General features: G+C 72.7%; 59 protein-coding genes (1 of these 59 only partly in view). 32 read left to right on the forward strand and 27 right to left on the reverse strand.

Annotated features, from left to right (window positions below):
* Positions 1–207: 207 nt before the first annotated feature.
* A complete protein-coding gene (locus CK485_RS17550) occupies positions 208–1,854 on the reverse strand; it encodes a glycosyl hydrolase family 18 protein (protein ID WP_109451655.1) in 1,647 nt (548 codons plus the stop codon).
* Positions 1,855–2,150: 296 nt separating this feature from the next.
* On the opposite strand from CK485_RS17550, the gene CK485_RS17555 reads away from it, so the two are divergent.
* The 13 genes from CK485_RS17555 to CK485_RS17610 all read left to right on the forward strand — a co-directional run bounded on the left by CK485_RS17555 (position 2,151) and on the right by CK485_RS17610 (position 12,524).
* Positions 2,151–2,993: a hypothetical protein gene (locus CK485_RS17555; protein ID WP_109451657.1), complete on the forward strand. Its 843-nt coding sequence runs from the start codon at positions 2,151–2,153 to the stop codon at positions 2,991–2,993.
* 78 nt (positions 2,994–3,071) lie between these two features.
* Complete coding sequence (gene cpaB, locus CK485_RS17560; RefSeq protein ID WP_109451659.1) at positions 3,072–3,779, forward strand: Flp pilus assembly protein CpaB; 708 nt, start codon at positions 3,072–3,074, stop codon at positions 3,777–3,779.
* 7 nt (positions 3,780–3,786) lie between these two features.
* A complete protein-coding gene (locus tag CK485_RS17565) occupies positions 3,787–5,049 on the forward strand; it encodes an AAA family ATPase (RefSeq protein ID WP_109451661.1) in 1,263 nt (420 codons plus the stop codon).
* Between the two features lie 59 nt (positions 5,050–5,108).
* Positions 5,109–5,471 (forward strand): TadE/TadG family type IV pilus assembly protein, encoded by a 363-nt coding sequence (locus tag CK485_RS17570; protein ID WP_109451663.1) that lies wholly within the window; start codon positions 5,109–5,111, stop codon positions 5,469–5,471.
* Positions 5,468–5,893, forward strand: coding sequence for a TadE/TadG family type IV pilus assembly protein (locus CK485_RS17575; RefSeq protein ID WP_109451665.1), 426 nt, complete (start codon positions 5,468–5,470; stop codon positions 5,891–5,893). The genes CK485_RS17570 and CK485_RS17575 overlap by 4 nt, the downstream gene beginning before the upstream one ends.
* A 5-nt stretch (positions 5,894–5,898) precedes the next feature.
* Positions 5,899–7,239, forward strand: a complete 1,341-nt coding sequence (locus CK485_RS17580; protein ID WP_109453174.1) for a CpaF family protein — start codon at positions 5,899–5,901, stop codon at positions 7,237–7,239.
* A 2-nt stretch (positions 7,240–7,241) separates the two neighbouring features.
* The gene (locus CK485_RS17585; RefSeq protein ID WP_109451667.1) at positions 7,242–8,180 is read left to right on the forward strand and encodes a type II secretion system F family protein; all 939 of its coding nucleotides are present in this window, start codon (positions 7,242–7,244) and stop codon (positions 8,178–8,180) included.
* A gap of 54 nt (positions 8,181–8,234) precedes the next feature.
* Positions 8,235–9,125 carry a DUF5936 domain-containing protein gene (locus CK485_RS29710; protein WP_241968384.1) on the forward strand — a complete coding sequence of 297 codons (891 nt, stop codon included), beginning with the start codon at positions 8,235–8,237 and terminating at the stop codon, positions 9,123–9,125.
* Positions 9,122–9,919: a response regulator transcription factor gene (locus tag CK485_RS17590; RefSeq protein WP_241968385.1), complete on the forward strand. Its 798-nt coding sequence runs from the start codon at positions 9,122–9,124 to the stop codon at positions 9,917–9,919. The genes CK485_RS29710 and CK485_RS17590 overlap by 4 nt, the downstream gene beginning before the upstream one ends.
* A gap of 319 nt (positions 9,920–10,238) precedes the next feature.
* Entirely contained in the window at positions 10,239–10,475 is a 237-nt protein-coding gene (locus CK485_RS17595; RefSeq protein WP_109453178.1) for a hypothetical protein, read from the forward strand.
* 116 nt (positions 10,476–10,591) lie between these two features.
* On the forward strand, positions 10,592–11,230 hold the full coding sequence (locus CK485_RS17600) for a pilus assembly protein TadG-related protein (RefSeq protein WP_241968386.1): 639 nt from the start codon (positions 10,592–10,594) through the stop codon (positions 11,228–11,230).
* A gap of 17 nt (positions 11,231–11,247) precedes the next feature.
* On the forward strand, positions 11,248–11,865 hold the full coding sequence (locus CK485_RS17605) for a hypothetical protein (RefSeq protein WP_109451670.1): 618 nt from the start codon (positions 11,248–11,250) through the stop codon (positions 11,863–11,865).
* Positions 11,862–12,524 carry an OmpA family protein gene (locus CK485_RS17610; protein WP_109451672.1) on the forward strand — a complete coding sequence of 221 codons (663 nt, stop codon included), beginning with the start codon at positions 11,862–11,864 and terminating at the stop codon, positions 12,522–12,524. Before CK485_RS17605 ends, CK485_RS17610 begins: the two co-directional genes overlap by 4 nt.
* On the opposite strand, the gene CK485_RS17615 is transcribed toward CK485_RS17610, so the two are convergent.
* A complete protein-coding gene (locus CK485_RS17615) occupies positions 12,496–12,903 on the reverse strand; it encodes a DUF192 domain-containing protein (protein ID WP_109451674.1) in 408 nt (135 codons plus the stop codon). The two genes, CK485_RS17610 and CK485_RS17615, sit on opposite strands and share 29 nt — an antisense overlap.
* A 404-nt stretch (positions 12,904–13,307) precedes the next feature.
* Between CK485_RS17615 and CK485_RS17620 the strand changes: the two genes are divergently transcribed.
* Entirely contained in the window at positions 13,308–13,880 is a 573-nt protein-coding gene (locus CK485_RS17620; protein ID WP_199239377.1) for a hypothetical protein, read from the forward strand.
* Between the two features lie 35 nt (positions 13,881–13,915).
* Positions 13,916–14,578, forward strand: coding sequence for an A24 family peptidase (locus tag CK485_RS17625; RefSeq protein ID WP_109451676.1), 663 nt, complete (start codon positions 13,916–13,918; stop codon positions 14,576–14,578).
* Positions 14,579–14,629: 51 nt separating this feature from the next.
* On the opposite strand, the gene mgrA is transcribed toward CK485_RS17625, so the two are convergent.
* Positions 14,630–15,670, reverse strand: a complete 1,041-nt coding sequence (mgrA, locus tag CK485_RS17630) for an L-glyceraldehyde 3-phosphate reductase (RefSeq protein ID WP_109451678.1) — start codon at positions 15,668–15,670, stop codon at positions 14,630–14,632.
* Positions 15,671–15,830: 160 nt separating this feature from the next.
* Here mgrA and CK485_RS17635 point away from each other — a divergent pair, with 160 nt between their 5' ends.
* From CK485_RS17635 to CK485_RS17650, 4 genes are all read left to right on the forward strand, one after another.
* Positions 15,831–16,592, forward strand: coding sequence for an isoprenyl transferase (locus CK485_RS17635; protein ID WP_109453180.1), 762 nt, complete (start codon positions 15,831–15,833; stop codon positions 16,590–16,592).
* A 338-nt stretch (positions 16,593–16,930) separates the two neighbouring features.
* Positions 16,931–18,250: a PhoH family protein gene (locus tag CK485_RS17640; RefSeq protein WP_109451680.1), complete on the forward strand. Its 1,320-nt coding sequence runs from the start codon at positions 16,931–16,933 to the stop codon at positions 18,248–18,250.
* A 442-nt stretch (positions 18,251–18,692) separates the two neighbouring features.
* Positions 18,693–19,373: a transglycosylase SLT domain-containing protein gene (locus CK485_RS17645; RefSeq protein ID WP_109451682.1), complete on the forward strand. Its 681-nt coding sequence runs from the start codon at positions 18,693–18,695 to the stop codon at positions 19,371–19,373.
* Positions 19,374–19,585: 212 nt separating this feature from the next.
* Positions 19,586–20,965, forward strand: coding sequence for an AI-2E family transporter (locus CK485_RS17650; protein ID WP_199239379.1), 1,380 nt, complete (start codon positions 19,586–19,588; stop codon positions 20,963–20,965).
* A 75-nt stretch (positions 20,966–21,040) separates the two neighbouring features.
* Here CK485_RS17650 and CK485_RS17655 read toward each other — a convergent pair whose 3' ends face one another.
* The gene (locus CK485_RS17655; RefSeq protein WP_109451684.1) at positions 21,041–21,577 is read right to left on the reverse strand and encodes an alkyl hydroperoxide reductase; all 537 of its coding nucleotides are present in this window, start codon (positions 21,575–21,577) and stop codon (positions 21,041–21,043) included.
* 9 nt (positions 21,578–21,586) lie between these two features.
* The gene (locus tag CK485_RS17660) at positions 21,587–22,144 is read right to left on the reverse strand and encodes a peroxiredoxin (protein WP_109451686.1); all 558 of its coding nucleotides are present in this window, start codon (positions 22,142–22,144) and stop codon (positions 21,587–21,589) included.
* A 120-nt stretch (positions 22,145–22,264) separates the two neighbouring features.
* Between CK485_RS17660 and CK485_RS17665 the strand changes: the two genes are divergently transcribed.
* Positions 22,265–23,254, forward strand: coding sequence for a hydrogen peroxide-inducible genes activator (locus CK485_RS17665; protein WP_109453184.1), 990 nt, complete (start codon positions 22,265–22,267; stop codon positions 23,252–23,254).
* Between the two features lie 9 nt (positions 23,255–23,263).
* Here the strand turns inward: CK485_RS17665 and CK485_RS17670 are convergent, their stop codons facing one another.
* From CK485_RS17670 to CK485_RS17680, 3 genes are read right to left on the reverse strand one after another with little or no spacing between them, the layout of a single operon-like run.
* A complete protein-coding gene (locus tag CK485_RS17670; RefSeq protein ID WP_342673484.1) occupies positions 23,264–25,699 on the reverse strand; it encodes an FtsX-like permease family protein in 2,436 nt (811 codons plus the stop codon).
* Positions 25,696–26,370: an ABC transporter ATP-binding protein gene (locus CK485_RS17675; RefSeq protein ID WP_109453188.1), complete on the reverse strand. Its 675-nt coding sequence runs from the start codon at positions 26,368–26,370 to the stop codon at positions 25,696–25,698. The genes CK485_RS17670 and CK485_RS17675 overlap by 4 nt, the downstream gene beginning before the upstream one ends.
* Before the next feature lie 56 nt (positions 26,371–26,426).
* Positions 26,427–26,951, reverse strand: a complete 525-nt coding sequence (locus tag CK485_RS17680) for a PadR family transcriptional regulator (protein ID WP_109451688.1) — start codon at positions 26,949–26,951, stop codon at positions 26,427–26,429.
* Positions 26,952–27,311: 360 nt separating this feature from the next.
* Between CK485_RS17680 and CK485_RS17685 the strand changes: the two genes are divergently transcribed.
* Positions 27,312–29,471, forward strand: a complete 2,160-nt coding sequence (locus CK485_RS17685; protein ID WP_241968477.1) for a transglycosylase domain-containing protein — start codon at positions 27,312–27,314, stop codon at positions 29,469–29,471.
* A 260-nt stretch (positions 29,472–29,731) separates the two neighbouring features.
* On the opposite strand, the gene CK485_RS17690 is transcribed toward CK485_RS17685, so the two are convergent.
* The 7 genes from CK485_RS17690 to CK485_RS17720 form a co-directional block, all read right to left on the reverse strand.
* Positions 29,732–31,750 (reverse strand): ATP-binding SpoIIE family protein phosphatase, encoded by a 2,019-nt coding sequence (locus CK485_RS17690; protein WP_109451690.1) that lies wholly within the window; start codon positions 31,748–31,750, stop codon positions 29,732–29,734.
* Between the two features lie 52 nt (positions 31,751–31,802).
* Positions 31,803–32,495: a class I SAM-dependent methyltransferase gene (locus tag CK485_RS17695; protein ID WP_109451691.1), complete on the reverse strand. Its 693-nt coding sequence runs from the start codon at positions 32,493–32,495 to the stop codon at positions 31,803–31,805.
* Between the two features lie 110 nt (positions 32,496–32,605).
* Positions 32,606–33,298 carry a DUF402 domain-containing protein gene (locus CK485_RS17700; RefSeq protein ID WP_109451693.1) on the reverse strand — a complete coding sequence of 231 codons (693 nt, stop codon included), beginning with the start codon at positions 33,296–33,298 and terminating at the stop codon, positions 32,606–32,608.
* 59 nt (positions 33,299–33,357) lie between these two features.
* On the reverse strand, positions 33,358–34,764 hold the full coding sequence (locus CK485_RS17705; protein WP_109451695.1) for a class II fumarate hydratase: 1,407 nt from the start codon (positions 34,762–34,764) through the stop codon (positions 33,358–33,360).
* A gap of 60 nt (positions 34,765–34,824) precedes the next feature.
* Positions 34,825–35,154 (reverse strand): helix-turn-helix domain-containing protein, encoded by a 330-nt coding sequence (locus CK485_RS17710; RefSeq protein WP_109451697.1) that lies wholly within the window; start codon positions 35,152–35,154, stop codon positions 34,825–34,827.
* A gap of 22 nt (positions 35,155–35,176) precedes the next feature.
* The gene (locus CK485_RS17715; protein WP_109451699.1) at positions 35,177–35,539 is read right to left on the reverse strand and encodes a type II toxin-antitoxin system RelE/ParE family toxin; all 363 of its coding nucleotides are present in this window, start codon (positions 35,537–35,539) and stop codon (positions 35,177–35,179) included.
* 109 nt (positions 35,540–35,648) lie between these two features.
* Complete coding sequence (locus CK485_RS17720) at positions 35,649–37,313, reverse strand: fumarate hydratase (RefSeq protein ID WP_109451701.1); 1,665 nt, start codon at positions 37,311–37,313, stop codon at positions 35,649–35,651.
* 154 nt (positions 37,314–37,467) lie between these two features.
* On the opposite strand from CK485_RS17720, the gene CK485_RS17725 reads away from it, so the two are divergent.
* Positions 37,468–38,181 (forward strand): DUF1707 domain-containing protein, encoded by a 714-nt coding sequence (locus CK485_RS17725; protein WP_241968387.1) that lies wholly within the window; start codon positions 37,468–37,470, stop codon positions 38,179–38,181.
* A 354-nt stretch (positions 38,182–38,535) separates the two neighbouring features.
* A complete protein-coding gene (locus tag CK485_RS17730; protein WP_109451706.1) occupies positions 38,536–38,889 on the forward strand; it encodes a WhiB family transcriptional regulator in 354 nt (117 codons plus the stop codon).
* 113 nt (positions 38,890–39,002) lie between these two features.
* Here CK485_RS17730 and glpX read toward each other — a convergent pair whose 3' ends face one another.
* Positions 39,003–40,037, reverse strand: coding sequence for a class II fructose-bisphosphatase (glpX, locus tag CK485_RS17735; protein ID WP_109451707.1), 1,035 nt, complete (start codon positions 40,035–40,037; stop codon positions 39,003–39,005).
* 224 nt (positions 40,038–40,261) lie between these two features.
* Here glpX and CK485_RS17740 point away from each other — a divergent pair, with 224 nt between their 5' ends.
* Entirely contained in the window at positions 40,262–40,768 is a 507-nt protein-coding gene (locus tag CK485_RS17740; RefSeq protein WP_109451708.1) for a DUF4245 domain-containing protein, read from the forward strand.
* A 41-nt stretch (positions 40,769–40,809) separates the two neighbouring features.
* On the opposite strand, the gene CK485_RS17745 is transcribed toward CK485_RS17740, so the two are convergent.
* The 3 genes from CK485_RS17745 to xseA all read right to left on the reverse strand — a co-directional run bounded on the left by CK485_RS17745 (position 40,810) and on the right by xseA (position 43,137).
* Positions 40,810–41,403: a malonic semialdehyde reductase gene (locus tag CK485_RS17745; protein WP_109451709.1), complete on the reverse strand. Its 594-nt coding sequence runs from the start codon at positions 41,401–41,403 to the stop codon at positions 40,810–40,812.
* A gap of 222 nt (positions 41,404–41,625) precedes the next feature.
* Positions 41,626–41,901, reverse strand: a complete 276-nt coding sequence (locus CK485_RS17750) for an exodeoxyribonuclease VII small subunit (protein WP_109451710.1) — start codon at positions 41,899–41,901, stop codon at positions 41,626–41,628.
* A 9-nt stretch (positions 41,902–41,910) separates the two neighbouring features.
* The gene (gene xseA / locus CK485_RS17755) at positions 41,911–43,137 is read right to left on the reverse strand and encodes an exodeoxyribonuclease VII large subunit (RefSeq protein ID WP_109451711.1); all 1,227 of its coding nucleotides are present in this window, start codon (positions 43,135–43,137) and stop codon (positions 41,911–41,913) included.
* Between the two features lie 235 nt (positions 43,138–43,372).
* On the opposite strand from xseA, the gene CK485_RS17760 reads away from it, so the two are divergent.
* Complete coding sequence (locus CK485_RS17760; RefSeq protein ID WP_241968388.1) at positions 43,373–44,005, forward strand: DUF6542 domain-containing protein; 633 nt, start codon at positions 43,373–43,375, stop codon at positions 44,003–44,005.
* Positions 44,006–44,039: 34 nt separating this feature from the next.
* Here the strand turns inward: CK485_RS17760 and CK485_RS17765 are convergent, their stop codons facing one another.
* Positions 44,040–44,891 carry an ROK family protein gene (locus CK485_RS17765; RefSeq protein ID WP_109451715.1) on the reverse strand — a complete coding sequence of 284 codons (852 nt, stop codon included), beginning with the start codon at positions 44,889–44,891 and terminating at the stop codon, positions 44,040–44,042.
* 100 nt (positions 44,892–44,991) lie between these two features.
* Complete coding sequence (locus CK485_RS17770) at positions 44,992–46,020, reverse strand: 4-hydroxy-3-methylbut-2-enyl diphosphate reductase (RefSeq protein WP_109451717.1); 1,029 nt, start codon at positions 46,018–46,020, stop codon at positions 44,992–44,994.
* Positions 46,021–46,289: 269 nt separating this feature from the next.
* Between CK485_RS17770 and ychF the strand changes: the two genes are divergently transcribed.
* Positions 46,290–47,378 (forward strand): redox-regulated ATPase YchF, encoded by a 1,089-nt coding sequence (gene ychF, locus CK485_RS17775; protein ID WP_109451719.1) that lies wholly within the window; start codon positions 46,290–46,292, stop codon positions 47,376–47,378.
* A 133-nt stretch (positions 47,379–47,511) separates the two neighbouring features.
* Here ychF and CK485_RS17780 read toward each other — a convergent pair whose 3' ends face one another.
* From CK485_RS17780 to CK485_RS17795, 4 genes are all read right to left on the reverse strand, one after another.
* Complete coding sequence (locus CK485_RS17780) at positions 47,512–47,775, reverse strand: type II toxin-antitoxin system RelE/ParE family toxin (protein ID WP_109451721.1); 264 nt, start codon at positions 47,773–47,775, stop codon at positions 47,512–47,514.
* The gene (locus CK485_RS17785; protein WP_109451723.1) at positions 47,768–48,037 is read right to left on the reverse strand and encodes a type II toxin-antitoxin system Phd/YefM family antitoxin; all 270 of its coding nucleotides are present in this window, start codon (positions 48,035–48,037) and stop codon (positions 47,768–47,770) included. The genes CK485_RS17780 and CK485_RS17785 overlap by 8 nt, the downstream gene beginning before the upstream one ends.
* Positions 48,038–48,315: 278 nt before the next feature.
* Entirely contained in the window at positions 48,316–48,822 is a 507-nt protein-coding gene (locus CK485_RS17790) for a hypothetical protein (RefSeq protein WP_146214555.1), read from the reverse strand.
* Positions 48,823–49,031: 209 nt separating this feature from the next.
* Positions 49,032–49,292 (reverse strand): hypothetical protein, encoded by a 261-nt coding sequence (locus tag CK485_RS17795; protein WP_109451727.1) that lies wholly within the window; start codon positions 49,290–49,292, stop codon positions 49,032–49,034.
* 167 nt (positions 49,293–49,459) lie between these two features.
* On the opposite strand from CK485_RS17795, the gene CK485_RS17800 reads away from it, so the two are divergent.
* Positions 49,460–50,812, forward strand: coding sequence for a lipase family protein (locus CK485_RS17800; protein WP_109451729.1), 1,353 nt, complete (start codon positions 49,460–49,462; stop codon positions 50,810–50,812).
* Positions 50,813–50,918: 106 nt separating this feature from the next.
* Entirely contained in the window at positions 50,919–51,623 is a 705-nt protein-coding gene (locus tag CK485_RS17805) for a hypothetical protein (protein WP_158288222.1), read from the forward strand.
* 9 nt (positions 51,624–51,632) lie between these two features.
* Here the strand turns inward: CK485_RS17805 and CK485_RS17810 are convergent, their stop codons facing one another.
* Positions 51,633–51,824 carry a hypothetical protein gene (locus tag CK485_RS17810; protein WP_109451733.1) on the reverse strand — a complete coding sequence of 64 codons (192 nt, stop codon included), beginning with the start codon at positions 51,822–51,824 and terminating at the stop codon, positions 51,633–51,635.
* Between the two features lie 44 nt (positions 51,825–51,868).
* Here CK485_RS17810 and CK485_RS29715 point away from each other — a divergent pair, with 44 nt between their 5' ends.
* Both CK485_RS29715 and CK485_RS17820 read left to right on the forward strand, forming a co-directional pair.
* Entirely contained in the window at positions 51,869–52,057 is a 189-nt protein-coding gene (locus tag CK485_RS29715; protein ID WP_342673485.1) for a hypothetical protein, read from the forward strand.
* A gap of 50 nt (positions 52,058–52,107) precedes the next feature.
* Entirely contained in the window at positions 52,108–52,896 is a 789-nt protein-coding gene (locus CK485_RS17820) for a class I SAM-dependent methyltransferase (protein ID WP_109451735.1), read from the forward strand.
* Here CK485_RS17820 and CK485_RS17825 read toward each other — a convergent pair.
* Positions 52,883–53,761: a (2Fe-2S)-binding protein gene (locus CK485_RS17825; RefSeq protein WP_241968389.1), complete on the reverse strand. Its 879-nt coding sequence runs from the start codon at positions 53,759–53,761 to the stop codon at positions 52,883–52,885. The two genes, CK485_RS17820 and CK485_RS17825, sit on opposite strands and share 14 nt — an antisense overlap.
* 166 nt (positions 53,762–53,927) lie before the next feature.
* Between CK485_RS17825 and CK485_RS17830 the strand changes: the two genes are divergently transcribed.
* Together CK485_RS17830 and CK485_RS17835 are read left to right on the forward strand one after the other, a co-directional pair.
* Positions 53,928–55,166, forward strand: coding sequence for an ATP-grasp domain-containing protein (locus CK485_RS17830; protein ID WP_109451737.1), 1,239 nt, complete (start codon positions 53,928–53,930; stop codon positions 55,164–55,166).
* Positions 55,163–55,617, forward strand: partial view of an IucA/IucC family protein gene (locus tag CK485_RS17835; protein WP_241968390.1) — the start only. 1,297 nt of this gene lie beyond the right edge of the window; only the first 455 of its 1,752 coding nucleotides appear in the window; it begins with the start codon at positions 55,163–55,165; its stop codon lies beyond the right edge, outside the window. Before CK485_RS17830 ends, CK485_RS17835 begins: the two co-directional genes overlap by 4 nt.

A 55,617-nucleotide genomic window follows, 5' to 3' on the forward strand; every position in this document is an offset into this window, starting at 1 on the left:
ACGGCCTCACCGCCCTACGGCAGGCCCAACAACCCGCACAACACGAACTACTCAAGACCGGCACCCCGTTGACCCTCGTCGTACGCGACACCGACTGCCGCTGGACCCTCTCCGTGCGGCCGCCGCCGCGCTCGTGGTGCCGGGACGGACGCGCCGGTGGGCGGGACGCCGAACGCGTCCCGCCCACCGGCCCTCCCGTTCGACCGCTTACGGCAGCGCGTGCACGTGCGCGCCGACCTGGGTGGCGAACTGGTTGCCGTTGGCGGCATCCCAGTTGGTGGACCAGGTCATCGCGCCGCGCAGCGTCGGCCACTTGGCCGGCGGCTTGAAGGAGCCGCAGCCGGTGCCCTGGGTCAGGCAGTCCAGCGCGTTGTTCACCACGGACGGCGAGACGTAGCCGCTGCCCGCCGCGCTGGAGGAGGCCGGGACGCCGATGCCGACCTGCGAGGGGTCGAGACCGGCCTGGATCGCGGTGCAGGCCAGCGAGGTGATGAAGTCCACCGAGCCCTCGGAGTAGACGTTGCCGTCGCAGCCGTTCATCGAACCCGAGTTGTAGTACTGGGTGTTGACCACGGTGAGGATGTTCTTGATCTTCAGGGCGGTCGCCAGGTAGTCGCTGGACGGCGAGAGCATGTCGATGGTCTGCGGGGCCATCGTGACGATCAGGCCCGAGCCCGCCTTCGCCGACAGGTCTTCGAGCGCCTGGCTCATGTACGTCGGGTTGAGGCCGTTCTCCAGGTCGATGTCGACGCCGTCGAAGCCGTAGGTCTGCATCAGCGAGTAGACGCTGTTGGCGAAGTTGGTCGCCGAGGTGGAGTCGGTGACCGAGATCGTGCCGTTCTGGCCGCCGACCGAGATGATGACCTTCCTGCCCGCCGCCTGCGCCGCCTTGATGTCCGCCTTGAACTGGGCGTCGGTGTAGTTCAGGCAGGGGTCGAGGCTGAAGTCGACCGCGCCGGGCGTGGTGGTGGCGTTGGCGAACGCGACCGCGATGATGTCGTAGGCGCTGTTGACGTCCGTGAGCTTCTGGACGGTGGCGCCGTTGCAGAAGTCCTGCCAGTAGCCGGTGACCGCGTGCTTGGGCAGGCCGCCCCCGCTCGGACCGGTCGAGCCGCCGGTCGAACCTCCGGTGGTGGAGCCTCCGGTGGAGGTCCCGCCGGTGGTGGACCCTCCCGTCGTGGAGCCGCCGGTTGTCGAGCCTCCCGTGGTCGAACCCCCGGTCGTGGACCCGCCCGTGGTCGTGCCTCCGGTGCTCGTGCCTCCGGTGGTCGTCCCGCCGCTCGTGCCGCCGGAGCCCGCCGGGCCGGTCAGGGAGACGTCGTCGGCGTAGTACGCCGGCTGCCCGTACCAGCCGTGCAGGTAGACCGTGACCGACGTGGTGCTGGCGCCGGTGGTGAACTTGGTCGACAACTGCTGGTAGGAGGAGGCGGACGGCGTCCAGGTGGACGGGTCGGTCCCGCCGGTGCCGGTCGCCCCCAGGTAGACGTAGCTGCCCTGCACGTACGCGCTCAGGGTGTACGAGGAGTTGGGCTGGACGCTGACGACCTGCGAGCACTGCGCGTCGTCGGACGACGACGGGGTCGCCTTCAGGGCCGAGGAGCCGCTGTGCACCGGGCTGGAGACGGTCGTGCCGCTGTTCGCGGTGCAGGTCCAGCCGGAAAGGCCGGACTCGAAGCCGGGGTTGGCGGCCAGGTTGGCGTCGGCCGCGCCGGCCGGGTTCGCCGTGGACAGGGTGAACAGGCCGATCCCGGCCGCCGAGAGCGCCACGGCGGCGGCGGTGAGCAGGGGGAGCGGGCGCCGGGAGTGCCGTGGGCCGCGACAGCCCGGCGCGTCGTGATGGCGTGGACCTGACATTGAAGCCTCCTGGGGGCAACGCTCGCGCGTCGGGAGGGTGGTGGGCTGTTGGCCTGGACCAAAGTGGTCCAGACCAGTGCTGGTGTCAAGGGTTCGGGCACGGCTTCCCGCGGGGCTGGGCCACGGGCTCAGGCACGGTTCGGGGCACGGGCTTCCCGCATGGTTGCGGTGCGTCGCGGTTGGGTAGCAGAAGGCACTGCTCATCCCGTAAATCCCGGATAGGCTGCGGGCCACCGTGAGGCGCGAGGGGTTCAACGGGCGGGTGTCCGGGCAGCGGTGAGACGCAGGGGGTTCGCATGTCGACCGTCATCGGCGTGACCAGCAAGGACCTCCTGCTGCCCGCCCCCGACCAGCACACCCCGGCCGGCCTCGTGCTGCCCGCGCCGGACCAGCAGTCGCTGGACCAGGCGCTGTCGACGGCGTGGGCCGCGCTGGAGGCGGTCGGCCACCTCGTCGTCCTGGTCCCGGCGGGCCTGCCGGACGAGCACCGCAGACGGCTGCACGCGATCCGCTCGCTGCTGGAGACCGAGCGGATGGCGCTGGTCGAGGTGGACCTGCCGCCACTCGCCCTGGCCCTGCTCGCCCAGCAGTTACGCCAGATCTCCCGCTACGACCTCGGGCCCGGGGTGCTCGCCTGCGCGGCCCGGCTGCTCGCCCACTACCTGCACGCGGGCGCGGTCCTGTCCAGCGTGACCGGGCTCGACCGGCTGGAGGTCGGCCTCGCCCCGCACCTGCGCTCCTGGCTGCCGGGCGCCCGCTTCGCCGTCCTCGCCGCCCCCGCCGCCACCCTCACCCCCCTCGGCCCGCACACCCGGCTGCCCGGGCCCGACTACCCCACCCATCTCGCGCTGGCCGCCCACGGCCTGGCCGACGAGTGGGTGCGCGCCCGGCTCGGGCCCGAGTGGAACTGCGGTCACGTGCGCGAGCTGCCGCTGCCACGGGACTCCGCCCGCTGGTGGGGCACGCCCCGGCTGGTGGAGTTCGCCGCGTACATCGCGGACGTCGGGGTGCTCTACCAGCTCGTCACCTCCGCGCACCGGGCGCGATGCCGCTGGTGCGGGCTCGAACTCGTCGGCGACCGCTGCGGGTTCTGCGCCTGCCCGGCCACCGACCCGGCGGAGCACGGCGCCGTGCCGTAGCCGCCGCGCGCCACCCCCGCCTGAACGACAAGCACAGCCAGTCCGTTCGTCCCCCGTCCGAAGCGATTGGTCCTGCCGATGAACTCACGTCAGCGGCGCGGTGTGGTCCTGCTCACGCTGTCCGTCCTGTGCGCGATCGCCGCCTTCTTCGGAGTCGTCGCCGTCGTGGGCGACGTCGACTCCAAGGTGGGGTCCGAGACGACGGCGTACGAGCTGGACCAGGACATACCCGCCTACCAGCCGCTGAGCCCCGGCCAGTTCCACCGGGTGAGCGTGCCGAAGCGCTGGCTGCCCGCCACCGCCGTCACCGACCTCGGCGACGTCAACGGCAAGATCGCCGCCGCCGCGCTCAGCAAGGGCTCGCTGCTCCAGACCGACATGGTCTCCGACCGGCCCCAACTTCGGCCCGGCGAACAGGAGATCGCGATCATGGTCGACGCCGAGACCGGGGTGGCGGGCACCATCGTCCCCGGCGACCAGGTCAACATCTTCGCCACCTTCGCCAACGGCGGCCCGGGCGGCAAGCCCGAGTCGCGGATCATCGTCAGCGACGCCCGGGTCCTGGAGATCGGCAAGATCACCCAGGCCGGGCAGACCAGCGACCAGAACGACAGCCGGGACCCGGGCAAACAGGTCCCCATCACCTTCGCGCTCCAGACCGAGGACGCCCAACGGGTCGCCTACGCCGAGTCGTTCGCGACCAAGGTCAGGCTCGCCCTGGTCGCCCCCGGCAGCCCCTCGGTCCCGCAGGACCAGCGCACCTACACCCTCGACGGCGACAAGTGAGACGCGCATGACCATCCGCCTGCTGGCCGCCGTCGCCGACCCCGACGCCGCGCGGACCACCACCACTCTCCTCGGCCAGGTGCCCGGCACCGAACCGGCCACCACCGTCGCCGACTCCGCCGCCCTCCTCGACACCCTCGCCGCGCTCGCCGCCTCGGGCGTGGACGACCTGCCCGAAGTGGTCCTCGTCCACGAGGGCGTCGGCCCGATGCCGCCCCTGGACCTGGTACGGGAGGTCGCGCTGCGCTTCCCGGCCGTCGGCGTGATCCTGCTCAGCGCCGACCAGGGCCCCGCGCTGTACTCGGCCGCGATGGACGCAGGCGCGCGCGGGCTGATCGGCCTGCCGCCGTCGTACGAGGAACTGGCGCCCCGGGTGCGCTCGGCCGCCGCGTGGGCCTGCGGCGTACGGCGCCACCTCGGCGGGAGCGGCGCGGACGCGCCGGGCGGGCGGACCGGCACGGTGGTGACCGTCTCCGGTGCCAAGGGCGGCGTCGGGGCCACCGTCACCGCCGTCCAACTCGCCCTCGCCGCGCAGGCGTCCGGCCGCTCGGTCGCGCTGGTCGACATGGACCTCCAGACCGGCGACCTCGCCTCCTACCTCGACGTGCGCTTCCGGCGGTCCATCGCCGACCTCGCGGAGATCACCGACATCTCCTCCCGGGTGCTGGCCGACGCCATGTTCAGCCACCCCGGCGGCCTGTCGCTGCTGCTCGCCCCCGCCGAAGGCGAACAGGGCGAGGCGGTCACCGACCGCGCCGCCCGCCAGATCGTCACCGCGCTGCGCGCCCGGTACGACGTCGTGGTGATCGACTGCGGCAGCCGGCTGGAGGGCGCCAGCGCGGTCGCCGTCGAACTCGCCGATGTCGCCCTGCTGTTGCTGACCCCGGACGTGGTGGCCGTGCGGGCCGCCAAGCGCACCGTGCGCCTGTGGGACCGCCTGCGGGTGCGCAAGCCGCAGGACGTGCGCACGGTCGTCAACCGCCACACCCGGCACACCGAGATCCAGCCCGCCCTGGTCGAACGCGTCACCGGCACCCGCGCCGCCCGCACCGTCGTGCCCGCCGCGTTCAAGGAACTCCAGGCGGTCGTGGACAGCGGCCGGATGGACGAACTCGACCAGCGCGGCGCCATCCGCAAGGCGCTGTGGTCGCTGGCGGCCGAGATCGGGGTGGCGGGGGCCCCGGCCACCCCGGCCCGCGCCGACCGCACCGCGCACCGCCTGCCGCGCCGCTCGGAGCGCAGGGCCATCGGCGCGGGCGGGGGGAGCTGACGATGCGCTTGTCGAACGCGACGGCGGGCCGACGGAACGCGACGACGCGCCCGCGAGACGTGAGCAGGCGCCTGCGGTCCGATCGCGGGCAGATCAGCGTCGAGCTGCTGGGGATGACCCCGCTGATCCTGCTGACGCTGCTGCTCATCTGGCAGTTCGTGCTGGCCGGTTACACCTTCACGCTCGCGGGGGACGCCGCCGACCGGGCCGCGCGGGCCGCGGCGGTGGGCCAGGACGCACAGGCCGCCGCCACCGCCGACCTGCCGTCCGCGTGGGCCGCGAACGCCTCGGTGGCCGTCGGCGGCTCCGGGGACGTGGTGACCGCGAGGGTCGCCCTGAAGGTCCCGGTGCTCGTCCCCGGCTTCCTGGCCTTCCCGTTCACCGTGGACGGGACGGCGGGCGCGGGGAAGGAGACGCCGTGAGCCGGAACACGGGAGGGACGGACGCGGTGGGCCGGAGCGGGGAAGGGGCGGACGCGGTGAGCCTGGACGCGGGGAGGCCGGGCGGGCGCCGGACGCGTCGGCCCGGAGGCGATCGCGGGTCGGTCGCCATCGAGTACCTCGGCTTCCTGCCCGTCCTGCTGCTCGTGGCCCTCGCCGGGGTCCAGTTGGGCCTGGTCGCCTACGCGGGCGTGCAGGCCGGGACCGCCGCGCGGGCCGCGGCCCGCACCGACAGCGCCGCCGCCGGGGCCGCCTCCGCGAGCGGCTGGCTCAAGCCCCGGATCGGCATGGACGAGGGCGCGGACCGGGTGACCGCGACCGTCACCGTCACCGTGCCGTCCGTCCTGCCCGGAATCTCCTTCCTCGACCCGGTGACGCGCAGCGCCACCATGCCCCGGGACTGATGCGCATGACGAGCCTGCGATCCCGTGTCGCCGCCCCCGAACCGGACTCCGGGCGGCAGCAGGAGAGCCACCTGACCGCCACCTACCGCGCCAAGCTGCTGGAGGAGATCGACCTCGCCGAGATGTCCTCGCTCGCGATGGCCGAGCGCAGAAGGCGCCTCGAACGCGTCCTCGGCCACATCATCAGCCGCGAGGGCCCGGTCCTGTCCACGCAGGAGCGGACCTCGCTGATCCGCCGGGTCGTCGACGAGGCGCTGGGCCTCGGCGTGCTGGAGCCGCTGCTGGAGGACGCGAGCGTCACCGAGATCATGGTCAACGGGCCCGACCACGTCTACGTCGAGCGGGCCGGGCGGGTCGAGCGGGTGGACGCCAGGTTCGCCTCCACCGAGCAGCTGATGCAGACCATCGAACGCATCGTGTCCACCGTCAACCGCCGCGTGGACGAGTCGAATCCGATGGTCGACGCCCGGCTGCCGTCCGGCGAGCGCGTCAACGTCATCATCCCGCCGCTGTCGCTGACCGGCCCGACGCTGACCATCCGCCGCTTCCCGCGCTCCTACACCCTCGCCCAACTGCTGGAACTGGGCTCGCTGGACGAGCACATGCTGACGCTGCTGGCCGCCCTGGTGCGCGCCAAGTTCAACCTGATCGTCTCCGGCGCCACCGGCTCGGGCAAGACCACCCTGCTCAACGCGCTGTCCGGACTGATCCCGGACGGCGAGCGCATCGTCACCGTCGAGGACGCGGCCGAACTCCAGCTCCAGCAGAGCCACGTGATCCGGCTGGAGAGCCGGCCGCCCAACGTCGAGGGCAAGGGCCGCATCACCATCCGCGACCTGGTCCGCAACTCGCTGCGCATGCGCCCCGACCGCATCATCGTCGGCGAGGTGCGCGGTGGCGAGACCCTCGACATGCTCCAGGCGATGTCCACAGGACACGACGGCTCGCTGGCCACCGTGCACGCCAACTCGGCCGAGGACGCGCTGATGCGGCTCCAGACGCTGGCGTCGATGAGCGAGGTCAAGGTGCCGTTCGAGGCGCTGCGCGACCAGATCAACAGCGCGGTGGACGTCATCGTGCAGCTCACCCGCAGCGCCGACGGCTCGCGCCGGGTCACCGAGATCGCGTTGCTGTCCTCGCGCGGCCGGGAGGGCTTCCGGCTGGTGACCGCGGGGGAGTTCCGGGCCGGGCCGCTGGGCGCCGACCGTGTCACCCGCGGCTTCTGGGAGCACCACCCGCTGCCGCGCAGGACCGCCGACCGCCTCTACCTGGCGGGCGAGGCGGTGCCGCCCGCGTTCGGCGTGGCCACCGGCGAGGACCAACTCACCCTGCGGAAGGCGGAGTAGCGATGCGACCGATGGGCTGGTTCGCGCTGGGCGCCGCGTTCGCCGCCTGCGTGCTCGCCGTGTGGGGGCTGCGGGTGTGGACGCGGGGGCGGGCGGAGCGGCGGGAGCTGGTCGACCGGCTGACCGGCGCGGGCCCCGCGCGGCGCGCCGGGCGCCGGGAACGGTTCGCCGGGCTGGACAGCGCCGTGCGCCGCACCCGCTACGGCCGCGGCCTGGAACGCAGGCTCGCCGCCACCGGACTCGACGTGAGCCCGGGGGAGTTCACCGCGTGGCTGGTGGTCGCGGTGGCCGGGGTGTGGGTGCTGGCGGCGGCGGTGCTTGCGCCGTTCTTCGGGCCGCTCGCGGGCGCGGTGGCCGCCTGGTCCGCGTACGCGTTCCTCAACTGGCGGCACAGGAAGCGCATCGAACGCTTCGTCGGTCAACTGCCGGAACTCTCCCGGCTGCTGGCCAACAGCGCCTCCGCCGGGCTCGCGTTGCGCACCTCCATCGGCATGGCCGCCGACGAACTGGAGGCACCGGCGGGCGAGGAGCTGACCAGGGTCGCCGACGCGCTGGCGGTCGGCCACTCGCTGGAGGACGCGCTCGGCGACCTGCGCGAGCGGCTGCCCTCGCGTGAACTCGCCGTCCTGGTCACCACGCTGGTGCTCTCCAGCCGGGCGGGCGGCACGCTGGTGGAGTCGCTGCGCAACCTCACCGACACGCTTCAGGAGCGCAAGGAGACCCGGCGCGAGGTGCGCACCACCCTCTCGCAGGTCACCGTCACCGCCTACGCGGTCCCCGCGATCGGGATCGGCGCGCTGCTGATGCTCAACCGGATGGCGCCCGGATCGTTGGACACCATGACCGGGACGTTCCTGGGGCAGGCGGCCGTCGTGGTGGCGTTCGCGCTGTACGGGATCGGCTTCGTGGCCATCCGGCGGCTGGCGCGGATCGATGTGTGAGCGCGACACGGCGTCCGGTCCTCACGAGGACGCGCACGAGGGGAGGCAGGGGTGATGGCGGGAGCGCTGCTGGGGCTGCTGGCCGCGCTGTCGGTCGCGGGGATCGCGTACGGCATCGCGCTGTACCGCCGGGAGGTGGTGCTGCCCGACGACCTCGCGCTCGCCCTGGAGGTCGGCGCGACGCGGACCACGGCGGTCGGCTCGCTGGTCGACCGGCTCGGCATGCGGTGGGCGCCCGCCGTGCTGCGGGCGATGGGCCCGGCGCGCGTCAACCGGCTGCGGCGCAGGCTGGACCTGGCCGGCAACCCCGGCGGCCTGACCGTCGACCGGTACGCGGCGCGGCGCGCGGTCTACGGCTTCCTCGGCTTCTTCGGCGCGGTGGTCTTCCTGGTCAGGGGGGAGTGGCTGGTCGCGCCGCCGCTGCTGGCGTTCGGCGTGTGGTGGACGGACGTCGGGATCCGGCTGGCGATCCGGCAGCGCAAGGCGGAGATCGAACGCACCCTCGCCGACTTCCTCGACGTCCTCGCGGTCGTCGTCAGCGCGGGACTCGGCTTCCGCCAGGCGCTGGAGCGGGTCGCCGACAACTACCAGGGGCCGTGGGCCGACGAGATCCGCATCACCCTGCGCCAGATGGACCTGGGCGTCAGCCGACGCCAGGCCTTCGACGACCTGCGCCGCCGCAACGACTCCGAGGCGGTCGCCCAGTTCACCACCGCGTTGCAGCAGGGCGAGGAACTGGGCGCCCCGATCGCCGACACCCTGATCCAGATCGCCAGGGACATGCGGCGCACCGACGCGCAGAACGCCCGCCGCCAGGCGGCCCGCGCGGTCCCGAAGTCCACGCTGGTCATCACCACGTTCATGGTCCCGGCCACGATGATCCTGCTGATCGCGGGCTTCTTCCTGGGCAGCGACGTGGGCGTGGGCCAGGTGCTGGGCAGGTGAACGGGGCACGGCGGGCCCGGGCGGCGCCCGCGCTTCGGGTGGTCGTGGCCGACGCCGCCGCCGTGGTGCGGGCGGGACTCGCCGCTCTGCTGGGGCAGGCGGAGGGCGTCGAGGTGGTCGCCGAGGCGGCGGACGGCGCCGCCGCGCGCGAGGCGGTCACCTCCCACCGGCCCGACCTCGTGCTGCTCGACCCGCGGCTGCCCGGAGCCGAGGGCCCTGCCGCGCTGCCCGAACTCGCCGTGCTGGCACCGGTGCTGGCGCTGTCCTTCAGTGCCGGGCGGGCCGCCGTCGAGGAGGCGATCCAGCGGGGCGCGGGCGGATACCTGGTGCACGGCGAGTTCACTCCCGGCCAACTGCTGGACGCGGTACGGGACGTGGCGGCCGGCCGGGCGGCGTTCTCGGCGGGCGCGGCGACGGTGCTGCTGGCGCGGATGCGCGCCGACCGCACGGCGGCCGGGCCGGGCGGGTCGACTGGGGCGGCCGGGGCCACCGGTACGGCCGCCGCGCCCATTCCTTTGCAGTCGCAATCCAGCCCTTCGCAACTGCAATCGGATGTGGGACAGTCGAGACGTGCGGCGGACCGGACCCGCTTCGGCCTCAGCCCGCGCGAGGAGGAGGTGATGGAGCTGATCGCCGGGGGCATGACCAACCAGCAGATCGCGGCGGCCTGCTTCATCAGCGAGAAGACCGTCAAGAACCACATCAACCGCATCTTCGGCAAACTCCGCGCCGACAGCCGCAGCAAGGCGATCGCCCTGTGGCTGGGCACGTGGTCTCCCCGAGGGGAGGGGTGAGGGCCGATGGCGCGAGGCTCCCGACCTCCGGCGGGCACCCCGCTCCCGTTACGCGTCCGGCTCACGCTGTACGCCCGGCTCGCGCTGCGCGTCCGGATTTCGTTGCGCGGCAGGCTCCCGTTGCGCGCCCGGCCTGCGTCGCGGAGCCGGCCTGCGTCGCGTGTGCCGGCTGCCAAGTCCCCGACCGCCCTCGCGTGGGCCCGCGTTTGGGTCCCCGGGCCCTCGAAACACGTGCGGCCGTCCCCTTACTCTCCGGGCGTCCCCAGCGTCACCGAACGCGTTCTGCGCGTCACCGAAGGAGAGGTCCGTCGTGCGGAAGATGCGGGAGCACACCATCGCCTCCAGGGCGGCCACCGCCGCCCACCTGCGGATCACCGGCTGGCGCGACACGCTGGTGAGCCGGATCGCCGCGAAGGCCGACCGGGGCCAGACGTCGGTCGAGTACCTGGGGATCATCGCGGTCGTCGTCCTGATCGTGGCCGCCATCCTCGGCACGAACATCGGCACCACCATCTACGACGCGATCACCGCGCAGATCGCCAAGGTCGCCAAGTAACCGCCCGGCACGCCACGTTGAACGGCCCAGGCCCAGGCTCAGGAGGCCCCGGCTCCGAGCCGGCCCCGGGCCCCGCCCTCGTCCCCGGTCCGCGGCGCGACGACCGGGGCCAGATGATGCCCGTCTACGTGGTCGTGATCGGCGCGCTGCTCTTCCTCGCGTTCGCCTACTTCGCCGTCGGCCAGGCCGCCGCCACGCGCAACGGCGCGCAGACGGCGGCCGACTCCGCCGCGCTCGCCGCCGCCCAGGACAGCGGCGACCAGTTGCGCGACGCGCTACTCGACGCCTTCCGCTCGGGCCGGCTCGACATGATCGGCGCCCTCCTCGACGGCGACCTGCCGGGGCTGCGCGACTCCTGCGACAAGGCGGGGGAGTTCGCCGCGCTCAACAAGGCGCACACCACCGACTGCCGCCCGCAGGGCCTGGACGGTTACGCGGTCACCGTGGAGACCGACTACACCGTGGGCCGCTCCGTGCTGTCGGGCACCGAGAACCGCAGGGCGCACGCCGACGCGAGCGCGGCGGTCGAGCCCCGCTGCGCCTGGCAGCCCGTGCACCCCGCGCCCACGCCCTCCCCGACCCCCTCGCCGGGGGAGCCCGCCGGCGGTCCCTCGCCCAGCCCGTCGCCCAGCCCTTCGGCCACCGGCCCGGTGGGCACGTTGACGTGCGACGGGCACGGCTGGCCGGTCGACCCCTCGGACCTGACCGTCTTCCCGTCCGTTGCGGACCTGTTCGACGTCCACCTGACCAGCTGAGCGACGAAGGAACGGCCATGACGAGGACCCCGAGGAGCCGCAGGACCGGACGGACCGAGCGGTTCGGCACCGGCGCGGCGGCGGTGGCGGCCGGCGTCGCGCTGGCCCTCGCCCTCACCGGCTGCGGCGGCGGCGCCGAACCGGCCGCGAGCGCGGGCACTTCGGCGGGCGGAACGAGCGGTCCGCAGGGGGCGGCGAACGGTTCGGGGGGCGGTGCGCAAAGCGGCGACAGCGGCACCGTGCTGGCCACCATCAAGGGCCCGGACGGGATCGTCCTCACCCTCACCTCGGCCCGCCGCGAGTCCGGCGGCTTCGTCACGGTCTCCGGGGCCGTGCGCAACACCGGGGACCAGCCGTTCACCCAGGCCGCGAACTGGCGCGGCGACGAGGAGGCGCTGGTGAAGAACGGCGGCTCGCTCGCCGGGGCGACCCTCGTGGACCTCGCCGCCAAGAAGCGCTACTACGTGCTGCGCGACACCGACGGCCGCTGCCTGTGCACCACCGGCCTCGACATCATCCAGCCCGGCGCCGACATCCCGGTCTTCGCGCAGTTCCCCGCCCCGCCCGCGTCCACCACGCAGGTGGACTTCGAGGTGCCGACCCTGCCCGCCGCGACGATCGCGATCTCGGGATGAGGCCCGCGACCGCCCGGCGCGTCGTGACGTCGGCCGCCCGGCGCCGCGCCGGGGCAGTTGCCCTCGCCCTGCTGGCCGCCGCGGCGTTCGGCCCGGCCGCCCCCACAGCCGCCACCGCGGACGACGGTCCCGACCCGGCGCCGTCCACCGCCTCCTCGCCGCCGGTCCAGGTCGACCCGCACGCGGCGGGACTGCGCCTGAAGGCCGGTGCCACGCTCGCGGCGCCCGAGGTGCTGGACATCGAGACGGTCGAGTCGGACTCCGCCGGGGACGAACGGGTCTCCGACACCCCGGCCGCCGTCACCTTCGACCTCCAGTCCGAGGTGATGTTCACCAAGGACAGCGCCACCTTGAGCGCGGACGCCGACACCCGGCTGCGGGCCATCGCCGACGAGATCGCCCAGCAGCACGCCACCTGGGTGCACGTCTTCGGCTTCACCGACGACCTCGGCACCCACGCGCACGGCGTCGTGCTGTCCAAGCAGCGTGCCGAGGCGGTCTACACCGAACTGGCCAAGGACCTGCCGGACGACGGCTCGATCCAGTTCGACGTACGCGGCTACGCCGAGCAGTACCCGATCGCCGACAACTCCAGCGAGGCGGGCCGCCGCCAGAACCGCCGCGTCGAGATCACCTTCCCGAAGACGACGGGCGAGTGACACCGGTCGGCGCGGGAGCGGCCGGGTCCACCGCGACCACCACCCCGGGCCGCAGCCCCCACCCCGCCATCGCCCCGGCCGCCGCCTCCAGCACGTGACGGGAGCGCGGCCTGGGCAGCCCCAGCCGGTTGCGCGGCATCGTGCGCACCGCGAGCACCCGCATCCGCCGGTCCAGATAGGCCACGTCGAGGGCGAACCGCATGCGGAAGGTGTGCACCCCTGAGGCGGGGGTCAGCAGCATCGCGCCCTCGACACCGTCCCGGCCCAGCAGCCCCCGGCTGCGCGCCCGGTACGACGCGGCCACCTCCAGCGGTACGGCCACGGCACCGCCGCCGTCCGCCGGGACCCGCAGCACCGCCCGCCCGTCGCTCCACCCCATGACGTCGTCCTCCCCGCGTCAACCCGCGTACAACAGGTCATCCGGTCTCTTTTTCTGCCCCCGACCGGGCATTCGGTGTCCCGAGGGGCCTCACGCGCCCGATCGCGCGCTACAGTGAGAGTCCCCCCCTCGGGCCGATCCGCATCCCACCCCGCGGATCGGCCCGTTCTCTTTGCTCCTCACCCGGACGGCGGCACGCCGTCTCCACCGCGTCCACCGCGTCCACCGCGTCCCGCCATCCGGCCGTTCTCCGGCGATCAGGTGTTCATCTGTGCTTTCCGTCACGGAAAGGGCACCAGGGGAACCTGTGCGGCGTCTTAGCAGAGGGACACACCCCCGGGCGCCCCGGACCACCGGCCCGCGCCCGTACCGGACGGCAAGGTGAACGGCAGGGTGAGGTGAGCGTGAGCGGCTCGAAGCGCGGCAGCGGCGCCAAGCGCGGCGCCGGACGGTGGAGCGCGGCGGCGGCCGCCCTCGGTGGCGTCCTGCTGCTGGGCGCGACCACCACCGGGTGCGGAGTGGGCGCCGGGGCACCGGACAGCTGGGACTACGTCAACGCGGACGGCGTGGCCTTCGCCCACCCCAGGGACTGGACCGACCTGCCGTCGTCGGCGCTGCCGCACGGCGCGCTGGGCGGCGCGGTCTGGAGGCTGGACGGCAAGGAGGTCGCCACCGTGGAGGTGCTGCCCGCGCCGGGCAAGGGCTGGCCGGCGCGGCCCAAGGGGGCCCAGGTCAAGCGCAGCCCCGCGTTCACCCTCGGCGACAAGCCCGCGGCCCAGGTCGCCTACACCTACCGGCACGGCAAGCACGGCCCCAGCACCCGCCTGGTCTACCTGCGCGTGGTGGACGCCCGCGACCGCCCTGTGCTCGTGCGCATCCAGGGCCAGTCCCCCGACTTCACCCAGGGGATGGCGGACATGATCGCCGACAGCGTGCAGGTCGGCTCCGTGGGCAAGGGCAACATCGTCAAGACCTGAGACCTCGCGCGGCGGACGGCGGTAGCGTCCCTCGGGTGGCTCACGTCCTCATCGTCTGCGCGGCCGCGCTGTGGGGCCTCGCCACCGGCTCAGCCGTCCCGCGAGCGGCCGACCGGCTGGCGCCCCCCGCCGCGGACGGCGGACCCACCGGCGCGGGCCGGGCCGTACGGGTACGGTCCGCGCTGCTCGGCTGCCTGGTGTGCGCCGCGCTCGGCCAAGTGGTGGGCGTACGGCCGGAGCTGGCCGTCTGGCTGCTGCTGGCGCCGGTCGGGCTCACACTGGCCCGCGCCGACCTGACGCGGATGCGGTTGCCGGACGCGCTGACGCTGCCCGCCGCGGCCGGGACCGCCCTCGCGCTGGGCGCAGCCGCGCTGCTGCCCGCGCACGCCGGGTCCTGGCCCCGCGCGCTGCTGGGCGGACTGGCGCTCGGGCTCGGCTACTTCGGGCTGATGGTGGTCAACCCCTCCGGCATGGCCTTCGGTGACGTCAAGCTCGCGCCGACGCTGGGCATGGCGCTGGCCTGGTACGGCTGGCCGGTGCTGCTGACCGGCACGGTGCTGTGCTTCGGCTGCGGCGCGCTCGTGGCGCTGGCGCTGCTGGCCACCCGGCGGGCGGGACGGCGCACCGCGATCCCGTTCGGCCCGTTCATGCTGGCGGGCGCGCTGGGCGGGGTGCTGCTGGGCGCGGCGGCGCACTGACGGGCCGTCGGCGGGGGCAGCCTCTCGTGAGACGCGCCCCCGCCGTCCGCCTCACGCCTCGCTGCTGCGGGCCCAGATGTTGACGCCGGACTCCACCGCGAACGAGTCGATCTCGCGCAGTTCGTCCTCGGTCAGCGGCGGCGCGCCGACCGCCGCGACGTTGGCCTCCAGCTGGGCGACGCTGGACGCGCCGATCAGCGCCGAGGTCACCCGTTCGTCGCGCAGCACCCAGCTGAGCGCGAGCTGCGCGAGGGACTGGCCGCGCCGCCGGGCGATCTCGTTCAGCCCGCGCAGCCGTTCGACCACCTCGTCGGTGAGCAGGCCCGGGTCGAGCGACTTGCCCTGCGCGGCCCGCGAGCCCTCCGGGATACCGCCGAGGTACTTGTCCGTCAGCATCCCCTGGGCCAGCGGCGCGAAGCAGATGCAGCCCATGCCCTCCGCCTCCAGGGTGTCCAGCAGCCGGTCGTCCTCGATCCAGCGGTTGATCATGGAGTACGACGGCTGGTGGATCAGCGCCGGCACGCCCATCTCCCGCAGCAGCCGCGCCGCCTGCGCCGTGCGCTCCGCGTTGTACGACGAGACGCCCACGTAGAGCGCCTTGCCCTGCTGGACCGCGGACGCCAGCGCGCCCATGGTCTCCTCCAGCGGGGTGTCGGGGTCGAAGCGGTGCGAGTAGAAGATGTCGACGTAGTCCACGCCCATGCGCTTGAGCGACTGGTCGAGGCTGGCCAGCAGGTACTTGCGCGAACCCCATTCGCCGTACGGGCCGGGCCACATGTCGTAGCCCGCCTTGGTCGAGATGACCAGCTCGTCGCGGTACGGGCGGAAGTCCTGGGCCAGCAGGGTGCCGAAGTTGGACTCGGCGGAGCCGTAGGGCGGGCCGTAGTTGTTGGCCAGGTCGAAGTGGGTGACGCCGAGGTCGAAGGCGCGGCGCAGGATGGCCCGCTGGGAGCCGAGCGTGCGGTCGTCGCCGAAGTTGTGCCACAGGCCCAGCGAGACCGCCGGGAGCTTCAGTCCGCTGCGGCCGGTGCGGCGGTACTCCATGCCGGCGTACCGCTCGTCGGCGGCGCGATAGAGGGAACGTACATCCATACGCCCTGCCTATCACGGGACCGCGATCGGCGGATCGCCCGCGCGTCGGCTTGCGCCCGGCCCCCGCAAGGGTCCACCGACCCCGCCCCGGGGTCGTGGTCGCGGGGCCGAGCGCAGTATGGTGAGCCGCGGGGTGCCGTATTTCGAGGGGCTGGAAAGCATGAATCTGCGCGACCTGGTGTACGGGCTCTACGCACGTCGGGTCGAGTCCCGGCTGGACCTCGCGCAGGCCCCCAAGCACATCGGCGTCATCCTCGACGGCAACCGGCGCTGGGCCAAGGCCTCGGGTGGCAGCCCGGTGGAGGGCCACCGGGCCGGGGCGGACAAGATCGCCGAGATGCTCGGCTGGTGCGAGGAGACCGGTGTCGAGGTGGTCACCCTGTGGCTGCTGTCCACCGACAACCTCAGCCGCCCCCCTCAGGAGCTCAACCCCCTGCTCGGCATCATCGAGAACGCGGTCTCGGGCCTGGCCGCCAGGGGCCGCTGGCGGGTCCACCACGTCGGCACCCTGGACCTGCTGCCCGGCCACACCCAGGCGGTGCTGAAGGAGGCCGAGGAGACCACCCGGGAGGCGGACGGCCTGCTGGTGAACGTGGCGGTGGGCTACGGCGGCCGCCAGGAGATCGCGGACGCGGTCCGCTCCCTGCTGCTCGACCACGCCTCGCGCGGCACCTCGGTGGAGGACATCGCCGAGGTGCTGGACATCGACCACATCGCGGAACACCTCTACACCCGCGGCCAGCCCGACCCGGACCTGATCATCCGCACCTCCGGCGAGCAGCGGCTGTCCGGATTCATGCTGTGGCAGTCGGCCCATTCGGAGTACTACTTCTGCGAGGTCTTCTGGCCCGCGTTCCGCAAGGTCGACTTCCTGCGCGCCCTGCGCGACTACGCGGCCCGCCACCGCCGCTACGGCAACTAGGGGCGTCGTCCCCCAGCTCTCCGTACCACGCGCGGAGCGCTCCCGTCCCACGCGCGGACCTCGTCGCATACGCAACCACTTTCGCGGGAATACCCCCCTCAGACCGGCACCCGCGCCTCGGGCGCCGGACGACTGAGCGGGCGGCTGCGCGCCGTCCGTCCGGGAGGCCCAGTGCACACGGACGTGCTGTCCATCGGCTCCGCCCCTTCGGGCCTGCCGCGTCACGGTGCGGGCCGGTCCTCGGCCCACGGGCCCGTCCCCGGTCCAGTACCGCGCGACGCGCGCGCAGTCCGAACCGCCGTCGCCTCGACACCTCTCCCGAGGGGGTTCGTCCACCCGTGGTGACCAGCAAGAATCGCCGGGAGCACGACCGGCGCACCTATGTCCTCGACACCAGCGTGCTGCTGGCCGACCCCAACGCCGTCATGCGGTTCGACGAGCACGAAGTCGTGCTGCCGGTCGTCGTGGTGACGGAGCTGGAGGCCAAGCGCCACCACCCGGAACTCGGCTACTTCGCCCGCCAGGCGCTGCGGCTGCTGGACGAGTACCGGATCCGCTACGGGCGGCTGGACGCGCCCATCCCGATCGGGGAACTCGGCGGATCGCTCAGGGTCGAGCTGAACCACTCCGACCCGGGCGTGCTTCCGGCCGGCTTCCGGCTCGGCGACAACGACTCGCGCATCCTGGCGGTCGCCCGCAACCTGCAGGCGGAGGGGTACGACGTCACGGTCGTCTCCAAGGACCTGCCGCTGCGCATCAAGGCGTCGTCCGTCGGGCTGCTGGCCGAGGAGTACCGCGCGGAACTCGCCATCACCTCCGGGTACACCGGGATGGCGGAGCTCCAGGTGACCGGCGCGGACGTCGACCGGCTCTTCGCGCAGGAGAGCGCCGTCCTGCCGGGCACCGAGGAACTGCCGGTCCACACCGGTCTGGTGCTCCAGTCGGAACGCGGCAAGGCGCTGGGCCGGGTCACCGAGGACGGCGACGTCCGGCTGGTGCGCGGCGACCGGGAGGCGTTCGGGCTGCACGGCCGCAGCGCCGAGCAGCGGATCGCGCTGGACCTGCTGCTCGACCCGGAGGTCGGCATCGTCTCGCTGGGCGGCCGGGCGGGCACCGGCAAGTCCGCGCTGGCGCTGTGCGCGGGCCTGGAGGCGGTGCTGGAGCGGCGGCAGCACCGCAAGGTGATGGTCTTCCGGCCGCTGTACGCGGTGGGCGGGCAGGAGCTGGGCTACCTGCCGGGCAACGAGTCGGAGAAGATGAGCCCCTGGGCGCAGGCGGTCTTCGACACGCTCTCGGCGGTCACCTCTGCGGACGTCATCGAGGAGGTCGTGGAACGCGGCATGCTGGAGGTGCTGCCGCTGACCCACATCCGGGGCCGCTCGCTGCACGACGCCTTCGTGATCGTGGACGAGGCGCAATCCCTGGAGCGGAACGTGCTGTTGACCGTTCTGTCCCGGATCGGCGCCGGATCGCGGGTCGTTCTCACCCATGACGTGGCACAACGGGACAACCTCCGGGTCGGACGATATGACGGAGTGGTCGCCGTGGTGGAGAAACTGAAGGGTCATCCGCTTTTCGCCCACGTGACGCTGACCCGTTCCGAGCGTTCCCCGATCGCCGCACTGGTGACCGAGATGCTGGAGGACGTCCAGCCGTAAGGGCTCCGCCGAAGCAGTGGCCAACGGTCGCTGCGCGTAAAGGATTTGACACGCTGAGGCTGCTGCGTCCGCGAAGGGCGCAGCAGCCTAGTCGTGTCCGGTGGCGACACGCCGGAGTTTCCGCAAACCGGCAGGCCCAAACGCGTTGTGACGTTCGCCACGCAACTGAGAATTGCCTTGGCGCGTCATTGTCGGGCAGTGTGTGGGGCTGTCAGGCCCCGCTTACGGCACACCCGCACCGGCGACGGTGCGAAACCCCCCAGAACTGAACAGTGTTGGCCGTAAGCCGCCCAGCACCACGCGGACCCCGCCTCGGGGATCGCACCGGGCCCGTGCCTCCCGTGACCAGTCGGACTCCGGTCCGTCACCAGGGGGAGGCCAGCGTCAGGGGCACGATTGCGTCCGCGCGGTCACCACGCGGGCGATGCTGGAAGGAAACCGTGTGAGCCGGATCTCCGTCCGGGGTATCGCCGTAGCGTCAGCGACCGCGGTCACCACCGTGGGCGCCGTCGTGGGCGTGGCCTCTGGCAGCGAGCCGACCGCCGCAGCCGCGCAGCCCGTCGCCGACGCGACCTCGCTCGACACCATCGTCGACGGTCAGCAGACCAACGCGCAGGTCGCGTCGCTGACCGAGCAGGTCCAGTCGCAGCAGGCCGCCGCCGACGCCGCCGCGAAGCAGGCGGCCGAGCAGGCCGCGCGCAAGAAGGCCGCCGCCGACGCCGCCAAGAAGAAGGCGGAGGCCGAGGCGAAGGCCGAGAAGGAGAAGCAGGAGGCCGCCAGCCGCGACGAGCAGCGCCAGTCGCTGTCCACGCTGAGTTCGGGCGACTACTCGGTCGCGGGCATCCAGGCGATGGCCCAGCAGATCATCGGCAACGAAGCGCAGTACGAGTGCTTCTCCTGGATCGTCTCGCACGAGAGCGGCTGGAACTACCAGGCGACCAACGCCTCCTCCGGCGCCTACGGCCTGGTGCAGGCCCTGCCCGGCTCCAAGATGGCCTCGGCGGGCGCCGACTGGCGGACCAATCCGGCCACGCAGATAAAGTGGGGCCTGGGCTACATGAACGACCGGTACCACAGCCCCTGTGGCGCCCAGCAGTTCTGGGAGGCCAACGGCTGGTACTGAGTACCGCCGGGCCGCACCCCGAGACCTCACGACGAGCCCCGCCGGGCGTTGACCGGCGGGGCTCGTCGCTGTGACCGGTGCGTTCGCAGCCCCGGCCGGTACCGCCTCGCCGGGGACGTCAACCCTGCCGCCGGGTAACCTCGTCCTTCCGGGCGGCTCAGGGGCGCACCGGCTCAGGGGCGCACCGCAGCACCGCAGGGGATGGAACGGACATGCCGCACAAAAGCCGGTGGCGTACCGGCCTCACCGACAGCCTCGCCAGGGCCGCCGGTCGCCTCGCCGAGCGCAGGGCGGCGGCCGAGGAGCGCGAAGAGCAGTTCGAGGAGCGTCTGGGGGAGCGCGGCGAGGCCGACGAGCGCCGGAGGGAGCGCCGGGACGACGAACGCGCCAGGGAGCGCGAGCGGGCTCGCGAGGAGGCGCCGGAGGAGGCGCACGACGACTACGTGCCCCCGCCGCCCTCCTACGCGCCCGCCGTCGCCGCCCCGCGCGCCCCGGTGGCCGCGGTGCCGTGGGGCGTGCGGGTGGCCGCCGAGGTGGCCTGGCGCTTCCTGATCCTCGCCGGTTCGCTGTACGTCCTGATGCGGGTGATCTCGGCGATCAAGCTGGTGGTGCTGGCCTTCGTGGCCGCGCTGCTGATCACCGCGCTGCTCCAGCCGATAGTCGCCCGGCTCAAGCGGGCCGGGCTGCCGAGGGGACTGGCCACCGCGCTGACGTTCATCGGCGGCTTCGTGGTGATGGGCCTGGTCGGCTGGTTCGTGGTCTGGCAGGTGATGGAGAACACCGACCAGCTGTCCAACCAACTCCAGGCCGGTATCGGCCAGTTGAAGAAGTGGCTGCTCAACTCGCCGTTCCACGTGACCGACAAGCAGATCAACCAGATCGCCAAGAACCTCCAGCACGCGGTCGGCACCAACGCCGAGACCATCACCTCGGCCGGGCTCCAGGGCGTCACCGTGGTCCTGGAGGTCTTCACCAGCCTCTTCCTGGCGATGTTCTCCACCCTGTTCCTGCTCTACGACGGCCGCAACGTGTGGAACTGGGTGCTCAAGCTCTTCCCGCGCGACGCCCGCGAGGGCGTGGCCGGCGCCGGGCCGCGCGCCTGGCGCACCCTGACGCTCTACGTGCGCGGCACCGTGATCGTCGCGTTCATCGACGCGGTGTGCATCGGCGTCGGGATCTACTTCCTCGGGGTGCCGATGGCGGTGCCGCTGGCCGTGCTGATCTTCCTGGGCGCGTTCATCCCCATGGTCGGCGCGGTGGTCTCCGGCGCGCTGGCGATGATCGTGGCCCTGGTCACGCAGGGGCCGTTCACCATGCTGATGGTGCTGGTGGTGGTCCTCGCGGTGCAGCAGATCGAGGGCCACGTGCTCCAGCCGTTCATCCTCGGCCGCGCGGTGCGGGTGCATCCGCTGGGCGTGGTGCTGGCGGTGGCGGCCGGTTCGCTGGTCGCCGGGATCGGCGGCGCGGTGGTGGCGGTGCCGCTGGTCGCGGTCACCAACACGGTCGTCGGCTACCTGCGCCAGCACGTACGGGAGAACGCGCTGCGCCAGGCGGTCACGGAGGGCGCGCCGCCCGCCGCGCAGGAGACCTGAGGACGACGAGGGCGGGGTCACGGGAGACGTCTCCCGTGACCCCGCCCTCGTCGTTGCCCGTGGAGCGGTCCGGCGTCAGGCCGAGGCCAGCGCCGCTTCCGCGTCCAGCGTGGTGGCGACGGCCTGCACGACTGCCGCGATCTTGAACGCCTCCTGGACGACCTCGCGGCTCACGCCGGCCTTGCGCAGCACCTGCTCGTGCGAGTCCAGGCACTGGCCGCAGCCGTTGACCGCGGAGACCGCGAGCGACCACAGCTCGAAGTCGGCCTTCTCCACGCCCGGGTTGCCGATGACGTTCATCCGCAGGCCCGCGCGCAGCGTGCCGTACTCGGGGTCCGACAGCAGGTGCCGGGTGCGGTAGAAGACGTTGTTCATCGCCATGACGGCGGCGGCGGCCTTCGCCGCGGTGTACGCCTCGGGGCTCAGGTTGGCCTTGGCCTCCGGCTCCAGCTCGCGCAGCACGATGGGGCTGCGCGAGGCGATGGCCACCGCGAGCACGGTGCCCCACAGCTGCTGCTGCGGCAGGTCGGAGTTGCCGATGACCGAACCCAGGTTGAGCTTGAGGTCCTTGGCGTAGTCCGGCAGCGCGGACTTCAGGGTGTCGAGTGCCATGTCAGCGGGTCACTCCCCGGCGAGCAGCTTGACCGGGTCCAGGGTCTCGTCGCCCTTGCTCCAGTTGCACGGGCACAGCTCGTCGGTCTGCAGCGCGTCGAGCACCCGCAGGACCTCCTTGGGGTTACGGCCCACGGAACCGGCGGTCACCATCGAGAACTGGATCTCGTTGTTCTGGTCGACGATGAAGACCGCGCGCTGCGCGAAGCCGTCCTCGCCCTCGACGCCGAGGGCGCGCATCAGCTCGTGCTTGGAGTCGGCCAGCATCGGGAACGGCAGCTCACGCAGGTCGGCGTGGTCACGGCGCCAGGCGTGGTGGACGAACTCCGAGTCGCCGGAGACGCCGAGCACCTGCGCGTCGCGGTCGGCGAACTCCTCGTTCAGCTTGCCGAAAGCGGCGATCTCGGTCGGGCAGACGAAGGTGAAGTCCTTCGGCCAGAAGAAGACGACCGACCAGCCCTTGCTGTAGTCCTCGGAGCTGTACTCCTTGATCTCCAGCTTGTCGTCGGACGGGCCTTCCACGCCCATGAGCTTCCAAGCGGGGAACTGGTCACCGACAGTGAGCATTGAGGGGTCTCCTGTGCTTGTGCGGGTTGGACGGAACCCACCGTGCCACAGGCAAGATTGATCACGGAAATCGCCCCGGCTCGACCTACTGATAGGTATGGCCGATCAGTACCCTGGGGGCTGTCCACCGCACCCTCCGGTGCCCCCGCCACCGCACCTCCCAGGGAGCCGGCCGTCAAAGCGCAGCGTCAGCCCAGCCTCGCCCAGCTCAGGGCGTTCGCCGCGGTCGCGGAGCACCTGCACTTCCGGGACGCCGCCGCCGTCACCGGCACCAGCCAGCCCGCGCTGTCGGCCGCCGTCGCCGCGCTGGAGGACGTCGTCGGCGTACGGCTGGTGGAACGGACCACCCGCCGCGTGCTGCTCACCCCGGCCGGGGAACGGCTCGCGGCGCGGACACGCAGCGTACTGGACGCGGTCGCCGACCTGATGGAGGAGGCGGAGGCGGTACGGGCGCCGTTCACCGGCGTGCTGCGGCTCGGCGTCATCCCGACGGTGGCGCCCTACCTGCTGCCGTCCGTGCTCGGCCTGGTCCACGACCGCTATCCGGACCTCGACCTCCAGGTCCACGAGGAGCAGACCGCCTCGCTGACCGAGGGCCTGACCGCCGGACGGCTCGACCTGCTGCTGCTCGCGGTGCCGCTGGGACTGCCCGCGGTCACCGAACTGCCGCTGTTCGACGAGGACTTCGTGCTGGTCATGCCGCGCGACCACCGGCTCGCCGGACGCGACGACATCCCGCGCTCCGAACTGCGCGACCTCGACCTGCTGCTGCTGTCCGAAGGGCACTGCCTGCGCGACCAGGCCCTCGACATCTGCCGCGAGGTGGGCCGTGCCGAGGGGGCGCCGGTGACCACCAGCGCGGCCGGCCTGTCCACCCTGGTCCAGCTGGTCGCGGGCGGCCTCGGCGTCACGCTGCTGCCGCGCACCGCGGTCCCGGTCGAGGTGGGCCGCGGCGCCCGGCTGGCCACCGGGACCTTCCAGGACCCGGCGCCGGTGCGGCGGATCGCGCTGGCGATGCGAGCGGGGGCGGCGCGGGCCGAGGAGTTCGAGTCCTTCGCCGCCGCCCTGCGCGACACCCTGCGCCCGCTGCCGGTACGCATGGCGGCCTGAGCTTTCCGCTCACTCCGTGCGCAGGCCGTCCGGCCGCATCATCCGCCACAGCGGCGGCAGGCTCAGCAGCGTGACCAGCCCGACCACGCCGGCCCCCGTGCCGGCCATGACCGCGACCGAGGTCCAGTCGAAGCCCACCGACTCGTTGACCACCCGCAGCAGCACCGCACCGAGCCCCAGGCCGCCCGCCACCGCGAGCACCAGTCCCAGCGCCATCGGCACCGCGGCCTGCCACAGCACCGACAGGCCCAGCGTGCCGCGCCGGGTGCCGAAGGCCACCAGGGCCGCCAGCAGCCGCCTGCGTTCGCGCAGTTGCTCCAGCGTCGACACCAGCAGGCTGGCCCCGATCATCACCAGCACCGCCACCGCCCCGATCATCAGTCCACGCCGCAGACTCACGTACCGCTGCGCCTCCTGGGTCGCGTGCAGCGTCCAGGTCGGGTCGGACGGGTCGATGCGCACCGCCGTGTTGCGCACCAGGTCCTCGGCGTCCGGCACGCCGGGGTCCAGCGCGATGGCGACGTGGGCCTCGGGGGCCTGCAACAGGCTCGGGTCGAGCGCCTCCGGGGTGGCCAGCACGCCGGAGCGCTCGTAGCCGGTGGCGTCCGTCTTCCCGGACGCGGTGCGTGCCGAGGCCGGGATGGTCCACGGCCTGGGCCCGCGGTCGGTCGCGCCGGGCGTGCCGGGGACGCTCAGGTCGAGCCGGTGCCCCGGCTTGAGCAGCGGGTCGGGCGGACTGCCGTACAGGCCGGTGACCAGGAAGACGCTGCCGGGGGAGCACGCCCCGACGCCGGCGACCTCCCGCAGCGTCGCGCAGTCGCCCACCGTGACCGGTGTCGTGCTCAGGTCGTCCTGCGCCTGCTCGCCGTGCCCCGAGCGCGCCGCGCTCCTGGCCCGGGCGGTGGCGGCCAGGTCGGCGGCCTCACCCTCCGCCGTTCCCGTCACCCGGCGCACGCCCTCGGTGGTGCGGAAGGCGCCGACGACCCGCTTGACCTGGGAGCCGTCGCGCACCGGGATGTCCACCGCCATCTGCGCTCTCGCCGGGTCCTGGCCGGTGTCGTGCGTGAACTGGCCCGCCACGCCGGCGAACACCGCCTGTACCGCGATCGCCCCGGCCACCGCCACGGTGATCCCGCTGACCGTCCGCGCCGCCGCGCCGGAGGACAACTGGAGCCTGCGGGAGGCCAGTTGCCACGGCACGGGACCGGCGCCGCCCAGCCGGGCGACCACCGTCTGCACCAGCCACGGCAGCAGCGTGGTCAGCCCGAGCAGCAGCAGCACCGCGCCCGCTGCGACCTGCGGCCGGTTGACGGAGCCGGTCGGGCCGACCGTGCCGACCAGCGGGTAGAGCATCGCGAGCCCGGCCGCGGGCACCAGCAGCCGCCACCACAACCGCCGCCTGCGGGGCGTCGCGCCGCGCACCACGCCCAGCGGCTCGATGACCACACCGCGCAGCGCCATCAGCGTCACCAGCACCGCGGCCAGCGGCACGGCCACCACGATCAGCGCGACCAGCTGAGGGGCCGGCGTCATGTCGGAGGGGAAGACGCTGGTCTGGTCGAAGGAGAACATCCCGATCGACTGCCGCAGTCCGAGGAAGAGCGCGGCGCCGGCGACCAGTCCCAGCAGCGCGCCGAACAGCGCCTCACCGGCCGCGATCCGCCGGGTGGCGCGGGCGTCGGCGCCGATCAGCCGCAGCGCCGCCAGCCGGCGGTCGCGCCGCTCGCCGCCGAAGCGCACGGCCGTCGCCACGAAGACCCCCACCGGCACCAGCAGCACCACGAAGACGATGACGAGCAGCACGATCAGCACCGGGCTCCACGGCTCCTCGGGGGACCCGCCGCCGAAGTGGTCGATGCGCCGGGTCATCCCCAGGTCGTCGGAGAGCCCGCCCGCGCCCGCGTAGTAGAGCAGTTCCTTCGGGCCGCTCAGCCCTGCCGCGCCCACGGTCCCGACGACGCGTTGCGGCAGCCGTTCGCGCAGCAGCCTGTCGGCCGGGTCGGCGAGCATCGAGGCGAGCGCGGGGGAGACCACGATCTCGCCCGGCCCCGGCATCCGGCCCACCCCGGGCGGCGACGGCGGCTCGGCGCCCTCCGGTTCGAGGAGATCGCCGGTGATGTCGTACCAGCGGTAGGTGGTGTTCGCCGGCTCGACCAGCAGGGTGTGCGGGCCCGGCCGGGCCGGCTCTGCGCCGTGGCCCTCGGTGGAGCGGGCGACGGTCCTGTCCGACCTGGCGTGCAGCATCGCGGGCACGGCGGCGGTGGTCAGCAGCAGCGCCACGCCGAGGCCCACGCCGACCGCGGTCAGCAGCGTGCGGACCCAGCCCTCGCGGCCTCCGGTGACGGCGAACCGCATGCCGAGGCCGAGGTCACGCGCCCAGACGCGGAACGGGTTGGACGTGCCGGAACCGGAGGGCTGCGGGTGCGCGGGGTGCGGCGCGCTCACGCGACCGGCTCCCGGGTCAGGTCGCGCGAGCGCCCGTCGCGCACCACGACCTCGCGGTCGGAGTACGCGGCGACCCGGGCCTCGTGGGTGACCAGCACGACGGCGGCGCCGGTGTCGCGGGCCGCCGTGGTCAGCAGCCGCATCACCCGCTCACCGTTGAGCGAGTCGAGGGCGCCGGTCGGCTCGTCGGCGAAGACCACCCGCGGCTCGGTGACCAGCGCGCGGGCCACCGCGACCCGCTGCCCCTGGCCGCCGGAGACCTCGCCGGGCCGCTGCCGGGTCACCTCCGCGACCTCCAGGCGCTCCAGCCACTCGTCGGCACGGCGCTCGGCCTCCTTGCGTCTGACCCCGCCGAGCCGCAGCGGCAGCGCCACGTTCTCCAGGCAGGTCAGTTCCGGGACCAGCTGCCCGAACTGGAAGACGAAGCCGAACTCGCCGCGCCGCAGCCTGCTGCGTTCGGCGTCCGCCATCGCCGACAGCTCGCGCTCCCGGTAGCGGACCTCGCCCGCGTCGGGGCGGACGATCCCGGCCAGGCAGTGCAGCAGGGTCGACTTGCCGGATCCCGAGGGGCCCATCACGGCGACGACCTCGCCGGGGCGTATGGAGAAGTCCGCGTCGTCGAGCGCGGGGGTGGTGCCGTAGGTCTTGCGCAGTCCGGTGGCGGTCAGCAGGGGCTGCCGCCTCGGTCGCGCGCCGTCGTCCGCGGTCTGGGCGTCGCGTGCCTCGCTCACGACCGGACCTCCTTCGCCAGGTCGTCGAGCCGGGCGGCGGTCAGCTCCAGCCACCGCAGGTCGGCTTCGAGGTGGAACAGGGCGTGGTCGCACACCAGTTGGTCGGCGAGGTCGCCGTCCGCCTTGCGGCGGGTCAGCTCGCGCATCAGACGCAGGTGCTCGGAGCGCTGGGTGTCCAGCAGGTCGGTGGCGCTGCGCCCGGTGAGCAGGGCGAGCACCACCTTGGTGTAGAGGGTGCTGTGCAGGTACGGCTCGGGGCGCTCGGGCTGCGCGAGCCAGTGCTCGACGTCGGTGACGCCCGCGTCGGTGACCGCGTAGCGCTTGCGCTCCGGGCCGCCGCCGGGCTCGATGCCCTCGACCACGACCAGCCCGTTCTTCAGCAGCCGGGCCAGCGTCGAGTAGACCTGGCCGTAGGCGAGCGGGCGGTCCTGCCCGAAGCGTTCGTCGAAGGCCCGCTTGAGGTCGTAACCGTGGCGCGGCCCCGACTCCAGGAGTCCGAGAAAGGTGTGGCCGATTGACATGCGGGCGACTCTACACCATGGGTATACATCATGTGTATAGACGGCTGGATGTCGCCGTGACCTGGTGGTACGCCAGGAAGGCCGCCCTTCCGGCCTGGCGGTACGCCGGGGGAGCCGCCCTTCCCGCCGGGCAGTCGGCCGCCCGGCCGTGACACCCCCCGCTTCGGTTCCCGGCGATCGGCGTGGCTCTTCTCACGTGCCGATATTGTTCGATTTTCGGCAAATAGTGCCGGCTAGTGGTGTTAGGTTCGGCGATCGCGTCTGTTGGTTGAGGAGAGACGGATCGTGCGGACCAGGAGCGGGGCCGGCGCCGGCGGAAGCCGGGGCGGCAAGGCCAAGGGCAACGGCAGGGGCTGGACCCTGGGCCGCCTACTGCGCTGGGCGCTGGGCTGCGGCCTCGGCGTGCTGGTGCTCGGCATCGGCGCGTTCGCCGCGCTGTACCTCATGGTCGACGTTCCCAACGCGAACGCGGCCGCCACCGCCCAGGCCAACGTCTACAAGACCGCCGACGGCAAGGTCATCGCCCGCACCGGTCAGATCAACCGCGAGAAGGTCCCGCTCAGCCAGATACCCCTGGCCGTCCAGCACGACTTCGTCGCGGCGGAGAACAAGACCTTCTACTCGGACAAGGGCGTCGACCTCAAGGGCATGGCGCGCGGCATCTACAACACCCTGGCCGGGCACGGCACCCAGGGCGGCTCGACGATCACCCAGCAGTACGTCAAGAACTACTACCTCGACCAGAACCAGACGATCAGCCGCAAGGCCAAGGAACTGATCATCTCGCTCAAGGTCGACCAGGAAGTCAGCAAGTCCGACATCCTCGACGGCTACCTGAACACCGCCTACTTCGGCCGCGGCGCCTACGGCGTCCAGGCCGCGGCGCAGGCCTACTACGGCGTGGACGTCAGCAAGCTCACCCCCGAGCAGGGCGCGTACCTGGCGGCGCTGGTGCAGGCGCCCAGCGAGTACGACTGGGCGGTCGCCGGGCCCCAGGGCAAGAAGCTCGTCACCGCCCGGTGGAACTACGTGCTCGACAACATGGTCGGCATGAAGTGGATGGACCCGGCGGCCCGCGCCAAGGCCGCCTTCCCGGTCCCGATCGCCCCCAAGCCGCTGCCCGGACTCAGCGGCCAGAGCGGCTACTTCGTGGAACTGGCCGACCGGCAGCTGGAGTCCAGCGGCGCGCTCACCGACGCCCAGCTCGCGGCGGGCGGCTGGACCATCACCCTGTCCATCGACCCGTCCAGGCAGCGCGACCTGCAGAACGCGGTCAAGACCGAGCTGACCAGCCGGCTCGACCCGAAGGAGCGCACGACCGACGCCGCCGTCCAGCCGGGCGCGGTCTCCGTCGACCCCAAGACGGGCTACATCGTGGCGCTCTACGGCGGCGCGGGCTACACCGAGCACTACATCTCCAACGCCACCCGCTCCGACTACCAGGCCGCCTCCACCTTCAAGCCGATCGCCTTCGCCTCGGCGCTGGAGAACCACGCGACCACCCAGGACGGGCGGCCGATCAGCGCCTCCACCGTCTACGACGGCACCAGCGGCCGCCCGGTGCAGGGCGCGTCGGTGCCGTTCGCGCCGCCCAACGAGGACGGCGTCAACTACGGCGACATCACCGTCCAGAAGGCGATGGACGACTCCGTCAACTCGGTCTTCGCCCAGCTCGCGGTGGACGCCGGTCTCGACAAGGTGGCCGACACCGCGGTCTCGCTCGGCATGCCGTCGAACACCCAGGGCCTGCGCGACGGGCCGTCGATCGCGCTCGGCTCGATGGGGGTCAGCCCGCTGACCATGGCCGGGGTCTACGCCACCTTCGACAACCACGGCCAGAAGATCACCCCCAGCATCGTCAAGTCCGCCGTGCGCAACGGCACCGCGGCCGAGCTGCCCAGCCCGATCGGCGGGCAGGCGGTCAGCCGGGCCACCGCCGACGCGGTCACCTCGGTGCTCACCGGCGTGGTCAACTCCGGTACGGGCACGGCCGCCCAGCTCAAGAGCGACGTGGCGGGCAAGACCGGCACCTCCGACAGCGACAAGTCGGCCTGGTTCACCGGCTACACCCCGGACCTGGTCACCTCGGTCGGCCTGTTCGGGCAGGACGCCAGGACCGGCGCCCAGGTGAGCCTGTCCGGCGCGGGCGGCGACGGCCGGGTCAACGGCGGCACCTTCCCCGCGCAGATATGGGGCGCCTACACCCGGGCGGCGATCAGCGGCGAGGACGCCCAGCACTTCGACCTGGACACCGACCAGGGCGCGGGCGTGGTGCCCGACTCGCCGGTCCCCTCGCACGCGCCGTCCTCCGCGCCGCCGTCCGGCACCGCCTCCACCGGCCCCTCGACGCCCCCGGTGCCCTCGCACTCGCCGTCGACGCACACCAGCGAGCCGCCGGTGCCCTCCCGTTCGCCCAAGCCGCCGGTCAGCCCGGACCCGCCGAACCCGACGACGAGCGGGCAGCCGGTCGAACCGGGCGGCGGGGGCGACGAGCAGCAGGGCGTGCCCGGCTTCGGCTGAGCAGGCCGGTCGAGGCCGATCGAGGCCGGTCCCGGGCAGGGGACGGGCCGCGGCCGCCCGGGCGAGGACCCGATGCAGCCCCGTGGCACGGAGCGGACGTCTCGTGCCACGGGGCTGCGGTCCCTCGGGCGGCGCGGCCGGTGGTGCCGACCTCGTCACCGGCAGTCAACAGGCGCGCCGCGCCCTCGGCAACAGGGCACGCCTGCCCGGCGCGTCGCCCGGCGCTCCCCGCGTGGCCCGCGCCGGCCGGGCGAGACCGCTCAGGGCAGCGGCAGCTCGAACCAGACCACCTTGCCGGCGCTCAGCCGGGTCGCCCCCCAGCGCTGGGCCAGCCGGTGGACGAGGAAGAGCCCGCGGCCGTTCTCGTCCTGGGTACCGGCATGGCGCATCCGGGGCAGCTGCGGCGCGTCGTCGCCGACCTCGCAGCGCAGCACGTCGGTACGCAGCAGCCGCAGCGTGATGGGACGTCCCGCGTACCGCACCGCGTTGGTCACGACCTCGCTGACCAGCAGTTCCACCGAGTCCGCCAGGTCGTCCAGCTCCCAGCGGCGCAGCGCCCTGCGCACCAGGCGGCGGGCCCGTCCGGCGGTCTGCGGATGCGGTTCGAGGAACCAGTAGGCGACGTCGCTGGGCGCGATGCCGTCGAAGCGGGCGGCCAGCAACGCGATGTCGTCGTCCCGGTCGCCGGGCCCGAGGATGTCCAGCACCTCGTCGCACAGCGGTTCCAGGGGCGGCGGGCAGACGATCGAGCCGACCGCGCCCAGCCGCTCGCGGAGCCGTTCGATCCCGGACCACACGTCCCGGGTGCGCGACTCCACCAGGCCATCGGTGTACAGAAGTAAGGTCGCGTCCTCGGGCGCGGGCAGCTCGACCGCCTCGAACGGCACGCCGCCCACCCCGATCGGGGCGCCCTCCGGCACCTTGAGCACCTCGGTGCGCCCGTTCGCGTGCAGCATCACGGGCGGCGGGTGCCCGGCGTTGGCCACGACCAGCCGGTGCGCTATCGGGTCGTAGACCGCGTAGACGCAGGTCGCCATGCGGTCGTGGCCTAGGCGCTGGGCCTGCTCGTCCAGGTGGTACAGGACCTCCTGCGGCGGCAGGTCGAGCCCGGCCAGCGTCTGCACCGTGGTGCGCAACTGGCCCATGATCGCGGCCGACTGCATGGAGTGGCCCATCACGTCGCCGACCACCAGCGCCACCCGGCTGCCCGGCAGCGGGATCGCGTCGTACCAGTCGCCGCCGACCCGCGCGGTCTCCGCGGCGGGCAGATAACGGCTCGCCAGCCGCACCCCGGTGGGCTGCGGCAGCGAGTCGGGCAGCATCGCGCGCTGCAACTGGTCGGCGATGTACGCCTCGCGGCCGTAGAGCACCGCCTTGTCCACGCCCAGCGCGGTGTGGGTGGCCAGTTGCGCGGCGATCAGCAGGTCGTCCGGTTCGAACGCGGGCCGGTCCGGGCGGCGCAGCAGCACCGCCGCGCCGATCACCCGGCGGCGTCCGCGCAGCGGGGCCAGCACGGCCCGCCGCCCGGTGGGCACCTCGCAGTCGACGAGTTCGGCGAGCGCCTGCTCGACCTGCCCGGTCTCCGCGAACAGCGGCCGCACCCCGCGCAGCACCTCGGCCAGCGGTCCGTCCATCCGCACCCGGGTGGTCTCCGCCGCGCCGCTGACCTCCGGCGCGGGCACCAGCGGCAGGCGCGGGCCGAGCGTGCCCTCGGTGTCGGCGTCCTCCGGGATGCGGTCGGTCCTGCGCAGCCGCAGCACCAGCGGCTCCACCGGCCGCTCGTCGCCCACCGGCAGCGGATCGCGCAGGTAGACCAGAATCGCGTCGGCGAAGGTCGGCACCACCGAGCGGCACAGGCCCAGCACGATCTCGTCCAGGTCGAGGCCGCGGGCGATCCGCCGGGTCGCGGCGCCCACGTACCGCAGCCGTCCGGTCTCCGGCTCGGCCGGTCCCGCGTGCGCGCCGCCGGACGTCCTGGCGGTGCGGGAGGCGGGCGGCGGCGCGGTCACGGAAGCGGGCTCCCGCGGCGGCTGCTCACGCGGTCGCGGCGGGCGGGCCGCCGGGCCGTCCTGGGTGGTGGCCCGCACCCGGTGCTCCCCGGGCCCCTCGCCGGGCACGCCACCGGCCGCGGCCCGCGACCCCAGCCGGTATCCGCCGCGGGGGTCCGCGGGCACGCCCGCATCGCCGCCACTGCCGCCCGGCTCGTGCGGGCGCGCGGCGGCACCGCTGGACGCGCTTATCTCCTCGGCCGCCCGCCGAGGGGCGCGGTGCTCCGTCACGCTAGGGGTTCCATCCATCCGTCCGTGCGCCGCAGGCAACCTGCGCAACCGTTCAGGTGAGCCGCCGGCAGTGCAGGAAGAGCTGCTCCTCCGGCGGCACATCGGTGCTCGCCGGGGCGTACGAGTACGAGGACTCCTCGACGATCTCGAAGCCCGCGTCACACACGACCCGTCGCAAATCGTCCCGCAAGTATCCAGATACCCGGATCGTGTGACCGAGGAACGGAATGGCGAAATCATCCACGTCCGCTTCCACCATGGAAAGCGCCAGCAACCCTGACGGCACCAGGAGTTCACGCACCGTCGCGAGGGCCAGCGGGATCTCCGCGCGCGGCAGCATCAGCAGGGAGAAGAACGCGGTGGCGCCGTCGTAGCGCCCCTTGCCGCCCGCCACCGCCTCGCCGGGGCCGCCCGGGCGCAGGTCCGCGATGTCCATCTGGTGGAAGACCGCGTCCGGCACCCGCTCGCGGGCCAGCGAGACCATCCCGGCCGACAGGTCGATGCCGACCACCTTGTGGCCCGCTTCGCTGAGTTGACGCGTCGTCGGAACACCGGTGCCGCAGCCGAGGTCGATCACGCGCGACCCGGCGGGCAGGGACCCGGCCAGCCAGGCGCCCGCCGCGAGTTGCCCCTCCTTGTGCGGGAAGGCGTCGTCGTAGCGGTCGCCTATGGCGTCGAACGCCTCGGCCTGGCCGGTGCGGTCCGGCACTCCGTACACGTAGCCGTCGCTTCCCACGGACTCCACGGGCTCCCTGGCTCCTTTGTTCGGCCTGACTGGGCGTCAAGCCTTGGCCGCTGCTTGCTTTTTCGGCGATGCCGCGAAGGACGATCCTACGTACCCGGGGGAGGGGGGTATCAAGGGCCTTGGGGAATTAGCCGGTCCCAGTCGTCCGGGAGAGTGGGTACCGTCCAGGACGGATCGGGCCGCCACGCGGGCCAGTCGTCGCGAAACGGCGGCCCCCACTCCTCGATCACCGAAACCGCCCGAGCGCCCGCTTCCCGTACGCTTTCCGCCAGTTCCGGGCCGACCACTCCGTCGGTCTGCGCCTGGGTGAACTCGTCCTCGTCGAGCCACCCCCAACTGCCGTCCGGACTGACCGCGATGTCCAGGAAGTGGTCTTCCGAATCGACACCACCCGACCAACGGCGATGCGGCGCCTCCAGGTTGACGTACCAGTTCTTGAACCGCCACTCGGGCCGCCAGAACAGCCACACCGACCACGGCTCGCCCGGCCGCGCGAGCTTCAGCACCCCGGTGCCCCACCAGCGTTCCACCGTGGTCGTCCTCGGCTTGCGGTAACGGGTGCGCAGCGGCTCGCGGTGCACGGGCGTGCCGTCGGCCAGCACCGGCTTGACGCACCGGGTCCCCGGCGCCATCCACACCGCGAGCAGCTGCGCGTCGTCGCGCACCACGGTCACCGGCCGGGCGATGTGCACCTGGTCGCGATAGCGCTCGCCGTTGCCCCGGTAGCGCCACAGGATGTGCGTGCCCGGCTCCCAGCGGGCTACGTCGCGCGGGCCGGTCGGAGCGTGGGCGTCGGCTGTCATGCACGGATCCTACGGAAGCCGGCCCGCGCGTGCGGCCCGGCTTCCGGGTGCCCGCACGGCTACGGGCGGGTCATCCGCAGCACGTCCAGCGCCTCGTCCAGCTGCTCACGCGTCAGCTTGCCCTGCTCGACGTAGCCGCGCTCCTCGACCACCTCGCGGATCGTCCGGGACTCCGCCAGCGACTGCTTGGCGACCTTGGCCGCCTCCTCGTAGCCGATGTACCGGTTGAGCGGCGTGACGATGGACGTCGAGGACTCCGCGTACTGCCGGGCCCGCTCCACGTTCGCCGTGACGCCGTCCACCGCGCGGTCGGCCAGCAGCCGGGAGACCGAGGCCAGCAGGCCGGCCGACTCCAGCACGCTGTCCGCGATGACCGGGAGCATCACGTTCAGCTCGAAGCTGCCGGACGCGCCCGCCCACGCGATCGTCGCGTCGTTGCCGACCACCCGCGCGGCGACCTGCGCCACCGCCTCCGGGATCACCGGGTTGACCTTCCCCGGCATGATCGAGGAGCCGGGCTGAAGGTCCGGCAGCGTGATCTCGGCGAGCCCGGCGCGCGGTCCCGAGCCCATCCAGCGCAGGTCGTTGACGATCTTCGTCAGGCTGACCGCGATCGTCCGCAGCTGCCCGGAGATCTCCACCACGCCGTCCCGCGCGCCCTGCGCCTCGAAGTGGTCGCGGGCCTCGGTCAGCGGCAGCCCGGTGGTACGGGTCAGCTCCTCGATGACGCGGGCGGCGAACCCGGGCGGGGTGTTGATGCCGGTGCCGACCGCGGTGCCGCCCAGCGGCAGCTCCGCCAGCCGGGGCAGCGAGGCGCGCAGCCGCTCGACGCCGTGGCGCACCTGGGCCGCGTAGCCGCCGAACTCCTGGCCCAGGGTGACGGGGGTGGCGTCCATCAGGTGCGTGCGGCCGGACTTCACCACGTCCGCGAACTCCTCGGCCTTGCGCTCCAGCGAGGCGGCCAGGTGCTCCAGCGCGGGGATCAGGTCGTGCACCACGGCGGCGGTGGCCGCGATGTGCAGGGAGGAGGGGAAGACGTCGTTGGAGGACTGGCTGGCGTTGACGTCGTCGTTGGGGTGGACGGCGCGGCCCAGCCGCTCGCTCGCCAGCGTGGCGACGACCTCGTTGGCGTTCATGTTGGACGAGGTGCCGGAGCCGGTCTGGAAGACGTCGATGGGGAAGTGCGCGTCCCACCGCCCCTCGGCGACCTCCTCGGCGGCCCGCTCGATCGCCTCCGCGGTCGCCTTGTCGACCACGCCCAGCTCGGCGTTGACCCGGGCGGCGGCGGCCTTGATCCGCCCGAGCGCCTCGATGTGCGCCCGCCGCAGCGTCCGCCCGGAGACGGGGAAGTTCTCCACGGCGCGCTGCGTCTGCGCCCGCCACTTCGCGCGCGCCGGCACCCGCACCTCCCCCATGGAGTCGTGCTCGGTCCGGAACCCGCCCTCGTTCATGGTCTCGTCGCTCATGCCTATGACAGTGCCCGCGGGCGAGCTTCTGTTCCCGGCCGACGGGGCCGTTCTTCCGGGTCAGCCGACCTGAAGCTGCCGGTCGCCGAAGTCCGCGATGAGTCGTAGGGTCCCACCGAGCGCCTCGACGTAGGCGGCGATGGTGGACAGCTCCGAGCGGCTGAGTTCGCCGCGTTCGAAGCGGGACACGTTCGATTGCGTCGTCCCCATGGCCTTGGCCACGTCCGTCTGGGTCAGCGCCTGTTCTTCCCGGATCTCCGCGAGGCGGTAGGCGCGCACCGCGCTCATCATGGTCTCGCGCAGCTCGGCCGCCTGTTCCGCACTGATCTCCGTGCCGTTCTCCCGGTAAATGGCGGCGGCTTTCGCCTTGGTGTCCCTCCAGTTGGGCATGATCACTCCTGTCTGCGGCTGGTCATGTGCTGAGGTCTTCGAGGTGCTCGTTGAACCGGTCGTCCGCGACGGGAACCTGCTGGTCGTACCAGGAGGCCCAAGCGCCGTTCTTGTCCCCGGCCACCAGGATCAAAGCTTGCCGTAGCGGATCGAAGGCGAACAGCAGCCGGATCTCCGACATGCCCGTGGAACCGGGGCGAAGCTCCTTCATGTGGTGGTGCCGGGACTGTTTGACCCGATCGACCAGGGGCCGTCCGAGGGTCGGCCCTTCAGCTGCCAGGAGGTCGATGGCGGCGCCGACCAGCTGCGCCGATTCTGGATCCTCAGCCGCCAGCCGTAAATACCAGTCGTTGACGTCCTCATGCAGGATGACTTCCCAGCTCACCCGGAGAGTATGACTCCGGTGAGCTATATCCTGCAAGTTGTATAGGCAGGTCGCTCCGGCCTTCGTGCTTGCAAGGCTGACGCCCTGCGGGCACGAAGGCCGGAGGGCGTCAGCCCTGCGACCGCACCGGAATGCTCGTGAAGGTCGGGGTCGTCGGGGACGGGTCCTGGAAGAAGTCGTTGCCCTTGTCGTCGACCACGATGAACGCCGGGAAGTCCTCGACCTCGATCCGCCAGACCGCCTCCATGCCCAGCTCCTCGTACTCGACGACCTCGACCTTCTTGATGCAGTCCTGCGCCAGCCGCGCCGCCGGGCCGCCGATCGAGCCGAGGTAGAAGCCGCCGTGGGCCGCGCAGGCCTCGGTGACCTGCTGGGAGCGGTTGCCCTTGGCGAGCATCACCTTCGAGCCGCCCGCCGCCTGGAACTGCGCCACGTAGGAGTCCATGCGCCCGGCCGTGGTCGGGCCGAAGGAACCGGAGGCGTAGCCCTCGGGCGTCTTGGCCGGGCCCGCGTAGTACACCGGGTGGTCCTTGAGGTACTGCGGCATCTCCTCGCCCGCGTCCAGCCGCTCCTTGATCTTCGCGTGGGCGATGTCGCGGGCCACGACCAGCGGTCCGGTCAGCGACAGCCGGGTCTTGACCGGGTACTTCGTCAGCTCCGCGAGGACGGCGTCCATCGGCTGGTTGAGGTCGATCCGCACCACGTCGCCGTCGCCGGCCAGGTGCTCGTCGGTGGTGTCGGGCAGGAAGCGCGCCGGGTCGGTCTCCAGCTGTTCGAGGAAGACGCCCTCGGCGGTGATCTTCGCCAGCGCCTGCCGGTCCGCGGAGCAGGACACCGCGATCGCGACCGGGCAGGACGCGCCGTGCCGCGGCAGCCGCACCACCCGCACGTCGTGGCAGAAGTACTTGCCGCCGAACTGCGCGCCGATGCCGATCTTCTGCGTCAGCTCGAAGACCTTCTCCTCCAGCTCCTTGTCCCGGAAGCCGTGCCCGGCCGGCGAGCCCTCCGACGGCAGCTCGTCCAGGTAGTGCGCGGAGGCGTACTTCGCCGTCTTGAGCGCGTACTCGGCGCTGGTGCCGCCGACCACGATCGCCAGGTGGTACGGCGGGCAGGCGGCGGTGCCCAGCGAGCGGATCTTCTCCTCAAGGAACCGCATCATCGACGCCTCGTTGAGGACCGCCTTGGTCTCCTGGAAGAGGAACGACTTGTTGGCGCTGCCGCCGCCCTTCGCCATGAACAGGAACTTGTACGCGCCGCCGTCGGTCGCGTACAGCTCGATCTGGGCGGGCAGGTTGGAGCCGGTGTTCTTCTCGTCCCACATCGTCAGCGGCGCCATCTGCGAGTAGCGCAGGTTCAGCTTGGTGTACGCGTCGAACACGCCGCGCGAGAGGGCCTCCTCGTCGCCGCCGGAGGTCAGCACGTTCTGCCCGCGCTTGCCCATCACGATCGCGGTGCCGGTGTCCTGGCACATCGGCAGCACGCCCGCCGCCGCGATGTTGGCGTTCTTCAGCAGGTCCAGCGCCACGAACTTGTCGTTGGGCGAGGCCTGCGGGTCGTCCAGGATGCGGCGCAGCTGGGCGAGGTGGGACGGGCGAAGGTAGTGCGCGATGTCGTGCATCGCCTCGGCGGCCAGCTTGCGCAGCGCCTCCGGCTCGACCTTGAGGAACGTGCGGCCGTCGGCCTCGAAGGTGCTCACGCCCTCGGAGGTCACCAGGCGGTACGAGGTGGTGTCCTCGCCCAGCGGAAGCAGATCCGTGTAGGTGAACTCAGGCATGGTCGGCGGTCCTCACTCGGCAGCGTTGACGAAGCCCGACAAGCGTAGAACGGTCCGGTGGCGACCGGGAAAGCGAGGTGGGGCTCACCAGTCGTCCCGCCCGCGCCCGCGACAGCTCTGGTCACGATCTATCGCGTTTGGCTATCGTGGGCCCGTGGACGAGTCGTCGCTCCAGAAGCGAGAGCAGCAGCCCAGCAAGCCCGTGCCCCGGCCGGTCGCCGAGGCGGACCTCCGTGCCTCCGACGCCGACCGCGACCGCGTCGCCGAGATCCTCCGCGAGGCGCTCGCCGAGGGCAGGCTGACCCACGAGGAGCACGCGGAGCGGATCGACGCCGCCTACTCCGCTCGCACCGTGGGCGCGTTGGAGCCGCTGGTCCGCGACCTGCCCGCGCACCAGCGGCAGGCCGCGCCCCGCCCGGCGCCGGCGCCCCGGCCGTCGGCCGCCGAGCCGACGAGCGACGAGGGCGTGCAGAGCCTGGTCGCGGTCTTCGGCGGCGCCACCCGCAAGGGCCGCTGGCGGGTGGGCCGCCGCACCAACGCGTTCGCCTGCTTCGGCGGCGTCGAGATCGACCTGACCGAGGCCGTCTTCGACCGCCGCGAGACGGTGATCCACACACTCGCGGTCTTCGGCGGCACGGACATCAAGGTGCCGGAGAACGTCACCCTGCGCTGCACCGGCACCGGCGTCTTCGGCGGCTTCGACGTCGAAACCCACGAGTCGCCCGACCCGGACGCCCCGGTCGTGGTGATCACCGGGGCCGCGCTGTTCGGCGGGGTGAGCGCCAAGCGCAAGAAGGGCAAGCGGCTCAAGGCGTGGGGCCGCGAGGAGACCGGCCGCGAGGAGACCGGCGGGGACGCGCGGATCTGACGGCGGCCCCTGATCGCGGCCTGTGACGGCGGCCTGTGACGGCGGCTTGTGGCGGTGGCGTCAGACGGTTGCGTTCGACGACGGCGTTCGACGAGGCCGTTCGCCAGACGGCGCCTGACGACTGCGCCACGGGTGGTTGGCGAGGCGGCCAACGCCGGTGGAACGGCGCGGAGTTGGCCCGCGCGCGGGCCCGCGCGCCATGGCTTGCGTACTCTCCGCATGAAAGAGCGCACAGCGGGTAAGGCTTCGTGCACGTCTCTCGTGCGGCTGGGCGGGGAGAAACGGACGATGACAGCCGTGCGCAGCGGCGGGCAAGGGTGAACACAACGCCGAAGCCGTCGTCAGGAGTACCCCGTGCTGCAACCGATCGAGCCCCTCAGGGACGCGACCACGCCCTCGTATCGTCACCACCGGGATCTGGCCGGCCCGTGGCACGCCGAGGCGGCGTGCAGGCGTGACGAGGCGGGGATGTTCTTCGCCCCGTCGAAGGAGCCGACCGCGGCGCGGCTGTCCCGTGAGGAGGCCGCGAAGCAGGTCTGCGCACGCTGCCCGGTGATGCTCGAATGCCGGGAACACGCCCTGCTCCAGCCCGAGCCGTACGGAGTGTGGGGCGGGCTGACCGCCGCGGAGCGCCGGGTCGTGCTGGCCCGCCGCCGCCGCAGGGACGCCGAACTCCAGCGCACCGCACAGGTCGCGGCGGTCGGCTGAGCCGCGCCGCGGGCAGACCGCGCACCAGCGCCACGGGCAGGGGCCCCGCCGTCACATGCGGCGGGGCCCCTGCCCGTGGTGTGCCGTGCGAGCGGCGCCGGCAGGAGGGTCGCTCAGCGCGCGCGGTCGAAGTCGATCGCGCTGTACGCGCGCAGCTTGGAGAGCCGGTGCGTGGAGTCGATCTGCCGGATCGTGCCCGACTTGGAGCGCATGACCAGCGACGAGGTGGTCGCCGTCTCCGCCTTGTAGCGCACGCCGCGCAGCAGTTCGCCGTCGGTGATGCCGGTGGCGACGAAGAACACGTTGTCGCCCCGGACCAGGTCGTCGGTGAGCAGGACGCGGTCCAGGTCGTGGCCCGCGTCGATCGCGCGCTGCCGCTCGGCGTCGTCCTTCGGCCACAGCTTGCCCTGGATCGTGCCGCCCAGGCACTTCATCGCACAGGCCGCGATGATGCCCTCGGGGGTGCCGCCGACGCCGAGCAGCAGGTCCACGCCGGTGCCCTCGCGGCAGGCCATGATGGCGCCGGCCACGTCGCCGTCCGAGATGAACTTGATGCGCGCGCCGGTCTCCCGGATCTCCCGGACCAGGCCGTCGTGGCGCGGCCGGTCCAGCACGACCACGGTGACGTCCTCGGGCGAGCTGTTCTTCGCCTTGGCGACCCTGCGGATGTTGACGGACGCGGGCGCGGTGATGTCCACGTAGTCCGCGGCCTCCGGGCCGGTGACCAGCTTGTCCATGTAGAAGACGGCGGACGGGTCGTACATCGCGCCGCGCTCGGCGACCGCGAGCACCGAGACCGCGTTGGGCATGCCCTTGGCGTTCAGGGTGGTGCCGTCGATCGGGTCGACCGCCACGTCGCACTCGGGGCCCGAGCCGTCGCCGACCTGCTCCCCGTTGAAGAGCATGGGCGCCTCGTCCTTCTCGCCCTCGCCGATCACCACCACGCCGTTCATCGACACGGTGTGGACCAGGGTGCGCATGGCCTTGACGGCCGCGCCGTCGGCGCCGTTCTTGTCGCCGCGGCCGACCCAGCGACCGGCGGCCATGGCGGCGGCCTCGGTCACCCGGACCAGTTCGAGGGCGAGGTTGCGGTCGGGAGCCTCGGGGCTGACTTCGAGCGGGGGCGGCAAGTGGTGGTGCTCGGTCATCGGAGCGCACCTTTCTGTACGGCGACGGCCGGAAGAGGAGGGTGATGTGACTTTATCGGTCGCGCGCCGGTCTGAGCAGAGGGCCCTACACATGAGCACCGCTACCCGCCATCGGCCGCCGCTACCCGCCCCGCCGGGCCCGGCCGCCCGCCTGACCCGCCGCCACCCGGGACCCCTGGCACGAGCCGCCGACGCCATGGGGGACGATAGGGGGCGTGGCAGGTATGCGTGGCAAGCAGACAGTGCGGGACATGATGCTCTCGATCCTGGTCATGGGCGTCGTCGTGGCGGGTCTCTACATCTTCCTGCCGCACGGCGGGACCGACCCGGTGAAGACCGTGAGCTACAACGTCGAGCTGGGCCAGGCGCGGCACGCCGCGCCCTACCCGGTGGCCGCCCCCGAGGGGCTGCCGAAGCAGTGGCGGGCGACCTCGGTGACGTACGACGGCTCCGACCCCAGGGCGAGCGTCTGGCACCTGGGCTTCATCGACCCGCAGGGGCAGTACGCCTCGGTCGACCAGACCAACGGGGCGGCCGGAGCGTTCATCTCCACGACCACCCAGCAGTCCACCCGGCACGGTACGCAGACCGTCGCCGGGCAGACCTGGGAGCGCTTCACCGGTGGCCGCTACCAGGCGCTGGCCCGCACCGAGCACGGGGTGACCACGGTGGTGGACGGCACCGCGCCGTTCAGCCAGCTCGCGGAGCTGGCCGCCGCGCTGCGGACCTGACGCGGCGGCCGTGCTCACGCCGTTGAGCAGGCCCGGCGAGGTCAGACGGTGGTGACGACCTCGTCGTACTCCAGGCGCGGGGAGCGCGGGCGGAACGCGTCGTCGCCGGGCTTGCCGATGTTGACCACGGCCAGCACCGAGTGCTCGCCGTCGGCGAAGAACTCCTTGTTGACGCCCTCGGCGTCGTAGCCGGTCATCGGGCCGGCGGCCAGACCCGCGGCGCGCACGCCGACGATGAAGTAACCGACCTGGAGCGCGGCGTTGAACGCGGCCGAGCGCTCGCGGACCGCGCGCTCGGCGAAGAAGGCGTCCTTGGCCTGCGGGAAGTGCGGGAAGAGCTTCGGCAGCTCCTCGTGGAACTCGTTGTCGGCGGCCAGGATCGCGGTCAGCGGGGCGGCGGCGGTCTTCGCCCGGTTGCCCTCGGACATGTGGCCGAGCAGGCGCTCGCGGGCCTCGGCGGACCGCACCAGCACGACCCGCAGCGGGGACTGGTTGAACGCGGTCGGCGCGTACTTGACCAGGTCGTACACGGCCTTCACCTGCTCGTCGGTCACCGGCTCGTCGGTGAAGGTGTTGGCGGTGTGGGCCTCGCGGAACAGCAGGTCCTGGGCAGCGGGGTCGAGAATCAGCGACATATCCGGACAACCTCGGGGATATCGGACGACGCGGGGACGCGCGTGGTCGACGGGCAGTGTCACCCGGACAACTTGCCTGAAAGTTCAACCATTCCTGAATCGGGTGTGACGCGCGCCACGACGGGCGAATACGCGCCAACCGCGAGGGGGCGGGCGCGGGGACGCGCCCCCGGTCGCGCGTCTACGTCGGGCGTCTTACGGCGACGGCGCCTCGGCCGTGTCCTACGGCGACGGCGCGTCGCCCTCGTTCGGCCCGCCGTCTTCGGCGCCTGTCCCCTTCTCGCCGTCCTGCCCGGCCAGCGCCGCGTCCAGCCGGGCGCGGGCGCCGTCCAGCCAGCGGCGGCACACCCGGGCCAGCTCCTCGCCGCGCTCCCACAGGGCGAGCGACTCCTCCAGGGTCGAGCCGCCCGCCTCCAGCCGCCGCACGACGTCGATCAGCTCGTCGCGCGCCTGCTCGTACCCCAGCGTGTCCTGCTCCGCCGTGTCCTGATCTGCCATGGCGCCAGCCTAGGCGGAGGGTCCGACATCGCCGGTCACGCGGACCGCGAACTCGCCCTCGGCCACCCGCGCCCGCAGCGCGTCGCCGTCCGTCACCTCGCCGGGCGCCCGCACCACCGAGCCGTCCTCCCGCTGGAGCACCGCGTACCCGCGCCGCAGCGTCGCCGCGGGGGACAGGGCGACGACCCGGGCCAGGGTGTGCGCCAGGTCGGCGTCCGCGCGGTCCAGCAGATGACCCAGGGTGCGCCGGGCGCGCTCGGTGAGGGCGGCGACCCGCTCCTCGCGCTCCTCGACCATCAGGTGCGGCCGCTCCATGCAGGGCCTGCTCAGCGCCGCGCGCAGGCCGCGCTCCTCGCGGTCCAGCAGGTGCGTCACGGTGCGCAGGGCCCGGCCGGTCAGCAGCCGGATGCGCTGCTGCTCCTCGCCGACGTCCGGCACGATCTTCTTCGCCGCGTCGGTCGGGGTGGACGCGCGCAGGTCGGCGACGAGGTCCAGCAGCGGCGAGTCGGGTTCGTGGCCGATCGCGGAGACCACCGGCGTGCGGCAGCCCGCCACCGTACGGATCAGCTCCTCGTCGGAGAACGGCAGCAGGTCCTCCACGCTGCCGCCGCCGCGCGCCACCACGATCACGTCCACCTCGGGCAGCGCGTCCAGCTCCCGCACCGCCTCGACGACCTTCGGCACCGCGTACGCGCCCTGCACGGGCACGTTGCGCACCTCGAAGCGGACGGCGGGCCAGCGCAGCCGCGCGTTCTCCAGCACGTCGTGCTCCGCGGCCGAGGCGCGACCGCAGACCAGGCCGATCAGCTGCGGCAGGAACGGCAGCGGCTTCTTGCGCTCCAGCGCGAACAGCCCCTCCGCCGCCAGCGACTTCTTCAGCCGCTCCAGCCGGGCCAGCAGCTCGCCGACGCCCACCGGACGTATCTCGACGGCGCGCAGCGACAGCTGACCGCGCGGCGCGTACCACTCGGGCTTGGCGTGCACCACGACCCGGGCGCCCTCGCTGACCACGTCGGCGACCGCCTCGAAGACGGCACGGAAGCAGGTCACGCTGATCGACACGTCGCGCGAGGGGTCGCGCAGCGTCAGGAAGACCACTCCGGCGCCGGGGCGCCGCGAGAGCTGGGTGATCTGCCCCTCCACCCAGACCGCGCCCAGCCGGTCGATCCACCCTCCGATCAGCCGCGACACCTCGCCGACCGGGATCGGCGCTTCCGCGGACGTGGTGACAGCCATACGGGGAGGTTAGCGGCCGGCAGTGACAACGGAGGTCAGGGCGGGGGCCCGCCCGAAGGGGACGAGCGGCGGCGGGGCGGGCGACTTCGGGGGCCGGCGTGTGCACCAACGCGGGCGCCTCCGGGGCGGCGCGGGCACCAAGGCGGGGGACTTCGAGGGCGGCGCGGCGGCAAGGAGGGGGACTTCCGCGTGTCCCACGCCCGGTTCCTCCTGCTTGCGCCCCTACGTTGGTGGGGTGGAGCAACCGCGCACGCGTACCCCGAACCCGTCCGGCACCTCCGGCGCGCCCCGTCCCGCGGCGGCCGACGCCCGGCCCAGGCTGCCGCGCCCGGCGGCGCCCCGGTCGGACCGGACCCGCCGTTCACCGCGCGCCGAGGCACCGCACGCGGCCCGGGCCCGGCGCGCCCCGGCCGCACGCGGCGCCGCCGGCCCCGGCGAGCGGCTGGGCAGGCTGGTCCGCCCGGACGCCAAGCTCACCGGCTTCGGCGCGGGCGTCGTCATCGGCGTGCTGACGCTGCTGGGCGGGGCGGTCAACGTGCTCTTCGCCGCCCAGCCCGGCGCGTTCTTCGGCGTGGTCTTCGTGCTGGCCTCCGTCGCGGGGGCGCTGTGGGTGCGGCGCGCCGACCTGGCCGCCGCGCCGGTCAGCGCGCCGATCGCGTTCGCCGTGGCGCTGGTGATCACCGGCGACGACGGGGGCGGCGGCCTGCTGGCGCACGCGGCGGCCACGGTCGCGGGACTCGCGGAGCGCACCGGCTGGCTCTACACCGGAACCCTGCTGTCGGCGGCGGTCGCCGCGGCCCGCCACCTCGGCGAACGGCCGACGGAGGGGGCGGCGGCGCGGCGGGCGCGGAGGCGGGAGCAGCGGTAGCCGCCCCGGGCCTCCGCGGCCGGGGCCTGCGGGATCAGGCCCCCGCGTTCGGAGGGGTCGCCGCGTTCGGCGTCGTGGCGGCGTTCGCGGCCAGGGGCGCGTGCGCGGTGCTCGTCGCGTCCGCCGTGCTCGTCGCGTTCGCCCGCAGGGAGGCGGCCATCGCGGCGCCGACGATGCCCGCGTTGTTCTGGAGCTCGGCGGGCACCAGGTCGGCCCTGACGCCCTCGATCAGCGGCAGGAACTTGTCCGCCTTGCGGCTCACCCCGCCGCCGATCACGAAGCGCTCGGGCGAGAAGAGCATCTCCACATGTGCCAGGTACTCCTGGACGCGCCGCGCCCAGTGCTTCCAGCTCAGGTCGTGGTCCTCCTTGGCGCGGGAGGACGCGCGGTGCTCGGCGTCGTGGCCGTTCAGCTCCAGGTGGCCCAGCTCGGTGTTGGGCAGCAGGCGCCCGCCGGTGAAGACCGCGCTGCCGATGCCGGTGCCGAACGTCAGCACGATCACGGTGCCGTCGATGCCGCGCCCCGCGCCGAACGCCATCTCGGCGGTCCCGGCCGCGTCGGCGTCGTTGATGAGGGTGACCGGCAGGCCCAGCTCACGGGTGAGCAGGGTGGTCGCGTCCAGCCCGACCCAGTCGCGGTGCATGTTGGCGGCCGTACGGGTCACGCCGTCCGCGATCACCCCGGGGAACGTCACGCCGACCAGCCCCGTCCAGCCGAAGTGCCCGACGACCTCCTTGACGGCCGCGACCACCGTGTCGGGCTCCGAGGGGTGCGGGGTGAGGACCTTGTGCCGCTCCTGGGCCAGTTCACCGCGGGCGAGATCGACCGGCGCGCCCTTGATGCCGGAGCCGCCGATGTCCACGCCGAAGACTTGTCCGGAACTCATGCCCTCAACCTACGGCCGTCAGGCGCGCCGGGCCCGCCGGACGGGACGGATACGGCGGTTCCGCCACGTACCCGTACGGTCCGGAGAACCCGGGCGGCCGTCAGGCGTCGTCGCGGCTGGAGGGGGACGAGGCGGCCGTGGTCCGCGTCCGCGAGGCCTCCGCTTCCGCGCGCAGGTCGCGGCGGAGTTCCTTCGGCAGCGAGAACTGGATGCTCTCCTGGGCGGACGTCACCACCTCGACGTCCTCGTAACCGCGCTCGGCCAGCCACTCCAGCACGCCCTCGACCAGGATCTCCGGGACGGAGGCGCCGGAGGTCACGCCGACCGTGCTCACGCCGTCCAGCCAGGCCTCGTCGATCTCGTCGGCGAAGTCCACCAGATGGGCGTCCCGGGCGCCCGCCTGGAGGGCGACCTCCACCAGCCGCACCGAGTTGGAGGAGTTCTTCGAGCCGACCACGATCACCAGGTCGGCGTCCCCGCCGAGCTGCTTGACGGCCACCTGGCGGTTCTGCGTCGCGTAGCAGATGTCGTCGCTGGGCGGGCTGACCAGGGCGGGAAAGCGCTCCTTGAGCTTGTCGACGGTCTCCATCGTCTCGTCCACCGACAGCGTGGTCTGCGACAGCCAGACGAGCTTGTTCTCGTCGCGCACGGACAGCCCGGCGACGTCCTCGGGGCCGTCCACCAGGTGGATGCGCTCGGGGGCCTCGCCCATGGTGCCGATGACCTCCTCGTGGCCCTCGTGGCCGATGAGGAGGATGTCGTAGTCCTCGGAGGCGAAGCGCTTGGCCTCCTTGTGGACCTTGGTCACCAGCGGGCAGGTCGCGTCGATGGACGCCAGCCGCCGCTGCGCCGCCTCGTCGTGGACGACGGGGGCGACGCCGTGCGCGGAGAAGATGACGATGGCGCCCTCGGGCACCTCCTCCGTCTCGTCGACGAAGATCGCGCCCTTCTTCTCCAGGGTCTGCACGACGTATTTGTTGTGCACGATCTGCTTGCGCACGTAGACCGGCGCACCGTACTGCTCGAGGGCCTTCTCGACGGTGATCACGGCGCGATCCACGCCCGCGCAGTAGCCGCGGGGCGCGGCGAGCAGGACACGGCGGCGAGCTGAAGCAGTCATGGCACCCATCGTACGGGCGTGATCCGGCCGGGGGAGGAGACGCGGGGTCGAGGGCGCGTTCGTCGGGAAGGCGGGGCGCGGGCCTCGGCGGCCGGGGCGTCAGCGGCGGGGTGGCGGGGCGTCGGTGGCGAGGTGGCGGGGTGTGCCGCTCCCGGACCTGCCGTGGCCCCCGCCGGAGCCCAGGCCCTTCCCCCGTCCGGAGCCCAGCTCCGCCCACCGCCCCAAGGCCCTAAACTGTGGCGTTGGTCCCCCATCCTCCTGCAACGGGAAGTCGTCACGTGTCGCTCACGATCGGAATCGTCGGCCTGCCGAATGTCGGCAAGTCGACCCTGTTCAACGCCCTGACCAAGAACGACGTGCTGGCGGCCAACTACCCGTTCGCCACCATCGAGCCGAACGTCGGCGTCGTCGGCGTCCCCGACCCGCGCCTCGACCGCCTCGCGGAGATCTTCGGCTCGCAGCGCAAACTGCCGGCGACCGTCGACTTCGTGGACATCGCGGGCATCGTGCGCGGCGCCAGCGAGGGCGAGGGCCTGGGCAACAAGTTCCTGGCGAACATCCGCGAGTCCGACGCGATCTGCCAGGTCATCCGCGCCTTCAAGGACGAGAACGTGGTCCACGTGGACGGCAAGGTCTCGCCCAAGGACGACATCGAGACGATCAACACCGAGCTGATCCTCGCGGACCTGCAGACCATCGAGAAGGTGCTGCCGCGCCTGACGAAGGAGGCGCGCCTCCAGAAGGAGAAGGCCGCGCAGGTCACCGCGGTCGAGGCGGCGAAGAAGATTCTGGACGAGGGCCGCACGCTGTTCTCCGCGGGCATCACCGCGGGCACCGAGCAGGGCGCCCTCCTGCACGAGCTGCACCTGCTGACGACGAAGCCGTTCCTGTACGTGTTCAACGTGGACGAGGACGAGCTGGTCGACGAGGAGTTCAAGAACGAGCAGCGCGCGCTGGTCGCCCCGGCGGAGGCGATCTTCCTCAACGCGAAGATCGAGTCGGAGCTGATCGAGCTGGACGACGAGGAGGCGCTGGAGCTGCTCCAGTCCATGGGCCAGGACGAGCCGGGCCTCGCCACGCTGGCCCGCGTCGGCTTCGACACGCTGGGGTTGCAGACGTACCTGACCGCGGGCCCCAAGGAGGCCCGCGCGTGGACCATCAAGAAGGGCGCCACGGCCCCCGAGGCGGCCGGCGTCATCCACACCGACTTCCAGAAGGGCTTCATCAAAGCCGAGATCGTCTCCTACGACGACCTCCTGGCCTGCGGCTCGGTGGCGGAAGCCCGAGCCAAGGGCAAGGCGAGGATGGAAGGCAAGGACTACGTCATGCAGGACGGCGACGTGGTGGAGTTCCGGTTCAACGTGTAGTCGCGCGCTTACTGCGTGTTAGACGCTGAGTCAAACATACACGTCAGAAGGGGTCGGGCTCTGTCGAGCCCGGCCCCTTCGTCGTCTCCGTGCTGAATGGGTGCTGGATGTTCTCACGTGTGGTCAGCGGCGGTCAGGTGTCGTAAACGGTGGACCGGTGCCCCACGTGAACGACCCAGACCACCAGTTCCCCGTTGTCGATCGTGTAGACGACGCGGTGGTCGCCGACCCGTAGGCGCCGGCGATCTGGTTGGGACACGAGTGCGGTGGTGTTGAAGCCGAGCGGATCGCTTTCCAGCTCGGTCAGCTTGGCCAGGATGCGCAGCGCCATCTCGCGCGGAATCTTCCGAAGCTCGGCCTGCGCCTCGGGGCGGAAGACGGTTCGGTACTCACTCACCGCGCGCCAGTGTCTCCCTCATGATGTGTTCGATCGGGATGCCGGGTGCCGGGTTGGCCATGCGCTCGTCGATGATCCGATTGATCTCGCGCTCTTCCCACTCCTGGTACTTGCGCAGTACCTCGATGGAGACGACGGCGGCGACTTCCTTGCCGCGGCGTGTGATCACGGTGGGTACGTCATCGCGGTCGGCACGCTCCACCACCTCCGCCAAATGCGCGCGCACATCGCGGATGGTCTCTATGGGTAGCGGCTGTGTCATGCGCTCAAGTGTACCAAGTATCCAATGTGTACACACTGGCCAGGGGGAACGGCGGGTGGCATCCGTCGTTTCGACTCCACGTGCTGGATGTGCTGGATCAGTTCCCACGGTGCTGGATCGGTGCTGGATACAAGCCTGCAGTACCTCGTTTCCGCAGGTCACAGCCCTGTGCTACGTGTTCCGGTTCAACGTGTAGTGCCTGCCCTGGCCAGCCGGAGGGGCCGGACTCCGGTGAGTCCGGCCCCTCCGGTGTACCCGTGCCGATGTGGCGCTGGCGTTCAGCGCCGCTTGCCATTTCCGCGTTTGGGCGGCCTTGACGCCTCGTACCTGCGCAGCGCCTCGCGGGCGGCGGATTCGCCGGGGAAGTTCCTGCGCAGGGACGACAGGAAGATCGCCGAGGTCGTTCCGGCGACGCAGGGGGCGAGGAAGACCAGGGCCAGCGGCGCCAGGACGCGCATCGCGCCGTAGCTGAACGGTGGAGTGGTCGCCGCCTGCGAGCCGGTTCCGTTGAGTTCCAGCCTCCGCCAGAACTTGAGGAAGTACGCCACCGCTGGCGCCCACCAGAACGGCACGATCGCGGTCTTGAGCGCGAGCGGTAGCCGGGCCTCCAGGAAGAGCATGACCGTGCCCTCGACGGCGAGCAGGTCCATCATCAAGGCGATCAGCAGCCACGTCAGCGCGTACGGAATCCGGCGCGCCCAGTACCCGGCGCCCCGGTCCACCCAGCTCTCCCCGACGACTCCGAGCCGGGGGCGCCCGCGTTGCTGCCGCGCGTAGCTGTTCACCAGGACTTCGCGACGCGCCGCCTGCCGCGTGCCGCGCAACTCGTCCAGCGCCCACTGCCACTTCTCCCGCGACCGCCAGGGAAGCCACCGCGGGAAGTAGACGGCCTCTCGTCGCTCCGGCGGGCGTAGCCGCTCGTATGCGTCTGCGCGCGCGACCGTCCTCGATGCGGGAGGCGATCGTGTAGCCGTTCTCCTCGGTCGTCATGGCCTCACCCGAATACTCCATGCCACATGCCCTTGGCGGTCCCCACGGGGTCTTCTATGGAATCGATGACCTTGGCGCTCTCGTCGACGAAGTCGTTCTTGGCCGTGTGCCATGCGCCTTGGGCGAGGCTGTAGCCGACGCCCGCGACGACTCCGTGGGCGTCGATGTTCTTCGTCCAGTGCGTGGAGTGCGTGAACTCGGTGACCAAGGACGAGGCGGCGTAGCCGATCAACGGGGCGAACGGACCGGTCTCCGCGCTCGCCACCGTACCGGAGGACCGCCGAGGAAGATCCGACGGGTGGGGTGAGCGGGCGGGAGACGGCAGGCGAACCGGCCGGAAGATTTTGGTGTCCGACTCCTGTACGTCTGGCGTTACCTGGGGGTAACTTTCGGCCGAAGCCGCTCTTCGGGCACATCACCCACGGGGGAGTCATGACCTCACGCGCCGCCGCATGCCGTCTTGCCGTTGCCCTGGTCGCGGCCCTGGCCGTCAGCGCCGTACCGGCCACGACCGCCTTCGCGGCGGCGCCCGCGCCGGCTGCCACCGCCAAGGCCTCCGCCTCCGACCCCTTCTACTCCTACGACGGCAGCGCGCCCCTCGCCTCGTACAAGCCCGGCACCGTGCTCAAGCGGCGGACGCTCAGCTATCACATCGTCGGGATTCCCACGCCCCTGACGGCCATTCAGCTGCTCTACCGCACCACCGACGCCCAGGGCCGCCCGGCCGCCAACGTCACCACCGTGCTGCGCAGCCTCACCGGGAACACCACGAAGGCCGTCTCCTACCAGTCGTTCTACGACTCCCTCAACCCGCAGGACGGGCCCTCGCGCGCCATCGCCGGTGACCTCACCCTCAACGGGATCATCCCCAACGCCGAGAACCTCTTCATCGTCCCCCTGCTGTCCGAGGGCTACAACCTCGTCATCCCGGACACCGAAGGGCAGACCGCCGACTTCGCCGCCGGGCCCGAGTACGCGACCAACACCCTGGACTCGATCCGCGCCGCCACCTCCGCCGCCGCGAGCACCGGCATGGACTCCGCGACCCGCGTCGGCCTGATGGGGTACTCCGGCGGCGCCATCGCCACCTCCTGGGCCGCCGCGCTCGCGCCCTCCTACGCGCCCGACGTCAACCGCAGGCTCGTCGGATTCGCCGAGGGCGGGCTGCTCGTGGACGCGGCGCACAACCTCAAGTACGTCGACGGCTCCCTCGTGTGGTCCGGCGTCATCCCCATGGCCATCATCGGCGTGGCCCGCTCGTACGGCATCGACCTCAAGCAGTACATGAGCACCTACGGCGTCCAGGTCTACGACAAGTTGGAGAACGGCGGCCTGCTCGACGCCCTCGGCCACTACCCGGGGCTGACCTGGGCCAAGCTGGCCAAACCGCAGTACGCCAACCCGGACTCGATCCCCGACTTCGTCAAGGCGGTGAACGCCATCAACCTCGGGTCGGCCGCCACTCCGACCATCCCCGGCCTCGTCGCCGAGGGCGACGGCGGCGTCGTCGAGGGGACGTTCGCCGACCCGGCGGGGGTCGGCACCGGGGACGGCGTCATGGTCGCAGGCGACGTGCGCGCTCTGGCCCGCCAGTACTGCGCCACCGGCGACCACGCCATCGACTACCAGCAGTACAACCTGCTGAGCCACATCACCACGGCCGCCGCCTGGGCCCCGGGCGCGCTCGGCTGGCTGAACGACCGCTTCGCGGGGAAGCCGGTGCCCTCCGACTGCGGCTCCATCGCCGCGGGCAACTCCCTCGCGCCTGAGGTGCCGACGTCGTGACCACGAGGCCACCGCACGGCTGATCCCTGGCTCGCCCCCACGCCGGCCCGCTACGTGGGGCCTGCCGTGGGCGCAGGGCGTTGTCGGGACGCGGGGGGCCGACGTGGTGGGCGATGTGGTACCGCTGTGGACCTTCGGGCTGGCGTGCCTGCTGGCGGCGGTCGTCGGCGAGGCGCTGGAGGCAGGCGGCATCCGGATGCCCGCGTTGCGGCGCAAGGAAGTCCGCATCGCCGTCGCCCTCGTCGGCGTCGTCGCGCTCGTCCTCGGACTCGTCGCGTTCCGCGCAGGGCACACCTCCGCCGAGTCCGGCCCCTCTCCTTCGCCCGCCGTGAGCACGACGGCCTCCGCACCGGCTCCTTCCACGGCCCCAACGACCGCCCCGACAACGACGACCGCGGCGCCCACGAACACCCCCACGCCCACACCGCTACCGCCGACGCCCACCACCGTCGCCGTGCGCTGGCAGGGAACGCTGGCGCTGGATGGCGATGCCATGGAGACCGGCTGGGCGCTCGACTCCCTTCCGCCGTCCCGCGCCCCGCTCGGGGACCTCGGGCTCAGCTGCCTGCTGACCTGCGACGCCGACGAACTGTCGGGCAACGCGCTCGTCGCCTGGACCGGTTCCGGGCTGCCGAGCCGCGAGCAGTGCGTGGAGCTGCTCAACACCCAGCTCGGCAACCGGCAGTTGGACGTGCAGGACGGCAGCATCGGCTGCGCGGGCACGCAGGATCAGCGCGTTGCCCGCTTCAAGGTGCTCAGCGCGAACGGCGACCGCTTCAGCCTGTCCGTGACCGTCTGGCAACTGCCGTGATCCTGCGGCCTACAGCAGGTGGTCGGCCTTGCCTGCCTTGATGTCGGTGATGAGGGTGCGCAGGGCTTCCATGGAGTCGGTGAGGTAGCGGTCTTCCTCGCCGTTGACGGCTATGTAGGCGTTGCCCTGCTTGTCCGTTCCCAGCCGGAAGCAGGAGCTGCCTTCGGCGCAGAAGGGCTCTTCCCAGGTGATGTCCGGCATCGGGTGCTCCTCAGAGTTGGCGGGCGATCTGGTGAACGAACTGGGTGGCCGTGTCCGACCCCGGCCACGGGGACGGCCGCCGCAGGCCCGCCCTCGCGCGTCCCGGCGCGGACTGCGAGCGGGGGAGGGGGCTGCTCCTCGTCGACCACCTCGCCGCCGCCTGGACGGTCCGGCCCCGCCCCGCGCGCGGCTCCTCCGCCATCGCGGGCCTCTCCCTACGGGAGAACGCCTGACGCCGGGGATACTGGCCTGCGCGGGGGATCGTGAGGACGAGGAGGACCGCGTGGGCGGCGAGGACGAGACGCACAGGCTCCGGGCCGGGTCGTTCGGGGCGGTCGCCGAGGAGTACGGGCGGCTTCGGCCCGCGCCGTGTGACGAGGCGGTGGAGTGGCTGGTGCCCAAGGACAGCGGCACCGTCCTCGACCTGGCGGCCGGCGCGGGCACGCTGACCGCGCTGCTCGCCGAACGCGTGCCGGACGTCGTCGCCGTCGAGCCGGACGACCGGATGCGGGCCGTGCTGGCGGCACGCCGCCCCGACGTACGGGCCCTGCGCGGCACCGCCGAGGCGATCCCGCTGACCGACGGCCGGGTCGACGCGGTCGTCGTCTCCTCCGCCTGGCACTGGTTCGACGCGGCGCGCGCCGTGACGGAGATCGCCCGCGTGCTGCGGCCCGGCGGCACGCTCGGCGTGGTGTGGAACGGGATGGACTCCTCCGTGCCCTGGGTCGCCGAGTGGCAGGCCCGGGTCCGGCCGGAGACGGCCGGTACGCGCGGCGAGCAGCGCCGCCAGTGGTTCCACGATCGGGGCGCACGACTGCGGGAGGACATCGCGAGCGCCGGGCCCTTGTTCGGCGAGGTCGAGCAGGCCTCGTTCAGTTGCGTCAGGGCCGTCGCCCCCGCCGACCTCGCCGCCCTGCTCGGCACCTACAGCAGGGTGATCCTGCTGCCCGAGGAGGAGCGCCGCCAACTGATCGCCCGCGCCGAGGAGTTGCTGCGCGAGCGGCTTCCGCAGGGCGAGGAGGTACTCGACGTGCCGTTCCGCTCGCTGTGCTGGCGGGTCACCCGCCTGTAGCCCGCGCCGCGGCCTGCCCGGCCGCCTCCTCCAGCCGCGGCACGCGTTCCGCGTCAGGCGTCCTCGGGCAGGTCAGGCACGCCTCGGCGCCGGCCCCGGTCGCGTAGTGCAGGCAGCACGACAACCGGGTGCGGGTGGGATGGTGGCGGCCCGAAGGGGCGTGCAGGGTACGGAAGTCGGCCGCGCCGGGCAGCGGGGGTGTGGCGCCCGGCAGGACCGCGGTGGCGGCCCGGATGCCGTCGCCCTCGTCGCCCAGCACCCGGCCGAGGTACCACAGGCCGGACGCCAGGTCGTCGGTGACCATGCCCCACAGGGCGCGCGCCCCGCGCCGGACGGCCGGGGCGAACGCGTCGAGCACCGGGCCGGCGTGAGCGGCCACCGCCGCCCGCAACGCGTCGCCGTCGCCCGGCAGGAACTCCACCTGGTCCACCCGCAGGGTGAAAACGGTGGCGTGCGGGTTGACGCGGAGCGCCTCCCGGGGGATCCGCGGGACCTGTCCCGCCAGGTACCAGGGGCCGCTGAAGAGCAGGCAGACCGACCACAGGTAGTGGTGGAGCGCCCGGGACGCGGCCACGTCGCGGCGGGCGGGAGCCCCGTGCGCGGCGGCGATCCGCGCGCCCTCGCCGTCGATCAACGTTTTGATCAACATCTTGATCGGCCCATTGATCGACGCGTCCACCCGCTCATCGATCAGGCCGTCGGCCGACTCGTCAACTCCGCTGCCGAGCACGGCGGTTCGCGTGCTATGAACGGATGTCGTGGCGTGGTCCCCCTCCAGCGCCACCGCCAACGGCTCGCACAACCGTACGAGCTGCTGGTACGTGTCCAGCGGCGACGGCAGGGCGTCGGGGGCGTGGGGCGGCATCCGGTCTCCATCGTGAACGGGGGGTGCGGGAGCGCTGGTCGTACGGAAGCCGGCCCTGCGGTACGGGGGCACGCGGAACGGCACCGCGCGGTCCGCTGTGTCACGGCGGCGCGCGCATGACCACCGTAACTTGAACACTTAGGTATAGCTAACCTAAGTTGATCGCATGTCGCGGCTCCCCGCCCTCGCGGTCCTCGCCCTCAATCCCACGGACTCCGTCACCCACGGATTCCTCCCGGCCGCCACCCGGCTCGGCCTGGACGTCACCGTGCTGACCGAAGCGCGTCACGTCAGCGCGCACCGCGACGCGTACGCGGCCCGGGACGGGTCCGACGCTGCGCGGGTGGCGGTCGTGCCGTGCGAGGTGACGGACTTCCGCGAGGTCGTGGCGACCCTGGCCCGGCTGCCCGTGCCGGACGCGGTGTTCAGCAACAGCGACCACCTCCAGACGCAGGCCGCCCTCGCCGCCGAGTGGTTCGGGCTGCCGGGGAAGGACTGGCGGACGGCGCTGCGGGTGAAGAACAAGGCGCACATGCGGCGCCACCTGGCATCCCGCGGCATCGACACCGTGCGGTCGGCGGAGGTGGCCGCGGGCGGCGACCCGGCGGACCTGCTCGCCCCTGACCTCACCTACCCGTGCGTGCTCAAGCCGCGCGAGGGCGTCGCCAGCGAGGACGTCGTGCTCGTGGCGAACGCAGAGGAGCTGTGGAAACGGGCCGCCGAGGCGCGGGCCCGGCGGCCGGGGGCGGCGCTGGTGGCCGAGGAGTTCCTCCCCGGCGACCTGCGCACCCTGGAGACGCTGGGCGACGCCGACGGCACCCGGCACGTGCTGGGCGGCTTCCGCACCCGGCTGTCCCCGCCCCCGTACTTCATCGAGGAGGGGCTGACCTGGGAGCCGGACCCGGACCGCGCGGTGACCGGCCAGGTGCTGGCCCAACTCGACGCACTGGGCGTGGCGTTCGGGATCTGCCACACCGAGTTCGTGGTGGACGGGAACGGGCGGGCGCGGCTGGTCGAGGTCAACTACCGTGCCATCGGCGACCAGTGCGACCTGCTCCTGGCCGACCTGCTGGAGGTCCCGCTGTTCGAGCACGTGCTGCGCGTCCACCTCGGCGAGCCGCTGCCCCGCGACCTCGGCGCCCGCACCGACGGCCGCGCCCGGCAGGACACCCCCTGCGCCGACCGCGCGGGAACGCTGACCACCGCCCCGCGGGCGTGCGAACGGACTGTGGACGGCTGCGCGTTGACGTACCGGCCGCTGCGCGCGATCGGTGAACGGCACGAGCTGTACCACACCAACCGCGACTACCTCGGCGTGCTACGGGTCGTCGGCGACCGGCAGCGGACCGTGGACCGGGTGGCCGAGGAGTTCCTGGCCGGGCAGCGCTGGGAGATCACCCCGTGAGCGACCCCGAGCCCTACCTGCTGACGCGCGTGCTGGACGCGCTGCTGCGGGAGGACGTCGTGGGACTGCGGACCCGGTCCGCCGAGGTGCTGCGCGCGGACGGGCGCTGGCTGGTGCTGCCGGGAGCGGACGGTTGCGACGCGCTGGCGCTGCCGGTCACCCGGGACGGCTTCCAGTGCGAGGACCGCGCCCGGCTGCCACTCCTGCGCCGCGAGCCGTCCGGCTCCGAGCCGGCCGCCCGCGAAGACCTGACCACGTGCGCCGCCGTGCTCGCAGCGCTGCGTGAACGGGCCGAGGCGCCCGACCGCGCGGGCTTCGACGCGTACGCGGCCGAGTGCCGTCAGACGCTGGAGACGATGCGGCTGCACGACTCCGTGCGCGACGACACCCACCGCCGCCTCGCGCTGGCACACGGCGACGATCCCGCGCACTGGCGCGGTCCGCTCGGCGC

It is taken from the genome of Streptomyces sp. ICBB 8177 (genome assembly GCF_003144095.1).
Taxonomy (GTDB): Bacteria; Actinomycetota; Actinomycetes; order Streptomycetales; family Streptomycetaceae; genus Streptantibioticus_D.

What these genes read in the sequence shown, in the direction of transcription:
- CK485_RS17550 (WP_109451655.1), bottom strand. Translation starts at nt 1,854, where the DNA reads ATGTCAGGTCCACGCCATCACGACGCGCCGGGCTGTCGCGGCCCACGG.
- CK485_RS17555 (WP_109451657.1), top strand. Translation starts at nt 2,151, where the DNA reads ATGTCGACCGTCATCGGCGTGACCAGCAAGGACCTCCTGCTGCCCGCC.
- cpaB (WP_109451659.1), top strand. Translation starts at nt 3,072, where the DNA reads ATGAACTCACGTCAGCGGCGCGGTGTGGTCCTGCTCACGCTGTCCGTC.
- CK485_RS17565 (WP_109451661.1), top strand. Translation starts at nt 3,787, where the DNA reads ATGACCATCCGCCTGCTGGCCGCCGTCGCCGACCCCGACGCCGCGCGG.
- CK485_RS17580 (WP_109453174.1), top strand. Translation starts at nt 5,899, where the DNA reads ATGACGAGCCTGCGATCCCGTGTCGCCGCCCCCGAACCGGACTCCGGG.
- CK485_RS17585 (WP_109451667.1), top strand. Translation starts at nt 7,242, where the DNA reads ATGCGACCGATGGGCTGGTTCGCGCTGGGCGCCGCGTTCGCCGCCTGC.
- CK485_RS29710 (WP_241968384.1), top strand. Translation starts at nt 8,235, where the DNA reads ATGGCGGGAGCGCTGCTGGGGCTGCTGGCCGCGCTGTCGGTCGCGGGG.
- CK485_RS17595 (WP_109453178.1), top strand. Translation starts at nt 10,239, where the DNA reads ATGCGGGAGCACACCATCGCCTCCAGGGCGGCCACCGCCGCCCACCTG.
- CK485_RS17600 (WP_241968386.1), top strand. Translation starts at nt 10,592, where the DNA reads ATGCCCGTCTACGTGGTCGTGATCGGCGCGCTGCTCTTCCTCGCGTTC.
- CK485_RS17605 (WP_109451670.1), top strand. Translation starts at nt 11,248, where the DNA reads ATGACGAGGACCCCGAGGAGCCGCAGGACCGGACGGACCGAGCGGTTC.
- CK485_RS17610 (WP_109451672.1), top strand. Translation starts at nt 11,862, where the DNA reads ATGAGGCCCGCGACCGCCCGGCGCGTCGTGACGTCGGCCGCCCGGCGC.
- CK485_RS17615 (WP_109451674.1), bottom strand. Translation starts at nt 12,903, where the DNA reads ATGGGGTGGAGCGACGGGCGGGCGGTGCTGCGGGTCCCGGCGGACGGC.
- mgrA (WP_109451678.1), bottom strand. Translation starts at nt 15,670, where the DNA reads ATGGATGTACGTTCCCTCTATCGCGCCGCCGACGAGCGGTACGCCGGC.
- CK485_RS17635 (WP_109453180.1), top strand. Translation starts at nt 15,831, where the DNA reads ATGAATCTGCGCGACCTGGTGTACGGGCTCTACGCACGTCGGGTCGAG.
- CK485_RS17650 (WP_199239379.1), top strand. Translation starts at nt 19,586, where the DNA reads ATGCCGCACAAAAGCCGGTGGCGTACCGGCCTCACCGACAGCCTCGCC.
- CK485_RS17655 (WP_109451684.1), bottom strand. Translation starts at nt 21,577, where the DNA reads ATGGCACTCGACACCCTGAAGTCCGCGCTGCCGGACTACGCCAAGGAC.
- CK485_RS17660 (WP_109451686.1), bottom strand. Translation starts at nt 22,144, where the DNA reads ATGCTCACTGTCGGTGACCAGTTCCCCGCTTGGAAGCTCATGGGCGTG.
- CK485_RS17680 (WP_109451688.1), bottom strand. Translation starts at nt 26,951, where the DNA reads ATGTCAATCGGCCACACCTTTCTCGGACTCCTGGAGTCGGGGCCGCGC.
- CK485_RS17700 (WP_109451693.1), bottom strand. Translation starts at nt 33,298, where the DNA reads ATGACAGCCGACGCCCACGCTCCGACCGGCCCGCGCGACGTAGCCCGC.
- CK485_RS17705 (WP_109451695.1), bottom strand. Translation starts at nt 34,764, where the DNA reads ATGAGCGACGAGACCATGAACGAGGGCGGGTTCCGGACCGAGCACGAC.
- CK485_RS17710 (WP_109451697.1), bottom strand. Translation starts at nt 35,154, where the DNA reads ATGCCCAACTGGAGGGACACCAAGGCGAAAGCCGCCGCCATTTACCGG.
- CK485_RS17720 (WP_109451701.1), bottom strand. Translation starts at nt 37,313, where the DNA reads ATGCCTGAGTTCACCTACACGGATCTGCTTCCGCTGGGCGAGGACACC.
- glpX (WP_109451707.1), bottom strand. Translation starts at nt 40,037, where the DNA reads ATGACCGAGCACCACCACTTGCCGCCCCCGCTCGAAGTCAGCCCCGAG.
- CK485_RS17740 (WP_109451708.1), top strand. Translation starts at nt 40,262, where the DNA reads ATGCGTGGCAAGCAGACAGTGCGGGACATGATGCTCTCGATCCTGGTC.
- CK485_RS17745 (WP_109451709.1), bottom strand. Translation starts at nt 41,403, where the DNA reads ATGTCGCTGATTCTCGACCCCGCTGCCCAGGACCTGCTGTTCCGCGAG.
- CK485_RS17750 (WP_109451710.1), bottom strand. Translation starts at nt 41,901, where the DNA reads ATGGCAGATCAGGACACGGCGGAGCAGGACACGCTGGGGTACGAGCAG.
- xseA (WP_109451711.1), bottom strand. Translation starts at nt 43,137, where the DNA reads ATGGCTGTCACCACGTCCGCGGAAGCGCCGATCCCGGTCGGCGAGGTG.
- CK485_RS17765 (WP_109451715.1), bottom strand. Translation starts at nt 44,891, where the DNA reads ATGAGTTCCGGACAAGTCTTCGGCGTGGACATCGGCGGCTCCGGCATC.
- CK485_RS17770 (WP_109451717.1), bottom strand. Translation starts at nt 46,020, where the DNA reads ATGGGTGCCATGACTGCTTCAGCTCGCCGCCGTGTCCTGCTCGCCGCG.
- CK485_RS17785 (WP_109451723.1), bottom strand. Translation starts at nt 48,037, where the DNA reads ATGACACAGCCGCTACCCATAGAGACCATCCGCGATGTGCGCGCGCAT.
- CK485_RS17800 (WP_109451729.1), top strand. Translation starts at nt 49,460, where the DNA reads ATGACCTCACGCGCCGCCGCATGCCGTCTTGCCGTTGCCCTGGTCGCG.
- CK485_RS17810 (WP_109451733.1), bottom strand. Translation starts at nt 51,824, where the DNA reads ATGCCGGACATCACCTGGGAAGAGCCCTTCTGCGCCGAAGGCAGCTCC.
- CK485_RS17825 (WP_241968389.1), bottom strand. Translation starts at nt 53,761, where the DNA reads ATGCCGCCCCACGCCCCCGACGCCCTGCCGTCGCCGCTGGACACGTAC.
- CK485_RS17830 (WP_109451737.1), top strand. Translation starts at nt 53,928, where the DNA reads ATGTCGCGGCTCCCCGCCCTCGCGGTCCTCGCCCTCAATCCCACGGAC.